The sequence below is a fragment of the Burkholderia pyrrocinia genome, assembly GCF_001028665.1.
GTDB lineage: Bacteria > Pseudomonadota > Gammaproteobacteria > Burkholderiales > Burkholderiaceae > Burkholderia > Burkholderia pyrrocinia.
In genome coordinates this window covers 1,325,876-1,382,856 of record NZ_CP011504.1, presented here as the reverse complement: position 1 = coordinate 1,382,856, position 56,981 = coordinate 1,325,876, and the positions used below count along the sequence as shown (strand labels likewise).

Here is a 56,981-nt window from a genome sequence, read left to right as displayed (position 1 = left end):
GAAGCGGGCGGCACGCGCGTGGACGCCGTGCACGACGGGGTGCCGCCCGGCGTGCCGGCCGCCGACAACGAGACCGGCTGGCGCATGGCGCTGGCGAAGCTCGCGGCGCTGGTGGAAGCCGGGTGAGCACGCACCAGCCTGTCGCGATACGCATCAGCCGAGCCGGTAAGCGCGCGTGACCGTGCCCCGGAACAGCGCGTCGCGCTCGTCCGGGCTCGCATGCGCGGTCAGCCGCTTGAACGCATTCCAGCCGTTCACGTACGAATACGAACCCTTGTCGACCGGGAAATTGCTCTCGAACATGCAGCGCTCGGCGCCGAACGCTTCGATGCACGTCAGCATCCACGGCTTCCACGCGTCGGCGAGCTGCCCGGAAGACGGCGGCCGCGCGCCCTTCTCGAAATCGAAACCGTTGATGCGCATCCCGAGCCCGCCGACCTTCACGTACACGTTCGGCAGTTGCGCGAGCGTGCGCATCGACGCCGACCAGCGCTCGAACACCTCCGGCCGCTTGTCCGCATAACTGGCGATCCGCACGACGCCGCCGCAATGATTGACGACGATCCGCGTATCGGGGTTCGCCTTCGCGAGCTCGAACAGCTCGGGCAGTTGCGGAAAGAACAGCCACGCGTCATATGACAGCCCGAGCGGCGCGAGCTGCGCGACGCCGGCCCGGTACGCGGAATCGAGCAGCAGCCCGCGCGGCACCGCCGACAGCGGATTGGCGAGCGTCGGATCGGCATCCCACGTGGTCAGGTGCCGAACCCCGCGAAACCGCCCGCGCCCCGCTTCGAGATGCGCTTCCAGCACGTCGCGCACGCGTTCGCCGAGCCGCAGGTCCGCGTGGCCGACGATGCCTTTCGCGACGGCCGGGCGGCCGTGCTGCAGCGGCTCGGTCACGCCGGCGACATAGGCCGTTTCCCCGGCCGGCTTCAGTTCGGCCGGGCCGGCATTGCGATAGCGCGTCTGCGCCTGCATGTAGACGGACGCCTGGATGTTGTGGCCCGAGCGCGCGTCCTGCAGATAGTCGTCGAGCATGTAGATCCAGCCCGGCCGTTCATAGAAATGGTGATGCGCGTCGACGATCGGCAGGTCGGGCTCGAGCGCGGGTTCGAGCGCCGACGCGAGCCAGTCGGGGCGGACCGCGAGATAGTTGCCTTGCGTCGTCATGCGGGAAGCTCCATCGTGGGCCGGCGCGGGCGTATCGGCGAACGCGGGCAGCGCGAGCGACGCGGCGGCCGCGCCGAGCAGCCGGCGTCGCTTGATCGAAATCGTCGTGTCCATGTCATTCGCTCCGGTCGAACGCATACAGCGACAGCGTGAGCAGCGTCGTGATCGCCAGCACGATCGCGAGGCCGAGCATGCCGGCCGTGAAGGTGCCGAAGCTGTCCTTCAGGTAGCCGACGAGATAGGGGCCCGCGAAGCCGCCGAGCGCGCCGATCGAGTTGATCAGCGCCAGCCCGCCGGCCGCTGCCTGGCCGGACAGGAAACGCGACGGCAGCGTGTAGAAGATCGTGCGGCCGGCAATCGTGCCGATCAGCGCGAGCGTGATGCCGACGAGCGCGGGCCCGAGCGTCAGGAAATGCGTCGACACGCCGAGCGCCACCGCACCGATGAACAGCCCGATTGCGAGGTTCGCGACCGGGCCGCCGCGACGGTCCACCCGCTTCGCCCACCACAGCAGCGCGACCGTCGCGAAGAAGTACGGCACCGCGGACAGCCAGCCCGTCTGCATCGTCGACATGCCGTGCGCCTTCAGCATCTGCGGCAGCCAGATGCCGATCCCGTACGAACCCATCGTGAAGCCGAACGAGATCAGCGCGAGCACGTACACGCGCACGTCGCGCAGCGCGACGCCGAAACGCTTCTTGCGGCCGGCGGCCGCGCCTTCGCGCTCGAACGCGCGCTGCAGTGCGGCGCGCTCGTCGTCCGACAGCCACGCGGCATCCGCCGGCGAATCGGACAGCAGCTTAAGCACGAAGAAGCCGAGCGCGCACGCAGGCAGCCCTTCGACGATGAACATCCACTTCCAGCCCGCGAGCCCGAGCGCGCCGTCGAGCTGCAGCAGCCACGTCGACAGCGGGCCGCCGATCAGCGACGACAGCGGCGTCGACACGGTGAACCACGCGAGCACGCGCGTGCGATAGCTCGGAGGAAACCACACGGCGAGGAAGAAGATCACGCCCGGAAAGAACCCGGCCTCGCCGATGCCCAGCAGCAGCCGGATCGTGTAGAAGCTCGTCGGCCCGGTCGCGAGCGCGGTCGCGGCCGCCATCAGCCCCCACGTGATCATGATGCGGGCGAGCCAGCGGCGCGCGCCGAAGCGGTACAGCGCGAGATTGCTCGGCACCTCGAACACGCAGTAGCCCGCGAACATGATCCCCGCGCCCCAGCCGAACTGCGTCGCGGTCAGCCCGAGATCGCGGTTCATCGTGAGCGCCGCGAACCCGACGCTCGTGCGGTCGAGGTAGTTGAAGAAGTAAGCCAGCGCGAGCAGCGGAATGAAACGCCACGCGGCCTTGCGCACGGCCCGTTGCTCGACCGACGCGTCGGTCTCGCGATCGGCGGCCAGCGCCGGGGAAGCGGATGTCATGGTTGTCTCCGTGGATGCGGCGATCCGCGCCCGCGCGTGGCGCGGCCGGGTGCCTTTGTTCGTTCGATGGATCGCGGCCGCGCTAGGCGCTCGCCACTTCGTTCGGCGAAGGCGCGCCGCCCGGCCCGTCGCCGTGCGCTGCACCGTCCGCGCCGTACTGTCCCGCGACGACGCCCGCTTCGATCAGCGCACGCGCGTCGTCCGGCGCATAACCGAGCTCGCCGAGCAACGCGTGCGTGTCCTGGCCGAGCGCGGGCGGCGCCGAGCGCAGCCGCAGCCGCTCGCCCGCGAGCGTCAGCGGCAGCAGCGCGGTGCGTGTGTCGACCGGCCGGCCCGCGCAGCTCGCGTCGGCCGGCAGCGTCACCGCTTCGAGGCCGCCCGTCGCCAGCAGATGCGGATCGTCGAACAGGTCCTGCGGCTGCGTGATCGGCGCATACGGCAGGCCGATCGCTTCGAAGATCGCGCCGATCTCCGCGGCCGAATGCGGCGCGAGCCGCGCGCGCAACTCGGGCAGCAGCCACTCGCGCGCCTGCACGCGCAGGTTGTTGGTCGCGAGGCGCGGATCGTCCTTCAGCGCCGCAAAGCCGAACGCGTCGCAGAACAGCGCCCACTGCGTATCCGACACCACCGCGAGAAAGATCTGCTCGCCGTCCTTCACGGCGAACACGTCGTAGACGGCCCACGCGGAAATCCGGCTCGGCATCGGCGACGCGGCCTGCCCCGTCACCGCGAACTGCATCATGTGCTGCGCGACGAGGAATACGTTGTTCTCGAACAGCGAGCTCTGCACCTGCTGGCCGCGGCCGGTGCGCTCGCGCTGCGCGAGCGCGGCCATCGCGCCGATCGCGCCGAACATCCCGCCCATGATGTCGTTCACGCTCGCGCCCGCGCGCAGCGGCCGGCCCTCGGGGCCCGTCATGTAGGCCAGGCCGCCCATCATCTGCACGACTTCGTCGAGCGCCGTGCGATGCTCGTACGGCCCCGGCAGGAAGCCCTTGTGCGACACGTACACGAGGCGCGGATTCAGCGCGTACAGCGCCGGATAACCGAGGCCGAGCCGGTCCATCGTGCCGCTCTTGAAGTTCTCGCTGAAGACGTCCGCCGTCCCGACGAGCCGCAGCACGATCTCCAGCCCGCGCGGATCCTTCACGTCGACCGCGAGGCTCTTCTTGTTGCGGTTGAACATCCCGAAGAAGCCCGCGCCGGAACCGCGCAGCGCACGCGTGCTGTCGCCCGCGATCGGCTCGATCTTGATGACTTCCGCGCCGAGATCCGCGAGCAGCATCCCGCAGGTCGGGCCCATCACCATGTGCGTCATCTCGATCACGCGCAGGCCTTCGTACGGTAGCGTCGAAGCAGGTGGCCGGCCGTTCATTGCGCGACTCCCGTCAGGCATCCTTCCGGTTGAGCGGCTGCCGGAGAGCGGCCGTCCGCATAGCGGAAGCCCTTCGGCAACCCGGCGTCCGGCACGTGGCCGTACAGCGCCTCGGACGGCAGCGCGTCGTGCAGGATCGCGCGCGCGGCGAGCAGCGCGTCGACGTCGACGCCTGTGTCGATCCCCATCGATTCGAGCAGGAACACCAGATCCTCGGTGACGATGTTGCCGGTCGCGCCCGGTGCATACGGGCACCCGCCGAGGCCGCCCTGGCTTGCGTCGATCGTCGTCACGCCCGCGTCGAGCGCCGCGACGACGTTCGCAAGACCCTGCCCGCGCGTGTTGTGGAAATGCGCGCCGCCGGCCTTGTCGCCGACTTCGCGGTGCAGGCGCGCAAACAGTCGGCGCACCTGCGCCGGGTTCGCATAACCGCTCGTATCGGACAGCCCGATCTCGTCGACGCCGCACTCGGCCATCGCGACGGCCATCGCGATCGTTTCGTCGTCGCTGACGGCGCCCGCGATCGTGCAGCCGAACGCGACCGACACGCCCGCCTCGATCTGCACCGACGGAAACCGCGCATCGCGCAGCGCGACGATCGTGCGCACCTCGTCGATCATCTGCGCGGGCGTCTTGCGGATGTTCGCCAGCGAATGCGCTTCCGTCACCGATACCGGCAGTGTCAGCTTGTGCACGCCCGCGTCGAATGCGCCCTCGGCGCCGCGCAGGTTCGGCGCGAGCGCGGCGACGTGCAGCCCGGGAATCGCCAGCGCGTGCGCGACGACTTCGCGCACATCGGCCATCTGCGGCAACAGCCTGGCCGGCACGAACGACCCCACCTCGATCTCGCGCAGGCCGGCCGCGGCCAGCGCGGTGATCCAGCGCAGCTTGCCGGCCGTCGGCATCACGGTCCTGATGCTCTGCAGGCCATCGCGCGGCCCGACCTCGCTGACCAGCACCTTCGGATATTCGGAAACGCTCATTCGACACCTCGTTGTTCTATCTGAAAGAACATAGTTCTGTTAGACGGAACTCTAGACGTGCGCCGAATGAGCTGTAAGCGGGGTATACCCGTGAAATTGCGATTTTCTGGAACTTGAGTTCTGTCAGGCAGAACGATATAGTCGACCGACCATCATCCGAAGGAAGCAGGCAGTGCCTACGACTCAAGCAGATCACGCCGGCGACGGGCCCGATTCGTCAGCGGAGGAAGCCTCCAGCGGCGTCGCCGTGCTCGATCGCGCGTTCGCGATCCTCCGTGCATTCGGACCGACCGACGACCGGCTGTCGCTCGCCGAACTGTCGCGCCGCACCGGGCTGTACAAGAGCACGATCCTGCGCCTGCTCGCCGCGCTCGAACATGGCGGCTTCATGCGCAAGCTCGACGACGGCCAGTACGCGGTCGGACACGAGCCGCTGCGGCTCGCCGCGCTGTACCAGCGCTCGTTCCGGGTCGGCCCGGTGGTCGAGCCGCTGCTCGAGACGCTGAGCCGCGAACTCGGGGAAACGGCGTCGTTCTATGTGCGCCAGGGCGACATGCGCTCGGTGCTCTACCGCGTCGAGCCCGCACGGGCGGTGCGCGTGTCGATTCGGGTCGGCGAGGAGTTTCCGGTTCGCCAGGGCGCGTCCGGGAAGGTCCTGCTGGCGTTCACCGACACGCAGGACGCACGCTGGAACGACGTGCGCGAACGACTGTGGGCCGCGTCGTACGGCGAGCGCGACCCCGAGACGGCGTCGGCGTCGGCGCCCGTGTTCGATGCTGCCGGCGCATGCGTCGGCGCGCTGACGGTGTCGGGCCCGAAATCGCGGCTCGCCGCCGCGCCGACGATGGCGGCGGCGGTCGCGATGCTGCTGCCGCTCGCGCAGAAGGCGACCGTTGCCCTCGGTGGCGCGGGCGCACGCTACGACGCGGCCGCCGTGCGCGACAGTCTCGCGCGGCTCGCGTCGGCAGCGGACGACGGCACGGAGTCGTAGCCGGCCGCGCGCGCGTCCGGCGGCGCGACACCGCAAACGGCGGCCGCGTGCGACACTGGCCGCCGATGCACGCATCGCGCGCCGCCTGTGCGCGCACCATGCGCGCAACCGTCAAACGGCCATGCACAAGAGGGGCATCCGCCATGAACGCCGCGCACACCGCCACCTGGTATTTCGATTTCGTTTCGCCGTTCGCCTACCTGCAGCAGGAACGGTTCGACCGGTTGCCGCCCGCGGCGGCGTTCGAGCCGCGGCCGATCGTGCTCGGCGCGCTGCTCGCGCACTGGGGCCAGAAAGCACCGGCGGAGATCGCGGCAAAACGCGTCTTCACCTATCGCCACGCGCAATACCGCGCGGACAAGCTCGGCATCCCGTTCCGGATGCCGCCGGCCCACCCGTTCAACCCGATCAAGCCGCTGCGCCTCGCGATCGCGATGGGCAATTCGCTCGATGCGATCCGGCAGATCTTCCGGCATATCTGGCGCGACGGCCATGACGTGTCGACGCCGGAGGGCTTCGCCGCGCTGTGCGAAGCCGTCGGCTTTCCGGAAGGCGTGACGGCCGTCGAAGCGCAGCCGGTGAAGGACGCGTTGCGCGCGAACACCGATCGTGCGATCGCGCACGGCGTATTCGGCGTGCCGACCTTCGAACTCGACGGCGACCTGTTCTGGGGCGAGGATGCGACCGACATGTTCGCCGACTGCGCCACGTCGCGCGCATGGCTCGACTCGCCCGAGGTGCGCCGCATCAGCGCGCTGCCCGAAGGGATCCGGCGCGGCTGACGGCGCAGCCCGCGCCGCCCGGGTCAGGCTTCGCGCCCTTCGACCAGCCCCGGCACGGCCTCGCGCATCATCGCGACGAACCGCACGAGCCGCGACGGGTAGAACTGCGCATGCGGATAGGTCAGGTAGACGGGCAACGGCGCGGCCTGCCACTCGGGTGCGAGGTGCACGAGTTCGCCGCGCGCGAGGTGGTCGGCCAGCATCCATGAAGAACCGACGCACGCGCCGACGCCCAGCAGCGCCGCACTGCGCAGCGCATACAGGTTCGCGGTCGTGATGCGCGGGCGGATCGCGATGCGCCGCGTCTCGCCGGTGACGGCGTGCGTCAGCGCCAGCTCGGTGCGGTAATACGTGCGCAACGCGAGCCATGGCAAAGCGGCCAGCGCGTCGGGGTCGGCCGGCAGGTCGGCGCTGTTCAGCACCGACGGCGCGGCGACCACGAAGCGCGGCACGTTCGTCAGCCGGATCGCGACGACGGACGGATCGGTCGGCTCGCCGACCTGGATCGCGCAATCGATGCCGCTGCCGACGAAATCCCGCACGTCGTCCTGCAGCAGCCACTCGACCGACACGCGCGGATAGTCGCGCAGGAACTGCGCGAGCGGCCCGACGAAACGCTCCTGCCCGAACGCGTGCGGCACCGCGACCCGCAGCAGCCCGTCCGGCTCCTCCTGCGCGCCGCGCAGATCGGCCTCGAACGCCGCCCAGTTTGCCAGCAGTTCCTTCGCGCGCTTGAAACAGCGCTCGCCGTCGACGGTCAGCCGCATCGTGTGCGTCGTCCGTTGCAACAGCCGCATGCCGAGCGAGCGTTCGAGCGCCTGCAGCCGCCGGCTGATCGTCGGCTGCGTCGTATGCAGTTGTGCGGCGGCGGCCGACAGGCTGCCGGCCTCGACTATGCGTACGAAGGTTTCCATCAGCTCGAAGCGATAGCCTGCGCCATCCACCGGCACCGCCTGAATGCGCTGAGAGCCGCCAGCAGCGGGAGAAGCGGAAGATTTTTCGGTCATTCGTGAAGCGTATAACAAATCTGCACGAGGCGGCACTACCGTCGCCGGCCGCGCGACGCCACACTCGCGTCCATCCCGTTATCCAACCCAGGATGCACGCCATGTCCACTCCGACCCGTCTCGACGCCGCGCCCCATTTGGCGCACACCGCGGCCCACCCGGCCGCCCATTCGATGCCCGATCGCCGGCTCGTGCTGCTGCTCGCGGCCGCCGCCGGCCTCGGTGTCGCACCGCTCTACTACGCGCAGCCGATGCTCGGCGCACTCGGGGCCGATCTCAGCGCGTCGACGCGCGCGATCGGCTTCGTGCCGACGCTCACGCAGCTCGGCTATGCGCTCGGCATCCTGCTGCTCGCGCCGCTCGGCGACCGCTTCGACCGGCGCCGCGTGATCGCGACCAAGGCCGCCGCGCTGGTCGTCGCACTGCTGCTCGCCGCCGTCGCGCCGTCGCTCGGGCTGCTGCTCGCGGCGAGCTTCGCGATCGGCCTCGCCGCGACGATGGCGCAGGACGTCGTGCCGGCCGCCGCAACGCTCGCCCATGACACGCATCGCGGCCGCATCGTCGGCACGGTGATGACGGGGCTGCTGCTTGGCATCCTGCTGTCGCGCGTCGTGGCCGGCTTCGTCGCCGACACGGCCGGCTGGCGCGTGATGTTCGCGCTCGCGGCCGCCAGCGTCGCCGCGATCGGCATCGTCGCCGCGCGCGGGCTGCCGAGCTTCGAACCGACCACGCGCCTGCCGTATCGCGCGCTGATCGGCTCGCTCGGCGCGTTGTGGCGCGATCATCCGGCACTGCGCCGCGCCGCGCTCGCGCAGGGGCTGCTGGCCATCGGGTTCAGCGCGTTCTGGTCGACGCTCGCGGTGATGCTGCACGGCGCGCCGTTCCACCTCGGCAGCGCGGCCGCGGGCGCATTCGGCCTCGCGGGTGCCGCCGGCGCGCTGGCTGCGCCCATCGCCGGCCGTCTGGCCGACCATCACGGCCCCGAGCGCGTCACGCGCATCGGCATCGGCATCGCGACGCTGTCGTTCGCGTCGATGGCCGCCGCGCCGCTGATGCCGCCGCATACGCAGCTCGTGCTGCTCGCGGTTGCGACGATCGGCTTCGATCTCGGCGTGCAGGCGACGCTGATTGCGCACCAGGCAATCGTCTACCGGATCGATCCCGCGTCGCGCAGCCGCCTCAACGCGGTGCTGTTCGTCGGCATGTTCATCGGGATGGCGGCCGGTGCCGCGATCGGCAGTTTGTTGCTCGCGCAACTGGGCTGGAATGCGGTGACCGCGCTGGCCGTCGCGACGTCGCTGGCCGCGCTCGCCGCGCGGGTCTGGCGCAACTGAACTCGGCATCGCGCAGCCAAGGCGGACAGGCCCACAGGGCTTGCCCGCCTTTTCTTTTATTTTCGACCGGCGCATGCATCACACCGCGCGGCCTGACAGATCCGCACAGGGCGTAACCCGCATTCGTTCATCCGGCGCAAGATCCGCACCGGCCTGCGGAATTGCCCAGTTCAACCAAATATTTTTCCGGCGACTGCGCGCATCGACGCACAAACGTCGGACGATTCGACCGTACCCCGCCGCTCGGCGCTCTCCCATCCGGCCCCGCCGCGCAGCCCCGTTTTATCAGGGGATTCCCGGTATTTTTTCGCATTTTCTTCGAAATAGCGGGTGACATACTTGCCCCCCGTTGCGCTCCGGTGCGAGCGCGCTTCCAGATCCTACCGGCCGCGCGCCTCGTGCTGCGCGTCCACCAGGGCGCACAGAACATGAACAATTTCGATACCACGATCCAGATCTTCCTCACCCACATGACGTTCGGCCCGCTGATGAATCACGTGATCCGCGTGATCGCAGGCCTCTACACGTTCAAGGGCTTCGTGCTCATTCCGGTGCTGTGCTGGCTGTGGTTCCAGCCGGGCCCGAACCGCGAGCGGCAACGCGAGCTGGTCGTCGCGACGGTCGCGAGCGGGCTCATCGCGCTCGCGTTCGGCCGGCTGCTCGCTCAGGTGCTGCCGTTCCGCGTGCGGCCGATCTACAACCCCGACCTGCACCTGCACTTCCCGTCGGCCGGACTGCGCGCGGCCACGCTGCAGGCGTGGAGTTCGTTTCCGAGCGATCACGCGATGCTGTGGATGGCGATCGCAACCGGCATCTTCATCATTGCGCGCCGCGTCGGCGTAGTCGCGCTGCTGTATTCCGTCGTGTTCATCTGCCTGCCGCGCGCGTATCTCGGCTTTCACTACCCGACCGACCTGATCGCGGGCGCCGCGATCGGCATCGCGATCGCGTGGCTGCTGACGCGCGACGCGATCCGGTCGCGCTTCGCGCCGCAGGTGCTGGAGATGATCCGGCGCTTCCCCGCGCCGGCCTATACGCTCGCGTTCCTGCTGTGCTTCGAGTTGATCACGCAGTTCGACGAACTGCTGACGCTCGCGCAGTCGGCCACGCACCCGATGTGACGGGCAGGCGCCGCGATGCTCCCGCTGCTTTCATTCCGTCGCCCCGGCACGCGCTGCCGGCCATGCGCGGTGTCGGCACGCCGCGCGGCGGCCGCGCCGATCAATCTCGATCGGGCGCGCCGAGCGGAAAGAACGAGCGAAACGGCCGCGCCTCGTCGACCGCTCGCGCGAACGACGGCCGCGCAAGCAGACGCTTGCGGTACGCAATCACGTTCGCGAACGACGGATCGATCCGGTGCGTCCAGTCCGCGTAGAACAGGAACGGTGCCGCGCCGCAATCGGCGAGGCTGAAGCGGTCGCCGGCCGCCCATTCGCGATCGGCCATCTTCTTGTCCAGCCACGCATACGACGTATCGAGCATCGCGCGCGCATCGGCGACACCGCGTGCATCGCGCTCGGCTTCCCGCCGCAGCGCGTCGTGCACGACCTTCTGCTGCGGCGTCGACACGTAGTTGTCGAAGAAGCGATCCATCATCCGCACCTCGAGCGCCGCGTGCGGATCGTCGGGCAGCAAGCGCACGGGGCCCGGATGGTTCAGGCCGAGATACTCGATGATGATCGACGCCTCGATCACCGTGCGGCCCGCATCGACGAGCACCGGAAAACGCTTCAGCGGCCACAGCGCGGTCAGCTCCTGCATCGGCTTCGGATCGTCGTGCGCGAGCAAGCGATACTCGAACGGCGTGCCGTTCTCGTACAGCGCGGTCAGCACTTTCTGGCAGTAGGACGAAAAGGGATGGGCGTAAAGCGTCGGCATCATCGTGCGGTCTCTCAGGGTTTCGGCGCCGCGTCATGCGGCGCCACATGATCTCGGATACCTTGACGACGAACGGCGGCTGGCCGTTTCGACATCGACTCGGAAATTTTTATGCGCGGCCTCGGACGCTACGACCGGCCGTCCATCACGACGCGCCCTTCGGCGCGCCAGCGCAGCATCCCGCCACCGAGATTCGCAACCGCGTCGAAGCCGGCCTTCAGCAGGATCACGTTCGCCTGCGCGGACCGCCCGCCGGCCCGGCACACGGTCACGACCGGCCGGTCGCGCGCGATCTCGCCGGCGCGCGCGGCCAGTTCGCCGAGCGGAATCGGCATCGCGCCAGGCAGGTGGCCGAGCGGGCCCGTGAATTCGTCCGGTTCGCGCACGTCGACGACCTGCACCGCCGGCAGATGATCCTCGAGCCACTGCGGATCGATTTCCCAGAAGCCGGCGAACGTGTAGACGAGCGGCGCCCAGTCGGGCGCCGCCTGCGCATCGGGCGCGTTCGCGGCGACGCCGCACTGCAGGTTCGCCGGCACCGCGACGTCGATCTGGCGCGGGTGCGCGAGCCCGAGGTTGCGCATGTAACCGGCGAAATCGTCTTCGCTGAGATCGCCGCCGAGGCGCGGATTGAAGCGCCGCTCCTCGCCGACGCTCGTCACCGTGAGCCCGCGGTAGTCGTGCGCCGGATACAGCAGGCACGCGGCCGGCAGCGTGAAGAGCCGGCCGTGCACCGCGCGATACAGCGCGCGCGGGTCGCCCTGCTGGAAATCGGTGCGGCCCGTGCCGCGGATCAGCAGGCAATCGCCGGTGAACGCCATCGATTCGTCGTCGAGCACGAGGCTGATGCAGCCGCTCGTATGGCCGGGCGTCGCGCGCACGGTCAGGTAGCGCGAGCCGAATGCGCAGCGGTCGCCGTCGTTCAGGTAGCGGTCGGCGCCCTGCGCGCCGCTTGCGGCCGAGATCGCGATCGCGCTGCCCGTGCGCTGCTTCAGCAGCCACGCGCCCGTCACGTGATCGGCATGCACGTGCGTGTCGACGGTCGCGACGAGCCGCAGCCCGAGCTCGTCGAGCAGCGCCACGTCGCGGCGCACCTGCTCGAACACCGGATCGATCAGCAGCGCTTCGCGCGACGCGCGGTCGGCGAGCAGATACGTGTAAGTCGACGATTGCGGGTCGAAAAGTTGCCGGAAGATCATCGCGAAATTGCTCCGTCGCCTGTTCAGTTGGGTGTTGTACGGCCCACGTGCCGTGCGTCGCCGACGCGTGGGCCAGTGGGTGCGAGTACCGCCACGTTCGTATGCCTGCCTTGGTGCATGATCCGGACGTTCACGGCTGCGTCTGCTGCGCATCGCCGTCCGGCATCGACGTCGGCATGATGACATCGCCGCCGGGCGGCCGGCATCGTGCCTGCCGCGTTTCACACATCCATATAGCGTAGATCAAAATGCACACGCCGCCGGCGTCCCATACACGGCAACCGATTCCGATGACGAATGTCGCGCGGCGGGACGATTCGCCGGGCCCGGACGGTGGCGCGCGCTGCCGTGCACTACGGCCTGTTCTCGTCCACGTTCACAGGAATTCCGTCGACATGTCGCTGACGATCGATCACAGACAAAGACTGTGACCAACAGACCAAGGACCGACTCGTTGCGAATGAAGCTCGACTTCTTCAGCCGCCATCAACGAAAAATCCGGATCCGGCGGGATCTCTCGATTTTTATCGAAAATTACTCATGAAGCATGAGCTTGACTCCGGGCGATCAGAGTGTTTTGCATTTTTGACGCCTGCGATTTTTACCTGTTGCCAGTCGTCTTCGATCTTCTTTCAATCGACCGCACAATCCACTTCGATTTCTTTTTCTGTTTTATTCAGTCACTCGCCGAACCACACCCCAAAAACCCCAGGTCATCCGATTCTGGCCGTTTCGACTCGGGCAGTTTCTTCATTTCCACCAGTACCGGCTGTTCCGACGCTCAACCCGGCAAGACGGCGTGACGCGAAGGAGGAGGCGGGATATCGCTCGGCAAACCGCGCAGATTTTCGGGCACCAGTCGGTGCATCAATGCCCGATGCTGTCGGTGTTTCGTCTGAAAATATCGATATTCGATATTATTCCAAGGGGCCGAAATTCCTCCATTACATATATGAAAGTTTCGCAACGTGCATTGTGAAATGCGACCCCGTTAGTATTTACCGATCAAATGTAAAAGGAAGTGACTCATCAATCGGTGCCCGAATCCAAGTCAGAACAATTCGGCATACTCCAGCTTGGCGGAATTCGCGCCCGGGTCGGACCCTTCCCCCACCCCATTTCTCGCTCGTTACGCTCTTTGCATTTCGTAACAAGTCGGGTTGATTCGTCAGGGCGTGCTGTTTTAAATTTCGCCGGTCGCCCAGCAGCATCCGGCAGTCGGGCGACGTTTCATTCTACAAATCGCTACATGCCGGATACCTGGGTGGCCAGCCATCCGACACTGCAAGTCTGCACGCTGTGCGGGCTTGATCAAGCGGTCGAACTCGCAATGGGTATCGATTCGACTACCTGCAGCCCGTTGGGACCCGACGCGCCGTAGTGGGCTCGCCGAGTTGTTCATGTCATGCCGAACTGGAGCCAGCTTGATAGCGGAATCCACGATCGAATTTTGATATTTGCGTCGTACTCCTAATGTATCGCCGGAATTCACCCAGATTTTCGACGGTACAACTTAACTTTGCGCAACGCGCCGATAAAGGACAGAAAATGGAATTCGTACGAATGGGAATCGTCTTTGTTCATCTCATAGCCTGCTGTGTCGCGATTGGTCTCGTGCTGACCAGCGACATTGCCATGGTCAGGCAACTTTTGGATTCTGACGCACCTACCGATTCTGCCCAGGTCCACCTGGCCAGCCTGCAACGCACCGTCACGTTGGCGCTGACGGTGCTTTGGATCACCGGCATCGCGATCATTGCGTTCGATATGCGGACTCAAGGTCTCGGGTATCTCGGCAATCCCAAGCTGCAGGCCAAGATCGGCATCGTCGCCTTGCTGACCTTCAACGGTATCGCTTTGCACTCCGCGGTCCTCCCGGCATTGCAGAAGGCGGGATCCTTGCTGAAGCTTTCCTTCGAACGTCGCATGGTTGCCATTTTCGCGGGCGTGATTTCCGCCGTCTCGTGGTTCTACGCGGCAATGCTTGGCGTCGGGCGCCCGTTGAGCTGGAAGTATTCACTGATCCAGATCCTGGCGGCTTACCCGGCACTGATCGCGGGTGGAATCGCCACCATGTTCTTTATCACGGCTGTGGCGAAATCCAGGACGCGCGTTGAGCGACGGAATACCGAAAAGGTGGCGGCCTATTGATCGCCGACACCCAAGAGATGCGCACTGCTTCAAGCAGTGTGCATCCTGCGTCGCACATTCCGCGCTTCGACCAGCATCGGATTCCGAATGTTCGGGTGCACGCCAGCACTCACCGGAGCCTGCGCGGCTGTTTCCCCCAGGACATCGAGCAGGTACCGGCGACGCCACGCGCATGATCGCGTACCTCGAACAAGCCGACACGTTGAAATACAGCGCCCCGCCGCGCCGCGTGCCGAACAGGATCGACAAAGCGATCATGCGGGCAGGCCGAATGGGAAATCTGCGCGAGCAGAGTGCGCCATCGGATTGATCCGCAAGCAGATCGGCACCGATTTTCATATCTCAATTGATCGCCAGGCGTCATAATCGGCCGCAACGCCATGACTAGCAGGGCTTCACATCGTTTTGAGCACAATAATCCGTCTCGGTCCATCTGATCCATGTCGCTGACGATCGATCCGAAGCAGGCCGCCGCGCTGCTGGCCGTCGCCGACACGGGCAGCTTCGAGCAGGCGGCCGTGCGCCTGCACGTGACCGCATCCGCCGTCACGCAGCGGGTCCGCGCGCTGGAGGCGAGCCTCGGCACGCCGCTCGTGCTGCGTACGCGGCCGTGCCGCCCGACGGTGGCCGGGCAGCGCGTGCTGCAGCACCTGCGCCGCGTCGCGCTGCTGCAGGCCGACCTGCAAAGCACGCTCGCGACCGAGCGTGAATCGCCGATCTCCGTGACGATCGCGCTGAACTCCGACAGCCTCGGCACGTGGTTCCTGCCCGCGCTGACCTCCGTGCTCGCGGGCGAGCGCATCCTGTTCGAACTGATCGTCGAGGATCAGGACCACACGTTCGCGCTGCTCGAAAGCGGGATGGCCGTCGGCTGCGTGACGACCGAGCCGAAGCCGATGCGCGGCTGCATCGCGACGCCGCTCGGCACGATGCGCTACCGGCTGCTCGCGGCCGCCGCGTTCGCGGTGCGCTGGTTTCCGCGCGGGCTGAACCGCGCGAGCGCGCGCAACGCGCCCGTCGTCGCGTATTCGCGGCGCGACACGCTGCAGTCGTCGTTCCTGAAGGAGAAGTTCGGATTGCCGGAAGGCGCGTACCCGTGCCACTACGTGCCGGGCACCCATTCGCACTTCGCGGCGGTGCGGCACGGGCTCGGCTACGCGATGGTGCCGGAGCCGCTGATCGGTACCGCGCCGCTCGACACGCAGGGACTCGTCGATCTCGCACCCGCGCATCCGACCGACGTCACGCTGTACTGGCACGCGTGGACCGTGCAGTCGCCGACGATGGCGTCGCTGTCCGCGCGGGTGGTCGAGGCGGCGCGCCGCTTGCTCGCGCCGCTGCCGACATGACATGAGCCGGTGACGGGCCCGGCTCGTGGCGGTTACGCGCGACGCTGCGAGAAATATGCGCCGACCGCGTCGAGGAACGTGTCGATGTCCGCGCGCGACACGTCGCAGTGGGTGACGAAGCGCGACGCGTACAGCATCTGCGTGAGGATCCCGCGCTCCTTGAGCCACGCCTCGAGCGGCGCGCAATCGGCTTCGGGGAATTGCGCGAACACCATGTTCGTCGCGTGCGACAGCACCTTCACGGACTCGATGCGCGCGAGGCCTGCCGCGAGATGCGCGGCGTTCGCGTGATCGTCCGCGAGCCGCTCGACGTTGTGGTCGAGCGCATACAGGCACGCCGCCGCGAGTATGCCCGACTGCCGCATCCCGCCGCCGAGCACCTTGCGCCAGCGCTGCGCGCGCTCGATCAGCGCACGGCTGCCGACCAGCACCGAGCCGACCGGTGCGCCGAGCCCTTTCGAGAAGCAGATCGATACGGTATCGAACGGTGCGCACAGCTCCGCGATCGGGCGCTCCGACGCGACGGCTGCGTTGCATACGCGCGCGCCGTCGAGGTGCGTGGACAGCCCGCGGCTGCGCGCGAACGCGACGGCTTCCTGCACATAGGCTTCCGGCAAGACCTGGCCGCCGATCGTGTTCTCGAGCGCGAACAGGCGCGTGCGGGCAAAGTGATTGTCGATCGGCTTGATCGCCGCGGCGACCTTCGCGAGCGGCAGCGTGCCGTCCGGCGCGTTCTCGATCGGCTGCGGCTGGATGCTGCCCAGCACGGCCGCGCCGCCGCCTTCGTACTTGTAGGTGTGCGCGAGCTGGCCGACGATGTACTCGTCGCCGCGCTCGCAATGGGACATCAGCGCGGCCAGGTTGCTCTGCGTGCCGCTCGGGAAGAACAGGCCGGCTTCCTTGCCGGCCCGCTCGGCCGTGACGGCCTGCAGGCGCAGCACGGTCGGGTCGTCGCCCCATACGTCGTCGCCGACTTCGGCGGCAGTCATCGCGGCCAGCATCGCCTGGCTCGGACGTGTCACGGTATCGCTGCGTAAATCGATCATCTTCGTGCCCTGAGTGAACGCGGACCGGAACCGATGCGCCCGGCCCTGCCGAAACGAGACTCAGAGTGTACGCAATTCACGCAGCGCGTGCCGGCGGTCGCGCTGCCGTCCCACCTGCCACGCCCCTGCCGCGCGGTCGTCCGCATTACGGGCTAACGCGTCGAAACGTATCGGCCGCGCACTGCGACACGCCGGGGCGTTCTACGCGCTACGGGCGTACGTATCGAACCGTTCCGATGACGCGACGCGCCATATTGACGCACGTGCGTCAGACCGCCACGCCGCGGCCGCACGCGCCGCGAACGGCCTTCTTGATACGAATCAACGATTTATCCCGAAATCGCACGCGGCGGGCTGGACATCTGCGACGAGTTGGCGCATTTCGCGGTGCAACATCGCGGCACATACTCCAGCCAACCCCGCCGCCCGTCGGCCGGGGTCCGCCGGCACCCGCCGGCGGGTATCGTCAGCTTCGGTCATCTGGTATGGACACCGCACTTTCGGCCCTCGATCTGGCCCGCCTGCAATTCGCGTTCACCGTCTCCTTTCACATCGTCTTTCCGGCGCTGAGCATCGGCCTCGCCAGCTTCATCGCCGTGCTCGAATATCGCTGGCTCAAGACCGGCAAGCAGTACTACAAAACCCTCTGTCTGTTCTGGTCGAAGATCTTCGCGGTCGCGTTCGGGATGGGCGTCGTCTCCGGCGTCGTGATGAGCTACCAGTTCGGCACCAACTGGTCGGGCTTCTCGAGCTTCGCCGGCGCCGTCACCGGGCCGCTGCTGATGTACGAGGTGATGACCGCGTTCTTCCTCGAGGCCGGCTTCCTCGGCATCATGCTGTTCGGCTGGAACCGCGTAAGCCCGCGCGCACACTTCGGCGCGACGCTGATGGTCGCGGTCGGCACGCTGATCTCGACCTTCTGGATCCTCGCGTCGAACAGCTGGATGCAGACGCCGCAGGGCTTCGAGATCGTCGACGGCCGCGTCGTGCCGACCGACTGGTTCGCGATCATCTTCAACCCGTCGTTCCCGTACCGCCTGTTCCACATGGCGATCGCCGCGTTCATCGTCGCCGCGCTGGTCGTGGCCGCGACGGGCGCGTGGCACCTGCTGAAGGGCCGCCGCGACAAGAGCGTGAAGAAGATGTTCTCGATGGCACTGTGGCTGCTGCTCGTGCTCGCGCCGCTGCAGGCCGTGATCGGCGACCAGCACGGCATCAACACGCTGAAGCACCAGCCCGCGAAGATCGCCGCGATCGAAGGGCTGTGGGAAACCGAGAAGGGCGGCACGCCGCTGAACCTGTTCGGGATTCCCGACATGAAGGCGGAAACGACCCGCTACGCGGTGAAGGTGCCGCACCTCGGCAGCCTGATCCTCACGCACAGCTGGGACGGCGAGATCCGCGGGCTGAAGGAATTCCCGCCCGAGGACCGCCCGAATTCGACGGTCGTGTTCTGGAGCTTCCGGATCATGGTCGGCCTCGGCTTCGCGATGATCGGCCTCGCCGCGCTCGCGTGGTTCCTGCGCCGCCGCGGCCGCCTGTATGAATCGAAGTGGTTCCAGCGCTGCGCGCTCGTGATGGGCCCGACCGGCTTCGTGTCGCTGCTCGCGGGCTGGGTGACGACCGAAGCGGGCCGCCAGCCGTGGGTCGTGTATGGCGTGATGCGCACCGCGCAGGCCGTGTCGCCGCTGTCGGTGCAGCAGGTCAGCCTGTCGATGATGACGTTCGTGATCGTGTACTTCCTCGTGTTCGGCACCGGCGTGTACTACATGCTGAAGCTGATGAAGGCCGGCCCCGCGCTGCCCGACGTGAAGCACGACGACACGCCCGACACGCGCCCCGATCACACCGCGCGCCGCCCGATGTCGGCCGTCGACGAGCTGATCGAGACCGTCTGAGCCCACCCCATCCGCACACGAGAAAACTTATGGACGTCACCGTAATCTGGGCCGCGATCATCGCATTGGGGCTCTTCATGTACGTCGTGCTCGACGGCTTCGACCTCGGCATCGGCATCGTCTTCCCGTTCTTCCCGGACGAGAAGGAACGCGACCTGATGATGAATACGGTCGCACCCGTGTGGGACGGCAACGAGACCTGGCTCGTGCTCGGCGGCGCCGGGCTGTTCGCGGTGTTCCCGATCGTCTATTCGACCGTGCTGTCGGCGCTGTACCTGCCGCTGATCTTCATGCTGGTCTGCCTGATCTTCCGCGGCGTGTCGTTCGAGATCCGCGCGAAGGCGCGGCGCACCAAGCAGCTGTGGGATCTCGCGTTCATCGGCGGCTCGGCCGGCGCGACGCTGTTCCAGGGGATCGCGCTCGGCGCGTTCCTGCAGGGCATCAACGTGAAGGACGGCGTGTTCGCGGGCGACGCGTTCGACTGGCTGACCCCGTTCAGCCTGCTGACGGGCCTCGGCCTGATCGTGACCTATGCGCTGCTCGGCTGCTGCTGGCTCGTCGCGAAGACCGAAGGCGACCTGCAGCGCCGGCTGCATCGGGTCGTGTGGCCGCTGACCGTCGTGCTGCTCGGCTTCATCGCGGTCGTCAGCCTGTGGACGCCGCTGCAGGATCCGGCCATCGCGCAGCGCTGGTTCGATTCGGGGCTGTTCTGGCGCCTGCTGCCGGTGCCGTTCCTGGTCGCCGGGTGCGCGGTGTGGATGCGTCGCGCGGTGCGCGACCGGCACGACATGACGCCGTTCGTGCTCGCGCTGGCGCTCGTGCTGCTGGGCTACGTCGGCCTGCTCGTCACGCTGTTCCCGTATGCGATCCCTCAGACGATGACGATCTGGGAAGCGGCCGCGCCGCGTTCCAGCCAGACCTTCACGCTGGTCGGCGCAGCGGTTATCCTTCCGATCATCATCGCCTACACGACGATGGGTTACTGGGTATTCCGAGGCAAGGTGCGCCATGAAGACCAGCATTACTACCACCACTGATTCCGCCGATCGCCCGCCCGTGGCGCCGCGGCCGCGGATGCGCGGCTGGATGTGGTTCGTCGTCCTGTGGGCGGGCGGCGTGGCCGGCGCCGTCACGCTCGGCTATGCGTTCAAGATCTTCATGAACCTGACGCTGTTTGCGGTGAAGTAAAGCCAGGGCGCCGGCCGGGCGATCGCGCCACGCGCGTGGCCCGGGCGCGGCGCGCATCGATCGCGCGATCGATACGCGATGCGCTGCCTCTTCCTCCGCGTGCGTTATTGCGGCGCCCGCCGCACGACGCCGAGCTTCAATCCCAGCATGCCGAATATGCGGTTCATCGTCTGTACCGTCCCGTCGCTGCGGCCCTGCTCGATATCCTGAATCGTCTTCGTCGACACACCGGCGAGCTTCGCCATCTCGGCGCTCGTCAGCCGCATCGTCTGCTTCAGATGACGCACGGATTCGCGCAGCGACCACTCGGGATGCGCGAGAACGTCCTCGATCGCTTGCCGCCGTAATGCGAGCTGTTCGGGAAGCGACATTGCGTTATAGCGTTTGTCCATCGTGTTGCCCTCGCCTAGCGCAGTGCATCCAGTTCGCGGGCGAGCCGCTCGATGCCCGGTTTCAGGAAAGCATGCACATCGTGCTCCAGTCCGAGATCGACGCCCCGATCGGCGATCTCCTGCAAGTGCGGCGCCATTGCGTGCAGCCGTGCCCTCAATGCGTCGCGATCCAGCGCGGCATGCGCCTCCCCCGCCTGCGGCTCGCTCGACCGGACGACCGCATCGAGTACTCGCGCCCAGTCTGGCCGACCACCGTCATTTCCTTCCCAGCGGATGCGCCTTGCAATGCCGTCGGGATGCAGATACATCGGTGCGAAGTCGTAAAGCGGCGTCAACGCAACGCGCCCATCGAAGTCGCGTTGCAATGCCGTGTTCCGCGCATGATTGTCTTTGTTCCCCAACGCGAGATTTGCGACGTCGCGGCACAGATACTCGGCCACCTCGGCTTGAGGATCCGTGCATCTGCGTACGAGATGCCCGCACACCTCGTCGTGACTCGGCACGACGCCGAAGCCAGCCTTTCCGGTTAGCGACGCAATGCTTTCCTGAGCGAACCGGACAACGCCGCCACCAACGCGCGCGCGATCGAACCGCGGAATGAATAGCGACCGATCGCGCAGCGTCAGCGGCGCATGCACGCGCAATCCAAGACGCTGGGCCAGTGCCATGTAGGGCGCTTCGTGACGAAGGATCTGTGCAAGACGCTCGTTCGTGCCGCGTCCGAACTTGACGATGTAGTGTGCGACCGCGCGCGCGTCGGGCAGCGTGTGATCGAGATAGAGCAGTCCGTCGTCGGCACGGGTCAGCAGCAGCTTCGGCCACTCTCCCTGCACGCCCGAGGAGCCCGCGACGAAGAATCCGTGTTCGGCGAGATATTCGCTGAATGCGTCTCCGCGTGCGGCAACGTCGTCGTCGGTAAACCCTTGCTGCGGCCCCTCGTGCTCGGCGAGCCACTGCGCGGCTTCCTTGACGCGCAGATTGCCGATCGAGTTGCCGGCTCCCGCGAGCAGCAACGGCCAGTCGGCACGTTCCTCGGCTGTTTCCGGCAAATCGAGGCGGCGCAACAACTCCTGACGGCCGAAGCCTTGCGGCAGCAAATCGATCAGGAAAATCGGCCAGTGGGGCGTCACCAGCGGCTCGAGATCGACCGGAAAACCGCACGCCATCGCGTGCGCATCGCGGGCGAATTGATGCCGGACGATCCATTCGACGTCGTAACCCGTGTAGGTGCGACCACGCCAGCCCTCGTCGGGCTCGCCGAACAGGGTGACGACGCCGACGTCGTGCCAAGTGCCGTCGGAGTGGAGCTGGATCGTGCAGGAAGCGTTCATTTCAGCAGAAATCTATATAAATCATGCCATCCATCATAGCTTAATTATATAAATTTCTACTGAAATAAGAATCTCACTCTCGAACTTCAGAAGCAGCGGTCAGGGGAACTCCCGCCGCTTACCGCCGCTCGCGCAGCGCCGCCTCGATCTTTTGATCAGTCTTGTACTGGCTCAGCGCATACACCGACCAGATCGCGGCCGGCAGCCAGCCGATGATCGTGAGTTGCAGGATCAGGCAGATCACGCCAGCGATCGGGCGGCCGATCGTGAAGAACTGGAACCACGGCAGCAGCAGGGCAAGCAGAAGGCGCATCGGGAATCCTCTGGAGGCGTCGTTGAAAGTTCATGCGCAGCCAATATGGCGGGTTGCTCCGCCCATTTCAAGTCCGGGCCCGGCATGATCCGGGCGATCGACCGGACGAAAAAAAGCCCTCGCGACATGCGAGGGCCAATCGAATTCGCCGGAGTGCGATCGTGCGACGATCAGAACGTATGCCGCATGCCGATCCGCACGAGCGTCTGCGTGTTGCCGGCGGACGAGATGCCGTTGCCGACGTCGCCGACCGACGCCGTCGCGGCGACGACGTTGCCGTACGGGTCGAGCGTCTTGCCGCTCGCCTTCTGGTAGCCGACGAGACCGTAGAGCGCGGTCCGCTTCGACAGGGTGTAGTACGACGCCAGGTTCAACTGGTGATACTTCGGCGCGGCTTCCCCGCCGACCGAACTGCCGCGCGTGAAGTCGTAGCCGGCCGCGACGCGCAGCGCCGGCGACACCTGCCACGACGCCGTGCCGCCGACCGAGTTGTAGGTCGCGTTGCCCCGGAACGTCGAGAACGCGCCCGCCCGGTACTGCGTGTTGCTGTACGACAGGCCCAGCGTCACCGCGCCGATCTGGTAGGTCGACGCGGCCGCAACGATCTGCATGCTCTTCGACGACGCAAAACCCTCGTTGATCGACGACGCGAAGGTGCCGTCGTACGAGCCGGTCCATGCGCCGCCGTTCGCGCCGAATGCGTTGGTCGCATACAGGTAGGCCGCGCCGATCGCGAACGGCCCGTTCACGTACTGGCCGCCGACGCTCCACGTGTTCTGGTTCTTCGCGCTGCCCGCCTGGTTGCCGAAGCCGTACAGCCCGCCGAACGTGAAGCCGCCGAACGACGGGCTCACGTACTTGACCGAATTGTTCTCGCGCGACTGGTTGTCGATGTTGTCGAGATCGCCCGGATGCGCACCCATGCCGGTCAGGAACGAGCCGGGCCCGATCGAGCCGACGAAATCGACGATCGGATCGTACTGGCGGCCCATCGTCAGCGTGCCGTAGCGCGTGCTCGACAGCCCCATCCACGCCTGGCGGCCGAACATCCGCCCGCCCTGGCCGAGCTGCCCGGTGCCGATGTTGAAGCCGCTCTCGAGCTGGAAGACGGCCGCGAGCCCATCGCCGAGATCTTCCTTGCCCTTCAGCCCCCAGCGGCTGCCGGACCACGTACCGCTCGCGAAACTGTAGCTCGACGCGCCGCGATACGCGACCGGCGAACCGAGCACTCCCTTGCTCGTCGCGACGCGCTGGTTGCTCGCGTACCCCAAACCCGCGTCGACGATCCCGTAGAGCGTGACGGTGCCTTGCGCATGCGCCGCCGTGCAGAGGCCGCCGGCAACGCAAAGCGCAAAAGTGAACTTCTTCATGTAGAGGATTCCTATTTATCCAATCGATACCAACCGAGACGATGCATCCGGTTACCCGGAATGCCGACCTACGCCGAACCGGACAGCCACTGCGCGACTCGCGCGACGAGCAGGTCCGCTTCGTCGAAGTTCTCGACGCCCGCCACCTGCGGCGCGTCGCAAATCGTGAACACCGGCTTGCCCCATTGCAGCCCCAGCGCGATTTCGGACAGCGTGCCGAGGCCGCCGCCGACCGCGATCAGGCACAGCGATGCGCGAGCGATCAGCGCGTTGCGCGTGATGCCGAGCCCGGTCGGCAGCGCGACGGTCAGGTACGGATTCGCGTGCTGCGCATCGTCCTCGGGCAGCAACCCGATCGCGCATCCGCCCGCCGCCTGCGCGCCGCGCGCGGCCGCCTCCATCACGCCCTGCTTGCCGCCGCCGACGATCGCGACGCCCGCCGCCGCGAGCCCGTGCGCGATTCGCTCGGCGATGGCGAACTGGGCGTCCGTCGCATCGCGCGGGCCGATCACGCCGACCGGCATCCGGTGCCGGGTCGCGCCGCGCTGCCGTTGCGCGAGTTGCGCCAGCGCGTCGCGCGCCTCGCTCGACCATTCAATGATGTCGTTGCCGTGCAAGTCCTTCCCCCAGTGCAAGAACGCAGGTGCAGAGCGCCGTCAGCACGATCGACAGCACGGCGGCCTGCGAGAAATCGGTCTGTCCGTCGGACAGCTTCAGGTACATCAGCAGCGGCAGGATGTTGATCTGCGTGCCGGCCAGCGCGAGCGCCGTGCCGTACGTGCCGAGCGCGATCGCGCTGACGAGGCACCACGCCGACGCGATCGACGGCCACAGCTCGCGCCACGCGACGTCGAACCACGCGCGCCACGGCCGCGCGCCGAGCGTCAGCGCCGCCTCGAGCGGCCGCCGGTCGAGATTCGCGAGCGCCGGGTAGAGGATCAGCGCGACGCGCGGGATCAGGTAGTACGCGTACGCGAAAGCGAGCCCCGGCATCGTGTAGATCGCGCCGCCGACCACGGTCGGGTCCGCGCCGAGCGACGCCAGCAGCGTCGTCACGAAACCGGCGCGGCCGAACACGAGGATGAAGCCGTACGCGATCACGAGGCCGGAGAACGCGAGCGGCACGCCGAGCAGCGCGAGCGACCAGCGGCGGCGCGCCGGCGACTGCCCGGCCAGCACGAACGCGACCGGCACGCCGACCGCGACGGACAGCGTGCCGGCGCCGATCGCGAGCGCCAGCGAGCGCACGATGGCGTCGGCGACGAGCGGATCGCCGAATACCGCGGCGAACGCACGACCGCCGCCGTCGAACGCGGCGCCGACAAGCGCGGCGAGCGGCAGCGCGAAGCACACCGCGAACAGCCCGGCCGCCGGCACCGCGCCGTAGCGGCGCAGCACGCCGCGCTGCATGGAAGAGCTCCGCATCGCGCGCCCCTTACTTGCCGAGCGTGGCCTGCGACCAGAGCTGGTCGACCTCGGCCTTGCGCGTCGCGGCCTTCGCGACGTCGAGCGGACGCACCTGCGGCGCGTTCGGCAGCTTCGCGGCAACCTCCTGCGCGACCGGCGTGCCGGGTACGGCCGGGCGCACGTAGCCCTGCGCGAACAGCGCCTGGCCGACATCGCTCATCACGAGGTTGAGCCACAACTGCGCGGCGGCCGGGTTCGGGCCGTTCTTCACGAGACTCATCGCGTACGGCGCCGAGACGCTGCCGTCCTGCGGAATCACGACTTCGGCCGCGTCGCCCATGCCGTCCGTGTACTTGGCCTTGAGCCCGTCGTTCTCGTAGCCGATCAGGATCGGAATCTCGCCCTTGACGAACTTCGCGTACGGCGTCGTCCCCTCGACGCGCAGCACGTTGCCCGCCTGCTTCAGCTTGCCGAAGAACTCCGCGCCCGGCTTCGGGTTGTCGACGCTGCCGCCGTTCGCATAGGCGGCAGCGAACACGGCGACCTGCCCCTGCCCGGTCGAACGCGGGTCGAGATAGACGACCGCATTGCGATATTCGGGCTTCAGCAGGTCGGACCAGCGCTGCGGCACGTTCTTCACCAGCTTCCGGTTGACGAGCAACGCGATGTTCAGCGAATGCACGGCGAACCAGCGGCCGTCGGCCGCGCGGAACACCGGCGGCAGCTTGTCGAAATTGACCGGCTTGAACGGCGCGACGACGTCCTTGGCCGTCGCATCGAGCGCCGACGCCGCGAAGTAGTACGCGGTGTCGGCCTGCGGGCGGCGTCGCGACTTGTCGAGCGCGACGACCGTTGCCGCCGAGCCGATGTCGTTGTACGTGATCTCGACCTTCGGGTAGCGCTTGCGGAATTCGGCGAACAGCGATTTCCAGTTCGCCCATTCCGGGCCCGTGTCGAACGACACGACGAGCCCTTCGTCGGCGGCCTTCTCGTACAGTGCGTCCTCGCCGGGATACAGCGGCGCGGCATGGGCCAGCGCCGGCGCGAGGGTCGCGAACGCGCAGAGCGCCAGCAGGCGGCGGCGCGTCGCATGAAGGAAATGACGGCGTGCAGACATCGTGATTCTCCGTTGAATGAATAGGGTCGCCCGCGCTTACGCGGCGGGCAGCACGAGCAGGTGGCGCGGCTCGATCGACACGCAGCGCGCCGGAAGCTCGCGCCCTTCGCCGAGCAGCGCGTCGCTCGCACCGGCCGGCACGAAGTCGAAGCGCTGCGTCGCGCCGAAATAGCGCACCTCGCCGAGCCGGCCGTCGATGCGGTTCGTGACGTATTCGGGCGGATCGGGCTGCAGGTGTTCCGGCCGGACCAGCACGTCGACCGAGTCGCCCGGCCGGTGCGCGCCCGTGTCCGCGCACAGCGTGGTGAACTGCACGTCGACTGCGCCGTGCGCGAGCACGCGGCCGCGCAGCAGCGTCGAATGGCCTACGAAGCGGGCGACCTGCGCGGTCGCCGGACGCTCGTACAGGTCGCGCGGGGTGCCGGCCTGCAACATGCGGCCGCCGTCGACGATCGCCACGCGATCGGCCATGCTGAGCGCCTCGTCCTGGTCGTGCGTGACGAGCAGCGTCGTCGCGCCGCAGGCGCGCTGCAGCGAGCGGATCTCGTCGCGCAACTGGTGGCGAATGCCGGCGTCGAGCGCCGCGAGCGGCTCGTCGAGCAGCAGCAGCTTCGGTTCGATCACGAGCGCGCGGGCCAGCGCGACGCGCTGCTGCTGGCCGCCGGACAGCAGCGCCGTACTGCGGTCGGCCTGCGCGGCGAGGCCGACGCGTTCGAGCATCTCGAGCGCGCGGCGGCGGCGCAGTGCCGCCGTCATGCCGCGCATCTTCAGGCCATAGCCGACGTTGTCGACGACCGACAGGTTCGGAAACAGCGCGTAGTGCTGGAACACCATCCCGATCTCGCGCTGCCACACCGGCACGCCGGCCATGTCGCGGCCGACGATCGCGATGCGACCGCGGTAGCCGTCGAGCAGCCCGGCGGCGAGGCGCAGCAGCGTCGATTTGCCGGAGCCGCTGCGGCCCATCACGGCGAGCAGTTCGCCCTGGGCCGCGGACAGCGTGACCGCGTCGACGCCGTGACGGGCGCCCGGATACTGAAAGCTGACGTTTTCGAAATCGAGACTCATGACGGTTTCACTTCAGGCGTTGCACGGTGAAGACGGAGGCGAGCGTTGCCAACACGGCGAGGACGAGCAGCACGACGGTCGCCGCACAGGCCATCCCCGACGCGCCGTAGAACGCCTGCAGCAGCACGATCGGATAGTTGCGATAGCGGAAGCCCGCGATCAGGTTCGATATCTGGAATTCGCCGATCGACAGCGCGGCGACCATCACGAGGCCGGAAAACAGGCTGTGCCGCAGGTTCGGCACCACGATCGTGAAGAACTGGCGCAGCGGCGTCGCGCCGAGCGTCGCCGCACACGCTTCGAGATGGGCGAGGCCCAGGTGGCGCAGGTCGCTCAGCAGCGTCTGCAGCAGGTACGGCAGCGTCAGCACCGCGTGCGCGGCGATCATCAGCGGCAGCGTGCCGAGCCACGGCAGCGCATCGCCGCTGAAGATCGCGATGTAGCCGAACCCGAGCGTCAGCGCCGGCACCGCGATCGGCATCAGCATCACGACGCGCGCCGCGAAGCCGCGGCCGGCCAGTGCGCGGTGATGCAGCGCATAAGCGAGCGGCAGCGCCAGCACGGCATTGATCGCACAGCACGCGAGCGCGACGACGAGGCTCACGCCGAATGCGCGGGTAAAGCTGCGATTCGCGGCCAGATCGGCGAACCAGTGCGACGTGATGCCGGACGGCAGCAGCGTGTTCGTCCACGACTGGCCGACCGAGCCGATCAGCAGCAGCGCGATCGGCAACGCGAGGTACAGCGTGAAGGCCGCGACGAATGCCTGCAGCAGCAGGCGCCCCGCCATCGCGTGTGGCCGTTTGGTACGACGAATCGGAATAGCTTCGGCAAGGGCCGGAGCGGATGGCGGATGCATGGCGAAACTCGCTGACGGACACGGAATGGGTCACGCAACGCCCGCCGGACAGGGCCGACATGCATGGTCGTGACGGACGCAGTGTGCGGATCCGACATGGCATCGTCATGAAAAAAACGTACAACGCCCGCATCGATCTGTGCGCGCAAGGAATAGTTCGCCGTGAAGCACCTGTTTCCCAACATCGCGGAGTTGCACGCGTTCGCGAGTTCCGTGAAGTACCTGAACTTCTCGTATGCGGCCCGCGAGCTCGGCCTGACGCCGAGCGCGGTCAGCCGGCAGATCGCGAATCTCGAGACGCTGTTCGGCGTCAAGCTGTTCGTGCGCGAGGGGCGCAATCTCGCGCTCACGCGGGCCGGACAGGTCTATCACGCGCGCGTGATCGGCCCGCTGCGCGAGATCGGCAACGCGTCGATCGAATTGCTGAGCGCGCGCGAGAACAGCGATCTGCTGACGATCGCGAGCGTGCCGACCTTCACGACGAAGTGGCTGGTGCCGCGGCTCGCGCGCTTTCTGGCCTGCGCGCCGGGCGTCACGCTGAGTTTCCGCCGCCATCTGGCTCACGGCGACGTGTTTCCGTTCGGACTCGACGCGGCGATCCGCTATGGCGACGGCGCATGGGAAGGCGTCCGCTGCGATTACCTGGACGGCCGGACGTTCGTGCCGGTCTGTTCCGGTGAATTCGCGGCGCGGCATGCGCTGCGCACGCCCGCCGACGCGGCATCCGCGCCGCGGCTCGTGCACGAGCAGGCGGAAATCGCATGGTCCATGTGGGCGGAGCGCCATCGCGCGGCACAGATGAACGCGCTGGCGGGGCCGCGCTTCGAACAGTATTCGGTGCTGATCCAGGCCGCGCAGGCCGGGCTCGGGCTCGCGCTCGTGCCGCGCTTCCTGATCGTCGACACGCTCGCGGCCGGCGCGCTCGTCGAACCGTTCGACGCCCCCGTCGACGTCGACGCGCAAGGGCACTACCTGTGCTACGCGCCGGAGCGCCTGGAGACGAGCGCCGCGTTGCGGCGCTTCAGGGAATGGATGCTCGACGAATGCGCGAACGGATGAGCCATGCCCGGCACGGCCGGGCAGGCTCGGGCGGCATGGCGGCGCCGGGAGTGCGGCGCCGCGCCGCCCGTCACGCTCAACGCCCGATACCGAGCCCCGGCAGCACGCGCGTGTTCTCTGCCACGACCGCATGCAGCAGGCGCGGATCGGCGCCGAGCAGCTCGAGGATCGTCGGCGCGACCTGCTTCGTGCCGACCAGATCGTTCACGGTGCGCGCGCGATGGATGCCCGGATACGACACGAGCAGGCCGAGGTGGCTGTCGTCCGGCGCGTTGCCGCCGTGCTCCTCGTCCTTCTTCGTGCTCGACGTGTAGATCACGCCCGGATTCGGCTGGACGATGATGTCCGGCGTGCGGCCGTTGGCCGGATCGCCGAAGCGGTCGGCGAGCGCCGCGCCGTACAGGATGTAGGCCTGCGAACCGTCCGCGCAGATCCCCGGCGCGTTGCAGCCCAGGTTCGCCTTCAGCGTCTGCACGACGGCCGTGCGCTGGCTGCGGTCGCGCAGCCAGATCAGGCCGACGTCGTCGGTCTGCACGAAGCCCGTGCCGACCAGGCCCGACCCGTCGTTCAGGTTGCCCGTCGTCGTGTTGTTCTGGCCGAAGTTGCCGTTCGGGTCGAGGTAGTTGTTCGCTTCGAGCAGCTTCGACAGCGTGTCGCCGTTCTTCACGAGCTTCGTGCGGTCGGTCGGCGACTGGCCGTGCTTCGCCGTCACGATCACGGCCGTCGACGTGTACAGGTTGGCCTGCTTCAGCGCCGCGACGACATGGCCGATCGAGTTGTCGACATACGTGATCGCGTTCGCGACCTGACCGTTCGGCGTGAAGTCCGCGTCGAGATACCCGCCGCCCTTCGCGACCGGCGACTTCTGCGCGACGCTCAGCGTCTGGAAGTTGGCGCCGAACAGCGTCGGCACCGGCGCGCTCTTGGTGCCCGTCGAATCGCGGCCTTCGATCTGGTTGATCAGCGCCTGCACGTGCAGGTTGTCGAAGCGCGCGGTGTGCGAGTAGACGTCCGTGTAGTCGGTGTTCGTCGCCGGGTCGATCGAGTTGATCTCGGTGCGCATCAGGTCGTCGACGCCGGTGCCCGACGGGCCGTTCAGCCAGTCGTAGCCCCACGCGTGCTTGTCGGCCCACGCGGTGTGCGCATTCGGCACGCCGGCCTTCACGGCTTCGAACACCGTGTTGGTCTTCACGTAGTTGTGCGGATAGACCGGCACGCACTGGCCGCCCACGCGCGCATGCGGGATCGCCTGCGGGTTGAACGCGCCGCCGCCGTCGAGGTGCACGAGCTTGCCGCCGTTGATCGCGTCGATGCCGGTCGTTTCGTCGAACACGACGTTCCAGCCCTGCTTGCCCGAACACGTCGTATCGCTCGGCGCATACAGGTTGCGGTCGTACGACACGTCGTAGAACAGGCCGGCCGTCTTCGGCGAGCCGCCCGTCACGAGCGCCGCGAGGCCCGGGAACGAATCCGACAGGCCAGGCGTGTACGCGTTCGTGTACGTCACGCCGCTCTTGGCGAGCACCGCGATGTTCGGGCACGTGTTCGCGCCGATGCAGCGCGCGAGATCCTGCTCGTGCAGGCCATCGACGCTGATCAGCAGCACGTGCTTCACGACCCGATGCGCATTGCCGCGATCCTCGCCCTGGCTGTTGCCGTCCTGCTGCGCCGCGTGCGCGCCCGCGCTTGCGAGCGCCAGCGCGCCCGCCACCATCGCCGCCATCTTCCGCTGCTTACCGAAAAACGAAATCATCACCCCACCTCATCGATTGATGTTGAACTGCGTGACTTGCCATCAGGCGCGCAAAATATCGCCGGATCGTGCGGCGGTCGGATGAAGCGGGGCTTTCTGTTCTCTGTCAAACGTAACCAAACGCAAGTGACATGAAGCGGTCGCAATGCGATCCGCTCCGCGCGTCGGCCCGTGCGGCCGGATTTTTTTTCGACTTGGCCCGCGACTATTGGCGTGTGATAAAGGGTTTTCCCTGACCCGGAGCACGACTATGTCGACCCTGGAAGCTCTCCGGTTCGTGCTGGACGATGCACGTACCCCCGAAATCATTCGCCATCACGTCGTCGACGCGCTGCAGTACGCGCTGCGCAATTACGGACAGGTGTTCACCGCGAAGGAAGTCGAATGGCTGACGCAGTGGGACGACGCGCGTCTGCCGCTGGCCGCGAGGAAGGAACGGGACAAGCGCGAACCGGAAATCGTCGCGCGCTGAAAAAACAGCCGCCGCGCCCGGCTTGTGCGGACGCGGCGGCAGCAGATGAAGCGACGGCTTACTGGAGCCCGAAGTCGACGCGGGTCGTCGCGCCCTTGTCCTCGATGCCCTTCGCATCGAGCTTCGGCGCAACGACGAACACGCGGCTCGAATCGATCTTCCCTTCGAGGTACTGGCGCACGGCCTGCGCACGCTGCTGCGCGAGCGCGCGCAGCGCGTTGTCGTCGGCCGGTGCGTGATCGGCCAGCGCCTGCTTCATGTCCGCATCGGGCAGCGTCTTCTGCAGGCCGACCAGGTTGCGCGGCTTCTTGAAGTCGGCGGCCTTGTACGCGCGCGTCAGGTATTTGGAGTATTCGGCGGGGTCGACCTTCACCGACATCGGGTCGATGCTCTCGCCCTGGCCGACCACATCCTTCAGCTTCTGCTGCCGAACCAGCCGCTCGACATACGCGTCGCGCAGCCCCGGCGTGTCCTTCGCCGGATCGACGCGGCCGATCAGGTCGAGGCGGATCGACGCCTTCTCGGTCAGCATCTTCACGACAGTGTCGAGCTTCTTCTGCTGTGCGTCGGTCAGGTCGTACGTGCCCGGCGCGAACTCGACGTAGCCGAGATCCTCGCCACCGCCGCCGAACGCATTCGCGAGCAGCGTGAACGGCGACGTGACGGCCTTCGCGATCAGGTTCAGCACCGCATGCCAGATCAACCCGCCGACGCTGAACTCCGGATTCGACAGCGAACCCGACACCGGCAGGTTCACGTCGATCTGGCCGCGCGTGTTCTTCAGCAGCGAGATCGCGAGCTTCACCGGCAGCTTCGTCGCCGTATCGTTTTCGACGCGGTCGCCGAACGTGAGCTGGTCGATGAAGATGTGGTTGTTCGCCGACAACTGGTCGTTCGCGAGCTGGTAATGCAGGTCGACGTTGAGCTTGCCCTTCGTGATCGGATAGCCGGCGTACTTTGCCGAATACGGCGTCAGGTTGGTCAGCTCGATGTCGTGCGCGGTCGCCGTGAGGTCGAGCGCGGGTTTCTCGATCAGCGGGTTCACCGAGCCCTTGATCGAGATCGGCCCGTTGCCCGCCAGGTTCGCGGCGACATCGACCGGCGCGGACGTCGTCGAATCCGTGCCGAACGCGCCGACCGTGCCGTTGATCGCGACGAGGTTCGCCGTGTAGTTCGGCTTGATGAAGTTGTCGGTATACGTCACGCGGCCGCTCTGCAGCACGAGCTGACCGAAGTGCATCCGCACCGGGTTCTGCGGCGGGGTCGCGGCCTTCACGACCGCCGGCGCGGACGCGGCAGCCGGCGCGGATGCCTGCTGCGCGACCGCTGCCGATGCCGCCGGCGCGGCGGCCGGCGGCGTCATGCCCGGCGACAGCGGCACCGGTTCGCCCTTGCTCGCGTCACGCGTGAGCGACTGCGCGGGGCCCGATTGCTTCGCGACGACGTCCTTCAGGTTCAGGCGCCCCTGCGCATCGAGCAGCACGCGGCCGTAGAAGTTCGAGAACGTCACGCGTGCGGCGTCGACGTCGGTGCCCTTCTCGTCGTAGTTCGCCTTCAGGTTCGACAGCGCGAGCGAGCGCCAGCCGGCGAACGGGTCGGACGTCGCCTTGTCGAGCATCCGCACGTCGACGAGCGCGACGTCGCCGCGATAGGTGGCGCGCGGCGTGTCCTTCACCTGCGCGAACGTCAGGTTGCCCTGCGCGTTGAGCAGCGCGCTCGCGATGGTCACGTTCAGTGCGCTGCCGAAGTACGGCTCGAACGCGGCCGCGTCGAGGCGGTTGCCGTTGATCTTCAGGCCGGCCTTCAGCGGCTGCGCGGTCACGTCGCCCGCGACGTTCAGCGAACCCTTGCGGTTCAGCGTCGCCTTCAACTGCACCGGCAGCGGCCTGGTCATGTCGTCGCTGATCTTCTGCACCGACAGTTCCAGCGGCTTGATCGCCAGCTTCACCGGGCGCGGCGTCGACAGGTCGGTGAAGTTCGCGGACGAACCCTTCACGTTCAGCGCGTCGATCCGGTAATGCCACGACGGCGCCGCAGCCTCGGCCTTGCGCGCGACCGTGCGCTTCGGCACCGACGCCTGCGCGGGTTCGGCCAGCGCCGCGAGGTCGATCTTGCCGTCCTTCAGGCGCTGCACGTCGAGCGCGAGCCCGCTCGCGTCGACGCTCGCGATCTCCGCGGTGCGCGCGGCGACGTCGACCTTCGTGATCTTCGCGCTCGCGTCGGGCAGCACGATCGCGGGCGCCTTCGCGTCAGGCGTCGCGACCTTCAGCGATTTCAGGCTCACCGTGCTGTCGGCGACCTGCGCGGCGAGCGGCGTCTTGCCCCAGTCGGCCTGTGCATTGACGGTCGCGCCGAGCGTGCCGTCGAGTACGCGCGCGCGCGTCGCTTCGCCGAGGTACGGCTGCAGCGCCGGCAGCGCGAGCGCGGCGACCGTCAGCTTCGTGTCGGCCTGCTTCGCCGCGAGATTGAATGTGCCTTCGGCCTTCACGTCGCCGCCGCGCGACAGCGACGTCGACAGCGTGTACTTCGCGGGCGTCTTGCCCTGCAGCGAGAATCCGTCGAGCGTCGCGGCGAGCTTCGTGAGCGACAGCGCGGACGGCGGCGCCGGCACGCGGTCGTCGACGTTGACCGTGCCGCCGTCGATCGCGAAATGACGGATCGTCAGGTCGAGCGGCGGCGCCTCCTTCGCGGCGGCGGTTTCGGCCTTTGCGCCGCTGGCTGCTGCGGCGGCGGTTTCGGCCTTCGCGCCGCTGGCTGCTGCGGTGGCGGTTTCGGCCTTCGCACCGCTGGCCGCTGCGGTGGCGGTCCCGGAAGCGGCTGCGGCTGCGGCGCCCGACGCGGCCGGCTTGCCGGCTTCCGCCTTCGGTGCGGCGCCGGGTTGCGCGGCGAGCTTCTCGACGTTCAGCACGCCCTGCTTGTCGCGCGACAGGTCGACCACCGGCTGGTCGATCCGGATCTCGTCGAAGTGCATCGCGTTGCGCAGCGGCTCGAGGCTGGCCGCCGCGACGTGCACGCCGCGCGCGGCGAACAGCGGCGCGGACGCGTGGTCCGTTACCTTCGCGTCGTTCAGGTCGACGGTGCCCGACACCCGCAGCGCGGGCGTCTCGCCGCTCATCGCGAAATTGATCGCGAGGTTGCTGCTCAGCAGGCCGCTCGTCACGGCCACCGGCAGCTTCGCCGGCACGTACGAGATCAGCTTCGGCACGTCGAGACGGTCGAACTTCAGCGCGATCTCCGACTCGCGCGACTGCGCGAACGGCTTGGTCCTGCCGTCGATCGCGATCGGGCTGCCGTCGAAACGCATGCGCAGCTTCGGCTCGACGAAGATGTCGGTCTTCGCCGCCAGCGTCGCGATATACGGGATGCCGAGCATCCAGTTGTCGACGACGTGCTTTTCGTTCAGCAGGCGATCGTCGAAGTCGATCCGACCGTCGTTCACCTGGATGTTCGACACCGAGAACTGCGTCGGCTTGCTTTCGGGTTTGGACGGCGTCGAGAACTTCTCGATCAGGTCGGTGAAGTTGAAGCGCTGCGCGTCGTAGCGGACGATGTGAAAGCGCGGCGAATCGAGGCGGATTTCATTGACGATCGGCGCACCGCGGAACAGCGACGACCACGACGGCCTCACGACGAGCTTGCCGATGTCGACGAAGTCGCCGCGGCCGCCGCGCTCGCCGACGCGGATGCCGTCGGCTTCGAGGTTCAGCGTGTACGGGTTCAGCGCGATGCGCTGGATCGTGGCCGGCCGGTCGAGCTGCTTGCTCAATTGCTGTTCGGCGACATGGCGGATCAGCGGCGGCGCCGCGAAGAACCCGAGCAGTCCGAATAAAACCAGGAAGATCAGTACGCCGATGCCGATACGCCGGGTCCGGCGCGAGCGTGCAACGCCGCCGAGGGCATGGAGGGTCGAGGATACGGTTTTCTTGTCTGCGCTTGCCATGCTTGAATATCTCGGGAATGGATGCCGGGCCGCGCCGGAGAACCGGGCGGCCGCGCACGCTATCCCGAAAGTATAGGCTCAGGAGGTGACGGTACGGAGGTCGGGCGCCGCCGCCGCGCCCGCCGGTCGGACAACGGCGGCGGTCAACCGTTCATTTCCGGACGACGACGGGCGGCATCCACGATCCGTCGCTCGCCTGCGGCTTCGGCGCGTACAGGCGCAACGCGAGCGCGAAATCGGCGCGCGGCGCCGGCAGCCAGTTGCCCGCATACGCGCCGCCCGGCGACGCCGACACGACGATGTCGATCGAGCCGTCGCGGTTGCGGCGCAGCCGGTCGCGATCGCCGAGAGAGCGGCGTGCCGCCCCGAGGTCGGGCAGCGCGCCGTTCGTCGAATAGGGCGTGAGCGTCCAGAACGCGCGCGCCGGCGGCAGCGCGCCCGGCGCGAAATGCAGCACGTAGCGGTTCGCGCCGTTCAGCGGATGGCCGTCGCTGTCCACGCGGACGACCGCGAGCGTCTCATCGTCGCGCGTCGCGGTGCCGAACTGCGTGTAGGCCGCGTACGCGCGCAGCGCATAGTCCTGGCCGTACTTGCCGGCCGTGTCGCCGATCCAGCTCCAGCCGTTCGCGTTCAGCAGGTTCGACGGCGGCGTCGCGAGCCGCGCGCGCGCCTCGGCGACGCCCGCCGTCGCGGCCGCGAGGCGGTCGCCCGTCCACAGCACCGGGTAGCCGGCCGACACGCCGATTTCGCCGAGCAATTCCTGCGCGTGCGCGTCGTCGGCCGGTGGCGGGTTGTCCTGCAGCGCCTGTGCGAAGCGCGCGAAGAACGCCTTCGGGTCCAGCGCGGCCACCTGCTCGGCCGGCGTGCCGCCGCCCACCGCTTCGGACGGCGCGCTGCCCGCATGGACCGCGACCGACGCGCCGCGCGCCGCGCCTGTGTAAACAGAAAGCGGCACCACGCGGATCGCGCGCTGCAGCTTCTTCACGTTCGTCAGGTCGCGCCCGCCGCTCGTCTGCAGCCGCACTTCGAGCCATGCATTGCCCGACGGCACGTCGACGCGCTGCACGCCCTTCGGCAGCGTGCCCTGCCAGTCCTTCGCGGCAAAGGCAATCGTTTGCGATCGCGCACCGCCGCGTGCACCGCGTGCCGGCACGCTCGACGACGACCACAGCACGTTCGTCCACATGTCGAGCGCACGCGCATCCCAGTAGCGGCCGCGCGTGTCGGGCAGCGTGACGACCACGGGTTCGGCGGCGACGTCGAGCCAGCCGGTCGAGTCGAGCGTGTCGACGCCCGGCAGCGGCGGATTGACCGCGCCGACGGGCGGCAGCGCCTGCGCGTGGCGCAGCGTGTTGAGCGGCGCCTGCCCCGGTTGCGCACCATCGCCGCCCGTCGCCGCTTCCTTCGCGACGTCCATCAGCACGAGCGGATACGCATAGACATAGGAGTCGGCGACTTCCGCGCGCATCCAGCCGGTTTTCCGCTGGATCGCGTCGGGTTGCGACGCGCACCCCGCAAGCAACGCCGCAATGGCCAGCGACGCGCACGCGCGCCGCAGAGAAACTGATTCTCGCTGGTTTTCAATCATCGATTACTGGCCGAATATCGTTCTTTTCAGTCAACGCCTCGTTCGACTCGCGAATAGCGGAAACAAGGCACCTCAGCCTGCCCGGACAGCCGTTTCGCGGCGGCGGGCGCTGATGTCAGGCCGGTATCATAGCGCCTCGGGGCAATCCCTAATACGCCGAATAGCGGGGTGAACGCTGGCCGCACTGTCGACGAATTCGAAATAGTTCGAGAGATTCATCACAAAACCGGAGATATCGGAACGAAACGCGCACGCGCCGAAACAATCGCGGGCGGAAGGAGCGAATTCCGGATTGACGAATGGTGTCAATATTGACACCATTTGGTATGGCTAGCGTATCGAAGATCCTCGACTGAAGGAACAGCAATCATGACCCAAGACCACTTTACGTACCGCGTAACGTGGTCCCCGGAGGACGGGGAGCACGTCGGCCTGTGCGCGGAGTTCCCGTCTCTTTCGTGGCTCGACGAAACGCCGGAAGGCGCACTGGCCGGCATTCGCCGGCTCGTCGCCGATGTCGTGCGCGACATGGCCGCGAACGGGGAGAAGGTGCCCGAGCCGATCGCCGACCGGACCTACAGCGGCGAATTCAAGGTTCGCATCCCTCCGCAGGCACACCGCGCGCTGGTGATCCAGGCCGCCGAGCAAGGCGTCAGCCTGAATCGCCTCGCGAGCGCCAAGCTCTGCGCCTGAGCGCGTAGTCGAGCGCAAAAACGCGACCGCCCCGGCTCTCCGTCTGGAAGCCGGGCGTTTGCTTTTTCCGCGTTGTGACAACCTGTGTGCTTCAACAGCATCATCGTCGCTTGACCTTACCATCATGGGAATGTTGATACTGGATTCATTCGCGGCACGAACCGCGCTTTTGGGGAATCCGACATGACTGAACCACTTGCCTCCTCAGCGCTGCAAACGATCGAACTGAGCGTCGACGGCATGCATTGCGGCGGTTGCACGGGCCGCGTGCAGCGCGCGCTGGCCGCCGTGCCGGGCGTCGTCGAGGCGACGGTCGATCTCGATGCGCACGCGGCGACGGTGACCGCGCAGGAAACGGTCGAGCCCGGCCAGCTCGTCGACGCGGTCGCCGAGGCCGGTTATCGCGCGACGGTGCGTGACGCGGCGGTCGAAGCCGTCGCGACCGCGCATACGCTGCTCGACGAAGCACCACCTGTCGCGGTGCCGGCGCTTCCCGCAGCCGGTGCCACGATCGAACTCGACATCGACGGGATGACCTGCGCGTCGTGCGTGTCGCGTGTCGAAAAAGCACTCACGAAGGTGCCGGGCGTCACGCGTGCGTCGGTCAACCTGGCGACCGAGCGCGCCACGGTCGACGCCTCGACCGACGTTTCCGCTACGCGGCTCGCCGAAGCCGTAAAGCAGGCCGGCTATGGCGCAACGCCGGTCGCCGGCGCAGTCGCCACCCCGCCGGCAGAATCCGCCGCATCCGCCGAACTCGAACTCGACATCGGCGGCATGACCTGTGCGTCCTGCGTCGGCCGCGTCGAAAAAGCGCTGGCCGCCGTACCGGGCGTCGCACGCGCGTCGGTCAACCTTGCAACCGAGCGCGCGTCGGTGCACGGCGTCGGCGCACTCGACGCCGCCATGCTGATCGCGGCGGTCACGACGGCCGGCTACCGCGCATCGCTCGCCGCCGCGCCGTCGGCCGGCGCAACGGCCAGCGCCGACGCGCAACCGGCCAGCCCCGCACAGGACCCCGATGCCCGCAAGCGCCGCGAAGCGGTTCGCGAACGCAACCTCGTGATCTGGTCTGCCGTGCTGAGCGCGCCGCTCGTCGCGCCGATGCTCGTCGCGCCGTTCGGCATCGACCTGATGCTGCCCGGCTGGCTCCAGCTCGTGCTCGCGTCGATCGTGCAGCTCGGCTTCGGCGCGCGCTTCTACCGCGCGGCCTGGCATGCGGTGAAGGCGCGCGCCGGCAACATGGACCTGCTCGTCGCGCTCGGCACGTCGGCCGCGTACGGGCTGAGCCTGTGGATGCTGCTGCGCGATCCCGCGCATCCCGGCCACCTGTATTTCGAGGCGTCGGCCGTCATCGTCACGCTCGTGCGCTTCGGCAAATGGCTCGAATCGCGCGCGAAGCGCCAGACCACCGAAGCGATCCGCGCGCTGAACGCGCTGCGCCCCGATCGGGCGCGCGTCGTCGAACACGGCGTCGAACGCGACGTGCCGCTGTCGCAGGTGCGCGTCGGCACGAACGTCAGCATCCGCCCCGGCGAACGCGTGCCGGTCGACGGCCGGATCGTGTCGGGCCGCTCGCACATCGACGAATCGCTGATCACCGGCGAAAGCCTGCCCGTGCCGAAGGACGGCGGCGACGCCGTCACGGCCGGCTCGATCAACGGCGAAGGCGCGCTCGTCGTCGAAACCACCGCGATCGGCGCGGAGACGACGCTCGCGCGCATCATCCGCCTCGTCGAATCCGCGCAGGCCGAGAAGGCGCCGATCCAGCGGCTCGTCGATCGTGTCAGCGAAGTGTTCGTGCCGGCGATCCTCGGCATCGCGCTGCTGACGCTGGTCGGCTGGCTGATCGCCGGCGCCGGGATGGAAACCGCGATCCTCAATGCGGTCGCGGTGCTCGTCATCGCGTGCCCGTGCGCGCTCGGTCTCGCGACACCCGCCGCGATCATGGCCGGCACGGGCGTCGCGGCCCGGCACGGCGTGCTGATCAAGGACGCGCAGGCGCTCGAACTCGCGCAGCGCGCCACCGTGATCGCGTTCGACAAGACCGGCACGCTGACCGAAGGCAAGCCGTCCGTGACGGCGTTCGAAGCCGTCGGCATGCCGCGCGACGAAGCGCTCGCGCTCGCGGCGGCGGTGCAGCGCCAGAGCGACCATCCGCTCGCTCGCGCCGTGGTCGCCGCGCACGAGGCCGGCGTGGCCGCGCGCGGCGCCGCAGCGCCGTCGGCCGCTGCAGTCGCCGCAGCCGATGCGCGCGCAGTGGCCGGACGCGGCGTGGAAGCGCGCGTCGGCGGGCAATTGCTCGCGCTCGGCAGCACGCGCTGGCGCGACGAGCTCGGCCTGGCAGTGCCGCCGGCGCTCGACGCTCGCGCGGCGGAGCTCGAACGCGCGGGCAACACGATTTCATGGCTGATGCGCGCCGATGCGCCGCGCGCGCTGCTCGCGCTGATCGCGTTCGGCGACACCGTGAAGCCGGGCGCGCGCGACACGATCGCGGCGTTGTCGGCGCGCGGCGTCGCGAGCGTGCTCGTGACGGGCGACAACCGCGGCAGCGCGGCGGCCGTCGCGGCGTCGCTCGGCATCGGCGAAGTGCATGCGCAGGTGCTGCCCGACGATAAGGCGCGCGTCGTCGCCGAACTGAAGCGCACGCACGGCGGGATCGTCGCGATGGTCGGCGACGGGATCAACGACGCGCCCGCGCTCGCCGCGGCCGATGTCGGCATCGCGATGGCGACCGGCACGGACGTCGCGATGCACACGGCCGGCATCACGCTGATGCGCGGCGATCCGGCGCTCGTCGCCGACGCGATCGACATCTCCAAACGCACGTACCGGAAGATCCAGCAAAACCTGTTCTGGGCGTTCGTCTACAACCTGGTCGGCGTGCCGCTCGCGGCGCTCGGCTTGCTGAACCCGGTGATCGCGGGCGCGGCGATGGCGTTTTCCAGCGTCAGCGTCGTGACCAACGCGTTGCTGTTGCGGAGATGGAAAGGCCGCGCGCGCTGACGCGTGCCGGTGACGCTAGCCGGACAGCCGTTTGGCGTTCGGCGTTTGGCGTTTGGCGTTTGGCGTTTGGCGTTTGGCGTTTGGCGTTTGGCGTTTGGCGTTTGGCGTTTGGCGTTTGGCGCTTGGCGCTTGGCGCTTGGCGAACAGGAAGTATCGGGAGGGTGGCCGGTGTCGGCCATCAGCGGTGTGTCGAATCGGCCGCGCGGGACGACGCGGCGCCGACCAGCGGATTCAGCCCGGGATAACCGGCTTGATCAACGTCGTCGTGATCGGCGCGAAGCCGCACGCACGATACAGCGCGCGGGCCGCCGTGTTGTGATTGAACACCGACAGCCCGATCTCGGTGATGCCGTACCGGCGCGCCTCGGCGTCGAGCGCTTCGAGCGCGCGCGTGGCCCAGCCCTGGCGACGCCGGGACGGGACGATGTCGAGATCGTAGATGAACAGCGTGCGGTTCGGCCCTTCGGGCACGATCGCGTACCAGAGGTCGCCCACCGCGTCGCCGGTGGCGCCGTCGATGAGCACGACGAGTATCTGGCCGGATGTCCGCAGCCCGTCCGGCAACAGCGTGTCGAAACAGGCGCGCGCACGATCGGCCGCGTCTTCGACAGCATTTTGTCCGGATGAAACGAGATCGCGCGCGTAGCCGTCGATGGCTCGCGTGCGGTACGCGTGGAATTCGCCGGCCGTCATCGGCCGCATCAACAGCATGGTCCGGTCGCCGTGAACAGAATCGGACTTCCAGTGTAGCGGGACGGTCGCGCCGGCGCGCGATGCGGCGGCGGAAAGCGGGCAGGCAGGTGCGGCAGGCGCCGCGCCGAATCAGCGAATCAGCGAATCAGCGAATCAGCGAATCAGCGAATCAGCGACGATACAGGACGATCGGCACGAGATGCGCACGGCGCACGCGCTCGACTTCGGCACGACGTGCAGCGTACGAGTAATCGGCGTCGAGCGGCAGGTGCGGCGACACGAACAGGTCGTCGATCTTTTGCAGCAGGGCAAGGATGAAGCTCATGTGAGACTCCTGACAGATGTGGCTAGGGTTTTCCCTTAGATGCACTCCATTCTAAGGGTTTTCCCTGAATTCTGCCAGCGCACCGCATCAGTTTGCCGCGCGCGAGCCGCCGCCGATCGCAGGCGTGGAACGGCGATCCTTGCCCCGTCGGGCCTCCAGGATAGGGTCGGAACGATCAGCGCGTGCGGCGGGCACGCTTCGCGACGGCCGCCTCGCGGTTCGCATTGCGCTGAAGCCGGTCGACTTGCGACAGGAGCGCTTCGTGGTGCTCTTCGAGCGTCATCAGCGTCGCCTGCTGCGTCGACAGATCGGCCGCCAGGCGATCGATCCGCTGCTGCTTGGTGGCCGCGTCCTGCTTCAGGTGTGCAATCTGCCGCGTTTGCAGCATCAGCGCGACGAGCCCCGCCAGCACGACGACGGCCAGCGCCAGCAGCAGGCGGTTGACGCGGCGCATCTCGCGATCGGCCGTGCGCGTCAAACCGTCCACGTCGGCCTGCAGCGCGGCGAGCCGATCCGTCAGCGGGCGCAGGTGCGTATCCGGATCGAAGGCCGGCGCAGCCGGTTGCGCACGTTCCGACGACGGCTTCGTCACGAAGGACGCGGCGGAAGCCACGGGCTGCATGACCGGCGACGACGAGGCGTTGGTCGGGGCAGCGTCACGGGGGGGCGCGGGGTTCGCGACGATCGCCGGATCGGCCGGTTGTGCCGGCGTCTGCGACTCAACCGTCGAAGCAACGTCCGGCACCGGATTCGATCCGGTCGCGTCAGGCGCCTTGTCGACGCTCGTCGCAACCGGCGCGGATTGCACCGACGTCGCGTCGCTTGCGCCGGCAGCCGCCCGGCGTTTGCCGGCCGACGAGGAACGGCGCTCCTTCACTGCGTCGCCGGAAGATCGTCCTTCGCGAGATTTGACGGCCGCCGCTTCGACAGCAGCTTTCGTGATTTCGCCATCAGTCGCGTGCCGATCGGCCGTCTTCGCCACGGCGCCATCTGCCGCTTGCGGCCCGGTTGCCGTCGCGGTAGCGCCATCGGCCGCAGACACGTCGGCCGCCTTCGCTGCGACGCCATCGGCCGCAGACACATCGGCCGCCTTCGCTGCGACGCCATCGGCCGCAGGCACATCGGCTGCTTTCGTTGCAACGCCAACGGCCGCAGGCACATCGGCCGCCTTCACTGCAACGCCATCGGCCGCAGGCACATAGGCTACCTTCGCTGCAACGCCATCGGCCGCAGGCACATCGATGACCTTTATTGCAACGCCATCAGCCGCGGACACACCGCGCGCGTTCGCAGCATCGCCACCTTCAGGCGCCGAAACATCACCACTCGCCGCCGCGACTTCCGGCTTCACCGCACCGTCAGCTTCCGCATGCCCCACCGCACTCGTGCCCTCCGGCGCACTGAACCCGTCCAGCGAGGCCTGCCGCCCGGCAGCCGCATCGTCCGCGGCACCGATCGCCGCTTCGGCTTCCGCCGTAACCAGCACCCGCTCGCCCGGCTCGAGCACCGGATCGCCGAACAGGTCGAGCGTCAGTTCATCCCGCTGCGCATCGCCGGCCGGCGCGCTGCCGTGCCGCGACGTTGCCCTCGCGGACGTGCTGCCCGCGGCAGCCGCCGAGCGCTGGCGGGAACGGGCCGATGAACGATTGGAACGGGAACGGGAGCGAGGCGTGGAAACGGATTCGGTCATGGAAATCGGATGGCGGGGCCCGCGAGCGCGGAACCGGATGTCGAACGGAATCGGTGGCTGGCCATTGTCGCACGCCCCGCAACCGATTCAGCCTATTCGTCGCCCGACAACCCGTTCCCTTCCTCGAAACGCGTGACGCCCTTCAACGCGCGCAGCTTGTCGCAGATCGCCCGGTATTCGAGTTCCGACACCCGCGCGAGCGCGATGCGCACCTCGTCGTGCTCGCCCGTGTCGTCGGCACGCTGCAAGATGAACTGCTTCACGCGCGCGCTGTCGGGGCCGAGCGCCGCGTGCAGCGAATCGAACGTCAGCGCACCGCTCACGACCGTCAGCGCAAGCTGGCGCCGCTGGCGTACCGTGAAGTAGCGCCGCTCCAGCGGCTTGATGCCGGCCAGGATGATCAGGATGATGATCGTCGCCGAAATCGACGCGACATAGAGCCCGCCGCCCACCGCGAGGCCGATCGCGGCGACCGACCACAGGCTCGCGGCCGTCGTCAGCCCGCGCACGATCTCGCCGCGCAGCAGGATCGAGCCCGCACCGAGGAAGCCGATGCCCGACACGACCTGCGCGGCGATCCGCGACGGATCGAGCACGATGTGCTCGCTGCTGCCGAGCACGTCGGCGAAACCGAACGCCGACACGATCATGATCAGCGTCGAGCCGACGCACACGAGCATGTGCGTGCGCAGGCCGGCCGCCCACGACAGGCGCTCGCGCTCGAAGCCGATGACGCTGCCGAGCGCCGCCGCGAGAACGAGCCGCATCACGAGTTCCAGGTTGCTGAGCATCGGTTTTATCTCCTTTTTTTGTGCCGGTCGCGCGGAATGTTTTATCCTTGGCCCCGGCCGCGCCGATCCTCCGGGCCGCGCCGACACGTTCAGATCCAAGCGCTCAACCCCGTCATGTCCGTTTCCGACTCCGCTTCCGCCCAGGCCGCCCAGCTGCGCCACCATTTCGCGCACATCGTCTTGCCGATCTGGCGGGGTTCAGGGTTCGACCACACGTTGCAGTTGCCGTTCGAGGCCGTCGATCCGGCCACCCACGCGCCGCTGCCCGTCACCCGTTATCGCGCAATGGCCTGCGCGCGGCAACTGTTCGTGTTCGCGCAGGCCGGCGACGCCGCGCACGCAGCCACGCTGTTCGACGCGCTGTGCAGCCGCTTCCGCGACGCGCGCCACGGCGGCTGGATCTACAGCGTCGACGCGCACGGCGCGCCGCTCGATACCAGCAAGGATCTCTATACGCACGCCTTCATCGTGTTCGCGTGCGCCGCGTGGCATGCGGCGTCGGGCGACGCCGCCGCGCGCACGATGGCCGAGGAAACCGCCGCGCTGATCCAGGACCGCTTCGCGCCGCGCCGCGGCGACGCGCTGCTCGATGCGGCGCGCCACGCCGATTTCTCGTCATCCGGCAGCGGCGCGCTGCAGAATCCGCTGATGCACCTGACCGAAGCGTGGCTCGCGGCCGCCGACGCATTCGGCGACGCGGCGTTCGACGATGCGCTCTTCAACACCGCGCAAGCCGTCGAGCGCACGTTCGTCGACACGGCAACCGGCTGCGTCGCCGAGCTGCCGCTCGGGGCGGCCGACAACCGTTTCGAGCCCGGCCATCAATTCGAGTGGTTCTATCTGGTCGACGCGGCCGGCGCACGGCTCGCGCAGACCGGGCTCCCCGGCGCGCTGTCGCGCGCATTCGCGTTCGCGGAGCAATACGGCGTCGATGCGCACACGGGCGGCGTCTGCGCGGCGCTTGATGCGCAAGGCGCGTGCATCGACGGCACGCAGCGGATCTGGGCGCAGACCGAGTACCTGCGCGCGCTCGCGACGCACGGCGGCACGCCGGCCTCCGCGCCGCTCGCGCAGCAGATCGAGCGCTTCGCCGCGCGCTTCCTGCATCCGCGCGGCTGGTTCGAGTGCAAGACGGCGGACGGGCAGGTGTCGCGCGCCGACCTGCCGTCGACGACGCCCTACCATCTCGCCACCGCCTACGCGGCGCTGCCGGCCGGCTCGTAACCCGCGTCGGCGAACGACGGCGCCGCGCGTTCGCCGCGTGCGGCACGTCCATCGCCCAGTTCGAACACCGACACCGCCTGCATCAGGTGCGCGGTCTGGTCGTTCAGCGACGCGGCCGCCGCCGCGACTTCCTCGACCAGCGCCGCGTTCTGCTGCGTCAGCTGATCCATCTGCGTGACGGCCTGGTTCACCTGCTCGATCCCGACGCTCTGCTCGACCGACGCCGCGGTGATCTCGGACATCGTCTGCACGACGCGCGTGATCGACGCGGACACCGTCCGCATCGCTTCGCCAGCGCGCTCGACGAGTTCCGCGCCGCCGTTGATCTGCGCGACCGAATCCTCGATCAGCGCCTTGATCTCCTTCGCCGATTGCGCGCTGCGCTGCGCGAGCGAGCGCACTTCGCCCGCGACGACCGCGAAGCCGCGCCCCTGTTCGCCGGCCCGTGCGGCCTCGACCGCCGCGTTCAGCGCGAGGATGTTGGTCTGGAATGCGATGCCGTCGATCACCGAGATGATCTCCGCGATCCGCCCCGAGCTCTGCGCGATGCCGCGCATCCGGTCGATCACGCTGTCGACCACGCCGCCGCCGTGGCCCGTCGCTTCGAGCGCCGCGTCGGCCAGCGCGCTGGCCGCGCGGGCGCTGTCGGTGTTCTGCCGGACGGTCGCGGTCAATTCCTCCATGCTCGCGGCCGTTTCCTCGAGCGAGGCGGCCTGCGTGCCCGTGCGCGCCGACAGGTCGGCGTTGCCGCCCGCGATCTCGCCCGCGCCGAGGTGGATCGCATCGGACGCGTGGCGCACCGTGCGCACGGTGCCCGCGATGCTCGTCTGCATCGCGGCGAGGCCGCGCAGCATCCGGTCGATCTCGAACACGCCGCCCGCCCGCACGGCTTCGTCGAGCCGGCCCTGCGCGATCCGCTCGAAGTGGCGGCCGGCCTCGTCCAGCGGCGCGACGACCGCGCGCCGCGCGGCTGCGTAGATCGCCGCGCTCGCCGCGAGCATCGCCACCAGCAGCGCGATGCCGACCGACTTGAACCAGAGCATGCCGCCGTCGATCGTGTCGAGCGCCGTGCGGCTCGATGCGCTGCCGTATTCGGCGAAGCGATGCAGTTCGGCGATGTAGGCGTCCTGGATGCCTTGCGTCGGCTGGTCGAGGAACGCCTGGATGTTGTCGGCGTCGAGGAACTGCACGAGTTCGCCGAGCGCGCCGCGCAGCGCGCGATAGCGCTCGGCGAGCGCCGCGACGCGCGCGCGGTTCGTGTCGTCGACCGGCTGCGCGGCCGTCAGCGCGGCGAACGCCTTGTCCGCTTCGGCAAGCGAAGCGCCGGCATGGCGGATGATGTCTTCCGGCTTCGGGCCGCCGCGCACCATCCGCGTGCCGGCGCGCGACAGGTTGATGCGCGCGTCGAGCAGGTGCTCGGTCGCCTGGTTGGCCGAGTTGACCTGCGCGATCGCGACGTTCGACAGATCGTCGACGCCGCTGCGCGTCGACGCGAGCGCCCAGAAGCCGAGCGCTTCGATCGCGAACAGGAAGAGGCAAAACACGGTCAACACGCCGAGCAGACCCGACGCGAGCTTGATTTTTCCGAACATGGGGAGATTCCTGGAGAGCGGACGATGTGGCAATGCCCCGGCATTAGCGGCATTTCTTCGTCGGACTTTAGGAGCGGGTACTCAGGTGCGGCCGGTGACGTGCGGCCGGCGACGCGGGCCCGTGACGCGCATCGCTCGCGCATTCCCGCCGAATCGCCCGCAAACAAGGACAACTCCCGCGTTCGACGCAATAATCGCGTCGCATCGCGCCGGCAATTGCAGGTAACGCGGACGAATTTCCTTGCTTATCCGCAGCCCCCTTCCTAGAGTTCAGCGCAAGCGGGCACTCATTTCGAGGAAAGTCGATGACCGACATCACGGACCACGCACGCGGCGCATTGCGTGCGCAACCGTTCAGCATGCTGCTGGGCACGGAGCTGATGCATATCGGCGACAACGAGGTGTCGCTGTGCCTGCACGTGCGCGACGAACTGCGGCAGCAGCACGGTTTCGTGCACGGCGGCGTCATCAGCTATCTCGCCGACAACGCGCTGACGTTCGCCGGCGCGCTCGTGCTCGGCCCGCGCGTGATCACCGCCGAATACAAGATCAACTATCTGCGGCCGGCCGTGAACGGCACGCTCGTCGCCCGCGCGAAGCTCGTCTACGCAGGCCGGCACCAGGCGACCTGCCAGTGTCATGTGTTCGTCATCGACGGCGATCACGAGCGGCTCGTCGCGATCGCGCAAGGCACGATCAACCGCGTCGGCGACGGCAAGGTGCCGGATATGCCGGAGGAAACGGCCTGAGCGGCCGCCCGGCCCGAGGTCACTGAGAGAACGCCGAACACGCGGCGCGTGTCGCGCTAGCGTTTCATTGCGGCGAGATAGACCGCATCGCGCTCGCGACGGCCCACCGCGACAACCAGTACGACGACCTCCGAATCACGCACTTCGTACACGAGGCGATAGCCGACACTGCGCAGCTTGATCTTGTAGCGGTCCGGATGACCGTGCAGCTTCGCCGATGGAATGCGAGGATTCTCGAGCCGTTCGGCGAGCCTGGCCTTGAACTGATCACGAACGGTGCGATCGAGCTTCTTCCACTCCTTCAACGCAGCTTCGAGAAAGGCGAGCTCAAAGGTCATTCAGCTTGACCTTGACGGCTTTCTCCTTGGCGCGCGAGTCGGCCAGCGCGTTGTCTTCGATATCTTCAAGACGTTCGACCATCGCCTCCCATGTCTTCGCCGGGATGCAATAGAACGCGGGTTCGTTGTGATTCAGGATCGCGACCGGGAAGCCCTCTCCCGCCGCCACGGTTCCCATCGGGTTCCGCTTCAACTCCGAGACGCTCGCCGTCACGCTGGCCAGGATGGTGTGGGGCATGTCCGCTCCTTGTTCGATCGAATTTCCATTGTACTTTATTTAGCACCATATTCAGCACGATTTACGGTGCCATACAGGCGATACCGAATTCGCTCTCGAGCCGTGAAGTTCGACACGCCTACTCAGCCCCACCGCCCGTCAGCGGCAGGAAACGCGGCGCCACGCGCGCCCGCACGTTGCCGTTCTCGTCGATCCGGTAGATCCCGCGTGCCGCGTTGTGCGGATGCGCGGCCGCGTCGGCCACGCTCAATACCGGCGCAAAACACGCGTCGGTGCCCTCCAGCAGCGCGCGCCAGTGCGCGGACGGCTGTTGCGCGAACACGTCGGCGAAACGCGCCTTCAGCGCGGGCCAGTGCGCGCGGTCGTACTGCGACGCCGGATCGACGTCGGTGAGCCCGAGCCGTTCGACCAGCAGCGTATAGAACGGCGGTTCGAGCGCGCCGATCGTCACGCATTCGCCGTCCGCGCAGCGATACACGTCGTAGAACGGCGCGTCGTGAAAGAGGCTCGGCTGCGTGCCGTCGAGTTGCCCGTTCGCGCGCGCCCACAGCGCAAGCGAACCGAGCATCGATACGATGTCGACGATCGCGCCGTCGACCACGCGCCCCGGCCCGCCGCCGCGCACGTCGAACAGCGCGCAGACGATCCCGAACGCGAGCCCGAGCGCGCCGCCCGCATCGCCGACGACGGTCGGCGGCAGGCCCGGCCGGCCGTCGCGCGGCGCGGACAGCGACAGCAGCCCGGTCAGCGCGACGTAGTTCAGGTCGTGCCCGGCCGCGGCCGCGAGCGGGCCGTGCTGGCCCCAGCCGGTCATCCGCCCATACACGAGCTTCGGGTTGCGGCGCGCGCAATCCTCGGGCCCGAGGCCGAGCCGCTCCATCACGCCGGGCCGCAGCCCCTCGATCAGCGCGTCGGCCTGCGCGATCAGTTCGAGCGCCGCGTCGCGACCGGCCGGCGTTTTCAGGTCGAGCTCGACGATCGTCTTGCCTTCGCGCAGCAGGTCGCCGTCGCGGCCCCGCAGCGCGTCCGGCGCGCTCGTGCGGCCGGACGGGCGCGCGATCAGCGTGATCCGCGCGCCCATCCCGGCGAGCATCCAGCCTGCGAGCGGGCCGGGGCCGAGACCTTCGAATTCGACGATGTGGATGCCGGAAAGCGGCGCATCAAGCGGCATGCGATTCTCCTGTCGATCAGCGTTACCGCTTTAGCGGTTACGCTGATCCCATGGCGTGGCTGGATGGAGTTAGCGCTTCAGCGCTTACTCCATCCCCACGGCGGTCGACCCGCGTTGGCGCTTTAGCGCTTACGCGGGTCCCATGCTTTGCGGTCGATCAGCGTTAGCGCTTTAGCGCTTACGCTGGCCTCATGCTTTGCAGTCGACCGGTGTCCGCGCTCCGGTACGGATTCCGGTCCCGTGCGTGGCGCACCGGATCGCGTCCGTCATGCGCGCGTCAAACGAAAAATCCCTGCGCGGCGGAATCCGCTTCGCAGGGATCGGGGTAACCAGCGCGCGTACCGGTCGGCACGCCGGAACCGGCACGCGTCAGAACGCGTCGCCCGGCACCCGCACCCAGCCTTCCATCAGCACGCGTGCGCTGCGGCTCATGATCGCCTTCGTGACGGTCCACTCGCCGTTCTCCTGCTGCTGCGCTTCCGCGCCGACGCGCAGCGTGCCCGACGGATGCCCGAAGCGCACCGCGTTGCGTTCGCCGCCGCCCGCCGCCAGATTGACGAGCGTGCCGGGAATCGCCGCGGCCGTGCCGATCGCGACCGCCGCCGTGCCCATCATCGCGTGGTGCAGCTTGCCCATCGACATCGCGCGCACCAGCAGGTCGACGTCGCCCGCGTTCACGCGCTTGCCGCTCGATGCGACGTAGTCGGCCGGCTTCGCGACGAACGCGATCTTCGGCGTGTGCTGCCGCGTCGCGATTTCGTCGAGCGTATCGATCAGCCCCATGCGCAGCGCGCCGTGCGCGCGGATCGTCTCGAACTTCTCGAGCGCCTTCGCGTCGCCGTTGATCGCGTCCTGCAGCTCGGTGCCCGTGTAGCCGATCGCCTCCGCCTCGACGAAGATCGTCGGGATCCCCGCATTGATCATCGTCGCCTTCAGCGTGCCGACGCCTGGCACCGCGAGATCGTCGACGAGGTTGCCGGTCGGGAACATCGACCCGCCCGCGCCGTCTTCCTCGGCGGCCGGGTCCATGAATTCGAGCTGCACTTCGGCGGCCGGGAACGTGACGCCGTCCAGCTCGAAGTCGCCCGTCTCCTGCACCGCGCCGTTCGTGACCGGCACGTGCGCGACGATCGTCTTGCCGATGTTCGCCTGCCAGATCCGCACGGTCGCGACCCCGTCGCGCGGCACGCGCGCCGGATCGACGAGGCCGCCGCTGATCGCGAACGGGCCGACCGCCGCCGACAGGTTGCCGCAGTTGCCGGTCCAGTCGACGAACGCCTTGTCGATCGCGACCTGACCGAACAGGTAGTCGACGTCGTGGCCGGGCCGCGTGCTCTTCGACACGATCACCGTCTTGCTGGTGGACGACGTCGCGCCGCCCATCCCGTCGATCTGCTTGCCGTACGGATCGGGGCTGCCGATCACGCGCAGCAGCAGCGCGTCGCGCGCGGCGCCCGGCGCCTGCGCCGCGTCGGGCAGGTCCTGCAGCCGGAAGAACACGCCCTTGCTGGTGCCGCCGCGGATATAGGTCGCGGGAATCCTGATTTGAGGAATGTGAGCCATGTCTGTGTTCTCAATGTGACCCGATCAGGCCGCCTGCGACGATTCGAGGAAGTCCTGCGCGAAGCGCTGCAGCACGCCGCCGGCTTCGTAGATCGACACTTCCTCGGCCGTATCGAGCCTGCACGTCATCGGCACCTCGACACGCTCGCCGTTCCTGCGGTGAATCACGAGCGTCAGGTCGGCGCGCGGCTTGCGCTCGCCGATCACGTCGAAGGTCTCGGTGCCGTCGATGCCGAGCGTCGTCCGGTTCGTGCCGGGCTTGAACTCGAGCGGCAGCACGCCCATCCCGATCAGGTTCGTGCGGTGGATCCGCTCGAACCCTTCGGCGGCGATCGCCTCGACGCCCGCGAGCCGCACGCCCTTCGCGGCCCAGTCGCGTGACGAGCCCTGGCCGTAGTCGGCGCCGGCAACGACGATCAGCGGCTGCTTGCGGTTCATGTACGTCTCGATCGCTTCCCACATCCGCATGACCTTGCCTTCCGGCTCGACGCGCGCGAGCGAGCCCTTCTTCACCGCGCCGTCGACGACCGCCATCTCGTTGATCAGCGTCGGGTTCGCGAAGGTTGCGCGCTGCGCGGTCAGGTGGTCTCCCCGGTGCGTCGCGTACGAGTTGAAGTCCTCTTCCAGCAGGCCCATCTTCGCGAGGTATTCGCCGGCCGCGCTGTCCAGCAGGATCGCGTTCGACGGCGACAGGTGGTCGGTCGTGATGTTGTCGCCGAGCACCGCGAGCGGGCGCATCCCCTGCAGCGTGCGCTCGCCGGCCAGCGCGCCTTCCCAGTACGGCGGACGGCGGATGTACGTGCTCTGCGGCCGCCAGTCGTACAGCGGCGCCGCGCGCTCGCCCGCATCGGCGCTCCGCGCGAACATCGGCTCGTAGACCTTGCGGAACTGCTCGGGCTTCACGCTCGACGCGACGATCGCATCGATCTCATCGTCGGTCGGCCAGATGTCCTTCAGCGTGACCGGCTCGCCATCCTGGTCGTGGCCGAGCACGTCCTTCTCGATGTCGAAACGGATCGTGCCGGCGATCGCATACGCGACGACGAGCGGCGGCGACGCGAGGAACGCCTGCTTCGCATACGGATGGATGCGGCCGTCGAAGTTGCGGTTGCCGGACAGCACGGCCGTCGCGTACAGGTCGCGATCGACGATCTCCTGCTGGATCTTCGGGTCGAGCGCGCCCGACATCCCGTTGCAGGTCGTGCACGCGAACGCAACGATGCCGAAGCCGAGCTTCTCGAGTTCCGGCAGCAGGTTCGCTTCTTCCAGGTACAGCTCGACCGCCTTCGAGCCCGGCGCAAGCGAGCTCTTCACCCACGGCTTGCGCACGAGGCCGCGCGCGTTCGCGTTGCGTGCGAGCAAGGCTGCCGCGATCACGTTGCGCGGGTTGCTGGTGTTCGTGCAGCTCGTGATCGCGGCGATGATCACCGCGCCGTCGGGCATCTCGCCCGCCTTCTCTTCCCACTGGCCGGCGATCCCGCGCGCGGCGAGATCCGACGTCGGCAGCCGCTTGTGCGGGTTCGACGGGCCGGCCATGTTGCGCACGACGCTCGACAGGTCGAACGTCAGCGTGCGCTCGTATTGCGCATTGTTCAGCGTATCGGCCCACAGGCCCGCCGCCTTCGCATAGGTCTCGACGAGCTTCACCTGCTCGTCGCTGCGGCCGGTGAGGCGCAGGTAGTCGGTCGTCTGGCCGTCGATGAAGAACATCGCGGCCGTCGCGCCGTATTCGGGCGCCATGTTCGAGATCGTCGCGCGATCGCCGAGCGTAAGGCTCGCCGCGCCTTCACCGCGGAATTCCAGGTACGCGCCGACCACCTTTTCCTTGCGCAGGAACTCGGTCAGCGCGAGCACGATGTCGGTCGCGGTGATGCCGGGCTGGCGCTTGCCGGTCAGCTCGACGCCGACGATGTCGGGCAGGCGCATCCACGATGCGCGGCCGAGCATCACGTTCTCCGCTTCGAGCCCGCCGACGCCGATCGCGATCACGCCGAGCGCGTCGACGTGCGGCGTGTGGCTGTCGGTGCCGACGCAGGTGTCCGGATACGCGACGCCATCCTGCGCCTGGATCACCGGCGACATTTTCTCGAGGTTGATCTGGTGCATGATGCCGTTGCCCGGCGGGATCACGTCGACGTTCTCGAACGCCTTCTTGGTCCACTCGATGAAGTGAAAGCGATCCTCGTTGCGGCGATCCTCGATCGCGCGGTTCTTCGCGAACGCGTCCGGATCGAAGCCGCCGCATTCGACGGCGAGCGAGTGATCGACGATCAACTGCACGGGCACGACCGGGTTCACCTTCGCCGGGTCGCCGCCGCCGTCCGCGATCGCGTCGCGCAGGCCGGCGAGATCGACGAGCGCCGTCTGCCCGAGGATGTCGTGACACACCACGCGCGCCGGGAACCACGGGAAGTCGCGTTCGCGCTTGCGCTCGATGATCTGCTTCAGCGACTCGGCGAGAAGCGCCGGATCGCAGCGGCGCACGAGGTTCTCGGCGAGCACGCGCGACGTGTACGGCAGCGTGTCGTAGGCGCCGGGTGCGATCGCTTCGACCGCGGCGCGCGCGTCGAAATAGTCCAGCGACGTGCCGGGCAGGGGTTTGCGGTTGGCGGTATTCATCATGTGGGGGGCAAACTGGGTAGGACGTTCAGTGCGCGGCGGCCGTGCATCCGACAGGCATCGGCCATCGCGCGCTGCTGGCGATCAGCGCTTCTCGATCGGCACGAACTGCAGGTCTTCCGGGCCCGTGTAGTTCGCGCTCGGGCGGATGATCTTGTTGTCGATGCGCTGCTCGATGATGTGCGCGCTCCAGCCCGACGTGCGCGAGATCACGAACAGCGGCGTGAACATCGCGGTCGGCACGCCCATCATGTGATACGACACCGCGCTGAACCAGTCGAGGTTCGGGAACATCTTCTTCGCTTCCCACATCACCGATTCGAGGCGCTCGGCGATGTTGTACAGCTTCGTGTCGCCCGCTTCCTTCGACAGCTTGTGCGCGACGCCCTTGATCACCTTGTTGCGCGGATCGGAGATCGTGTAGACCGGGTGGCCGAAGCCGATCACGACTTCCTTGTTCTCGACGCGGCGGCGGATGTCCGCTTCGGCGTCGTCCGGCGAGCTGTAGCGGCTCTGGATTTCATACGCGACTTCGTTCGCGCCGCCGTGCTTCGGCCCGCGCAGCGCGCCGATCGCGCCGGTGATCGCCGAGTAGATGTCCGAGCCCGTGCCCGCGATCACGCGGCCGGTGAACGTCGACGCGTTGAATTCGTGCTCCGCGTACAGGATCAGCGACGTGTGCATCGCCTCGACCCACGACTTCGACGGCGTCTTGCCGTGCAGCAGGTGCAGGAAGTGGCCGCCGATCGAGTCGTCGTCGGTTTCCGTCTCGATGCGCTTGCCGTTGTGCGAGAAGTGATACCAGTACAGCAGCATCGAGCCGAGCGACGCCATCAGGCGGTCGGCGATGTCGCGCGCGCCCGGCAGGTTGTGGTCGTCCTTCTCCGGCAGCACGGTGCCGAGCACCGACACGCCCGTGCGCATCACGTCCATCGGGTGCGCGGACGCCGGGATCTGCTCGAGCGCTGCCTTCAGCGCGCTCGGCAGGCCGCGCAGCGCGCGCAGCTTGGTCTTGTACGCGGCCAGTTCGGTCAGGTTCGGCAGCGTGCCGTGCACGAGCAGGTGCGCGATTTCCTCGAATTCGCACGATTCGGCGACGTCGAGAATGTCGTAGCCGCGGTAGTGCAGGTCGTTGCCGGTCTTGCCGACCGTGCACAGCGCCGTGTTGCCGGCCGTCACGCCCGACAGCGCCACCGACTTCTTCGGCTTGAATGCGCCTGCGGCGGCCGGTGCTGCTGCGTCTTTCGTCTCGCTCATGTTTCCGTTCTCCAATGTTCCAGATGCATGTATCGGGGGTGCGGGCCGCGTTACTTCTTGCCCTGCGCGAACAGCTCGTCGAGCTTGCGCTCGTATTCGTGATAGCCGAGGAAGTCGTACAGCTCGGCGCGCGTCTGCATCGTCGGCACGGCCGCCTTCTGCGTGCCGTCGCGGCGCAGCGTCTCGTAGAAGTTCAGCGCGGCCTTGTTCATCGCGCGATACGCGCCGCAGCAGTACAGCGCGATGTCGACGTTCGCCTCGCGCAGTTCGTCGAGCGTGAACAGCGGCGTCGAGCCGAACTCGGTCAGGTTCGCGAGGATCGGCACCTTCACGGCCGCCTTGAAACGGCGATAGTCGTCGAGCGTCTTCATCGCTTCCGGGAAGATCATGTCCGCGCCGGCTTCGACGTACGCGACCGCGCGCTCGATCGCCGAATCGATCCCTTCGGCCGCGGCCGCGTCGGTACGCGCCATGATCACGAACTGCTCGTCGGTGCGTGCGTCGACAGCGGCCTTGATGCGATCGACCATTTCCTCGGTCGGCACGACTTCCTTGCCCGGACGATGGCCGCAGCGCTTCTGGCCGACCTGGTCTTCCATGTGCACGGCCGCGACGCCGGCCTTGATGAACGAGCGGACCGTGCGCGCGATGTTGAATGCGCCGCCCCAGCCCGTATCGATGTCGACGAGCAGCGGCAGGTCGGTTGCGTTGGTGATCCGGTTCGCGTCGATCAGCACGTCTTCCATCGTGCTGATGCCGAGGTCGGGGATCCCGAGCGAGTTCGCGGCGACGCCGCCGCCCGACAGGTACACGGCCTTGAAGCCGACGGCCTGCGCCATCTTGGCTGCGTACGCGGTGATCGCGCCGACCACCTGCAGCGGCTGCTCGGCCGCGACTGCCGCGCGGAATTTCGCGCCGGCGCTCTGAAGATGCGTGTTGCTCATGAACGGCCTCCTGAAGGAATGCCCGATAACAGCAAGGACCGGGCCAGCTCGCGAAACGTCGCTAACCCACTGATTCTTAAGCAGCCAGCGCGGGCGCTGCAGTGCCCGGTGATTTCAATTCGGCAATTCCATGTTTCAAAAATGAAATCTCGCGCGCATAATCGATCGCCATGGACCTCTCCTCGACCAAGCCTGTCGGCCCGGCCGATCGCGCGGCGCGCCCGCGCATCTGGGCGATGGGCATCAGCCGCCTGCGCGAACTCTTTCGCGAGATCGCCGGCGAATTCGACGAACGTGCCGACGTGCGCATCGTGACGCGCGCGTATGAGGATGCGCTCACCGCGATCGCCGAGGCCGGCGCCGCGCGGCCCGACGTGATCGTCGCGGCCGGCTCGAACGGCGCCTTCCTGAAGACGCGTGCACAGGTGCCGGTCGTGGTCGTGTCGCCGACCGGCTTCGACGTGATGCAGGCGCTCGCGCGCGCCCGGCGCGACGCGGCGCGGATCGCGCTCGTCAGCGCCGGAGAAACGCCGCCCGAAGTGCGCCGCTTCGTCGCCGCGTACGGCCTCGACGTGCAGTTTGCGTCATATCAGTCCGCGCAGGAAGCGGAAGCCTGCGTGCACGACCTGCGCGACCGCGGCATCGAGACGATCGTCGGCCCCGGCCTCGTCACCGACCTCGCGGCCAGCGCCGGCATGGGCGCGGTGTTCCTGTATTCGCATGCGTCGGTGCGCAAGGCCGTCGATACCGCCCTCGAAGTCGCGTATGCGACGCACGCCGAGGCGTTCCGCCGCCAGCGGCTCGACAACCTGCTGCAGCACCTGCGCGACGGCGTCGTCGCGCTCGATGCGCGCGGCCGCGTCGAGGCGATCAACGAGCGGCTCGCGTCGGCGCTCGGGGTCGAACCCGCGGCGGCCGTCGGCCGCGCGCTCGTCGACCTGCGGCCCGAGCTGCGCACGCTACGCGGCGAGGACGGCGACGCGCTCGCGACCGTGCGCGGCGTGCGCTACGTCGTGCATCGCGGGCCGCTCGTCGATCGCGGCGTGACGTCGGGCAGCGTGCTGACGTTCCAGGAATCGCGCGCGGTCGAACGGCTCGACCGCGCATTGCGTTCGCAGCCGACCACGCAGCAGTTCGCGGCGCGCTATGCGCTCGACGACGTGATCGGCGCATCGACGCCGATGGCGCGCGTGCGCGACCTCGTGCGCCGCTACGCGAAATCCGACGCGACCGTGCTCGTGCTCGGCGAAAGCGGCACCGGCAAGGAAATGATCGCGCAAAGCCTGCACGCGCTGTCCGCGCGGCGCAGCTACCCGTTCGTCGCGGTCAATTGCGGCGCGTTTCCGGAAGCGCTGCTCGAGAGCGAGTTGTTCGGCTATGAGGAAGGCGCGTTCACCGGCGCGCGGCGCGGCGGCAAGACCGGCCTGTTCGAGGCCGCGCACCGCGGCACGCTGTTTCTCGACGAGATCGGCGAGATGCCGCCGTCGCTGCAGAGCCGGCTGCTGCGCGTGCTGCAGGAGCGCGAGGTGATCCGCCTCGGCTCGACCGAGCCGATCCGCATCGACGTACGCGTGATCGCCGCGACGCACCGCCCGCTGCTCGCGGCCGTCGAGGCCGGCACGTTCCGCGCGGATCTCTATTACCG

General features: G+C 68.0%; 50 protein-coding genes (2 of these 50 running past the window's edge). 18 read left to right on the top strand and 32 right to left on the bottom strand.

Annotated features, from left to right (window positions below):
- Positions 1–126 carry the 3' portion of an SRPBCC family protein gene (locus tag ABD05_RS22420; RefSeq protein WP_047902268.1) on the top strand. It extends 351 nt beyond the left edge of the window, so only the last 126 of its 477 coding nucleotides appear in the window; its start codon lies off the left edge, out of view; it ends in the stop codon at positions 124–126.
- Between the two features lie 27 nt (positions 127–153).
- Here ABD05_RS22420 and ABD05_RS22415 read toward each other — a convergent pair whose 3' ends face one another.
- From ABD05_RS22415 to ABD05_RS22400, 4 genes are all read right to left on the bottom strand, one after another.
- A complete protein-coding gene (locus ABD05_RS22415) occupies positions 154–1,284 on the bottom strand; it encodes an amidohydrolase family protein (protein ID WP_047902267.1) in 1,131 nt (376 codons plus the stop codon).
- A gap of 1 nt (position 1,285) precedes the next feature.
- Positions 1,286–2,593 (bottom strand): MFS transporter, encoded by a 1,308-nt coding sequence (locus tag ABD05_RS22410; RefSeq protein ID WP_047902266.1) that lies wholly within the window; start codon positions 2,591–2,593, stop codon positions 1,286–1,288.
- Positions 2,594–2,675: 82 nt separating this feature from the next.
- On the bottom strand, positions 2,676–3,968 hold the full coding sequence (locus ABD05_RS22405; RefSeq protein ID WP_047902265.1) for a CaiB/BaiF CoA transferase family protein: 1,293 nt from the start codon (positions 3,966–3,968) through the stop codon (positions 2,676–2,678).
- Complete coding sequence (locus tag ABD05_RS22400) at positions 3,965–4,951, bottom strand: hydroxymethylglutaryl-CoA lyase (protein ID WP_047902264.1); 987 nt, start codon at positions 4,949–4,951, stop codon at positions 3,965–3,967. Before ABD05_RS22400 ends, ABD05_RS22405 begins: the two co-directional genes overlap by 4 nt.
- A gap of 172 nt (positions 4,952–5,123) precedes the next feature.
- Here ABD05_RS22400 and ABD05_RS22395 point away from each other — a divergent pair, with 172 nt between their 5' ends.
- Together ABD05_RS22395 and ABD05_RS22390 are read left to right on the top strand one after the other, a co-directional pair.
- The gene (locus ABD05_RS22395) at positions 5,124–5,942 is read left to right on the top strand and encodes an IclR family transcriptional regulator (protein WP_047902263.1); all 819 of its coding nucleotides are present in this window, start codon (positions 5,124–5,126) and stop codon (positions 5,940–5,942) included.
- Between the two features lie 143 nt (positions 5,943–6,085).
- Positions 6,086–6,724, top strand: a complete 639-nt coding sequence (locus ABD05_RS22390; RefSeq protein WP_047902262.1) for a 2-hydroxychromene-2-carboxylate isomerase — start codon at positions 6,086–6,088, stop codon at positions 6,722–6,724.
- A 23-nt stretch (positions 6,725–6,747) separates the two neighbouring features.
- Here ABD05_RS22390 and ABD05_RS22385 read toward each other — a convergent pair whose 3' ends face one another.
- On the bottom strand, positions 6,748–7,731 hold the full coding sequence (locus ABD05_RS22385; RefSeq protein ID WP_047902261.1) for a LysR family transcriptional regulator: 984 nt from the start codon (positions 7,729–7,731) through the stop codon (positions 6,748–6,750).
- A gap of 101 nt (positions 7,732–7,832) precedes the next feature.
- Here ABD05_RS22385 and ABD05_RS22380 point away from each other — a divergent pair, with 101 nt between their 5' ends.
- Complete coding sequence (locus ABD05_RS22380; RefSeq protein ID WP_047902260.1) at positions 7,833–9,065, top strand: MFS transporter; 1,233 nt, start codon at positions 7,833–7,835, stop codon at positions 9,063–9,065.
- A 428-nt stretch (positions 9,066–9,493) separates the two neighbouring features.
- On the top strand, positions 9,494–10,186 hold the full coding sequence (locus ABD05_RS22375; RefSeq protein WP_047903730.1) for a phosphatase PAP2 family protein: 693 nt from the start codon (positions 9,494–9,496) through the stop codon (positions 10,184–10,186).
- 100 nt (positions 10,187–10,286) lie between these two features.
- Here ABD05_RS22375 and ABD05_RS22370 read toward each other — a convergent pair whose 3' ends face one another.
- Both ABD05_RS22370 and ABD05_RS22365 read right to left on the bottom strand, forming a co-directional pair.
- Positions 10,287–10,946 (bottom strand): glutathione S-transferase family protein, encoded by a 660-nt coding sequence (locus tag ABD05_RS22370; protein ID WP_047902259.1) that lies wholly within the window; start codon positions 10,944–10,946, stop codon positions 10,287–10,289.
- 125 nt (positions 10,947–11,071) lie between these two features.
- On the bottom strand, positions 11,072–12,142 hold the full coding sequence (locus ABD05_RS22365) for an MBL fold metallo-hydrolase (RefSeq protein ID WP_047902258.1): 1,071 nt from the start codon (positions 12,140–12,142) through the stop codon (positions 11,072–11,074).
- Positions 12,143–13,690: 1,548 nt separating this feature from the next.
- On the opposite strand from ABD05_RS22365, the gene ABD05_RS22360 reads away from it, so the two are divergent.
- From ABD05_RS22360 to ABD05_RS22355, 3 genes are all read left to right on the top strand, one after another.
- Complete coding sequence (locus tag ABD05_RS22360; protein ID WP_047902257.1) at positions 13,691–14,293, top strand: hypothetical protein; 603 nt, start codon at positions 13,691–13,693, stop codon at positions 14,291–14,293.
- A 172-nt stretch (positions 14,294–14,465) separates the two neighbouring features.
- The gene (locus tag ABD05_RS38365) at positions 14,466–14,603 is read left to right on the top strand and encodes a hypothetical protein (RefSeq protein WP_158361644.1); all 138 of its coding nucleotides are present in this window, start codon (positions 14,466–14,468) and stop codon (positions 14,601–14,603) included.
- A 130-nt stretch (positions 14,604–14,733) separates the two neighbouring features.
- Positions 14,734–15,642, top strand: a complete 909-nt coding sequence (locus ABD05_RS22355) for an HTH-type transcriptional regulator ArgP (RefSeq protein ID WP_047902256.1) — start codon at positions 14,734–14,736, stop codon at positions 15,640–15,642.
- Between the two features lie 32 nt (positions 15,643–15,674).
- Here the strand turns inward: ABD05_RS22355 and ltaE are convergent, their stop codons facing one another.
- The gene (gene ltaE, locus ABD05_RS22350) at positions 15,675–16,688 is read right to left on the bottom strand and encodes a low-specificity L-threonine aldolase (RefSeq protein WP_047902255.1); all 1,014 of its coding nucleotides are present in this window, start codon (positions 16,686–16,688) and stop codon (positions 15,675–15,677) included.
- Positions 16,689–17,173: 485 nt separating this feature from the next.
- Between ltaE and ABD05_RS22345 the strand changes: the two genes are divergently transcribed.
- The 3 genes from ABD05_RS22345 to ABD05_RS22335 are packed head-to-tail and all read left to right on the top strand — an operon-like array spanning position 17,174 to position 19,774.
- On the top strand, positions 17,174–18,586 hold the full coding sequence (locus tag ABD05_RS22345) for a cytochrome ubiquinol oxidase subunit I (RefSeq protein WP_047902254.1): 1,413 nt from the start codon (positions 17,174–17,176) through the stop codon (positions 18,584–18,586).
- Positions 18,587–18,615: 29 nt separating this feature from the next.
- Complete coding sequence (gene cydB, locus ABD05_RS22340; protein WP_034187693.1) at positions 18,616–19,623, top strand: cytochrome d ubiquinol oxidase subunit II; 1,008 nt, start codon at positions 18,616–18,618, stop codon at positions 19,621–19,623.
- Positions 19,595–19,774: a hypothetical protein gene (locus tag ABD05_RS22335; protein WP_047902253.1), complete on the top strand. Its 180-nt coding sequence runs from the start codon at positions 19,595–19,597 to the stop codon at positions 19,772–19,774. Before cydB ends, ABD05_RS22335 begins: the two co-directional genes overlap by 29 nt.
- 104 nt (positions 19,775–19,878) lie before the next feature.
- Here ABD05_RS22335 and ABD05_RS22330 read toward each other — a convergent pair whose 3' ends face one another.
- The 9 genes from ABD05_RS22330 to ABD05_RS22290 form a co-directional block, all read right to left on the bottom strand.
- Positions 19,879–20,166, bottom strand: coding sequence for a helix-turn-helix domain-containing protein (locus tag ABD05_RS22330; RefSeq protein ID WP_047902252.1), 288 nt, complete (start codon positions 20,164–20,166; stop codon positions 19,879–19,881).
- Between the two features lie 14 nt (positions 20,167–20,180).
- On the bottom strand, positions 20,181–21,497 hold the full coding sequence (locus ABD05_RS22325; RefSeq protein WP_047902251.1) for a type II toxin-antitoxin system HipA family toxin: 1,317 nt from the start codon (positions 21,495–21,497) through the stop codon (positions 20,181–20,183).
- Positions 21,498–21,615: 118 nt separating this feature from the next.
- Entirely contained in the window at positions 21,616–21,810 is a 195-nt protein-coding gene (locus tag ABD05_RS22320) for a YqaE/Pmp3 family membrane protein (protein ID WP_047902250.1), read from the bottom strand.
- A 170-nt stretch (positions 21,811–21,980) separates the two neighbouring features.
- Positions 21,981–23,180, bottom strand: coding sequence for a porin (locus ABD05_RS22315; RefSeq protein WP_047902249.1), 1,200 nt, complete (start codon positions 23,178–23,180; stop codon positions 21,981–21,983).
- Positions 23,181–23,248: 68 nt separating this feature from the next.
- Complete coding sequence (locus ABD05_RS22310; RefSeq protein ID WP_047902248.1) at positions 23,249–23,797, bottom strand: TIGR00725 family protein; 549 nt, start codon at positions 23,795–23,797, stop codon at positions 23,249–23,251.
- Complete coding sequence (locus ABD05_RS22305; RefSeq protein ID WP_047902247.1) at positions 23,775–24,605, bottom strand: ABC transporter permease; 831 nt, start codon at positions 24,603–24,605, stop codon at positions 23,775–23,777. The genes ABD05_RS22310 and ABD05_RS22305 overlap by 23 nt, the downstream gene beginning before the upstream one ends.
- A gap of 10 nt (positions 24,606–24,615) precedes the next feature.
- Positions 24,616–25,704, bottom strand: a complete 1,089-nt coding sequence (locus ABD05_RS22300) for an extracellular solute-binding protein (RefSeq protein WP_047902246.1) — start codon at positions 25,702–25,704, stop codon at positions 24,616–24,618.
- A gap of 36 nt (positions 25,705–25,740) precedes the next feature.
- A complete protein-coding gene (locus tag ABD05_RS22295; protein ID WP_047902245.1) occupies positions 25,741–26,772 on the bottom strand; it encodes an ABC transporter ATP-binding protein in 1,032 nt (343 codons plus the stop codon).
- A 7-nt stretch (positions 26,773–26,779) separates the two neighbouring features.
- Entirely contained in the window at positions 26,780–27,631 is an 852-nt protein-coding gene (locus tag ABD05_RS22290) for an ABC transporter permease (protein WP_047902244.1), read from the bottom strand.
- A gap of 162 nt (positions 27,632–27,793) precedes the next feature.
- Here ABD05_RS22290 and ABD05_RS22285 point away from each other — a divergent pair, with 162 nt between their 5' ends.
- Positions 27,794–28,690: a LysR substrate-binding domain-containing protein gene (locus ABD05_RS22285; protein WP_047902243.1), complete on the top strand. Its 897-nt coding sequence runs from the start codon at positions 27,794–27,796 to the stop codon at positions 28,688–28,690.
- A 76-nt stretch (positions 28,691–28,766) separates the two neighbouring features.
- Here the strand turns inward: ABD05_RS22285 and ABD05_RS22280 are convergent, their stop codons facing one another.
- Positions 28,767–30,443 (bottom strand): alkaline phosphatase family protein, encoded by a 1,677-nt coding sequence (locus tag ABD05_RS22280; RefSeq protein ID WP_047902242.1) that lies wholly within the window; start codon positions 30,441–30,443, stop codon positions 28,767–28,769.
- A 250-nt stretch (positions 30,444–30,693) separates the two neighbouring features.
- Between ABD05_RS22280 and ABD05_RS22275 the strand changes: the two genes are divergently transcribed.
- A complete protein-coding gene (locus tag ABD05_RS22275; protein WP_047902241.1) occupies positions 30,694–30,915 on the top strand; it encodes a hypothetical protein in 222 nt (73 codons plus the stop codon).
- Positions 30,916–30,973: 58 nt separating this feature from the next.
- Here ABD05_RS22275 and ABD05_RS22270 read toward each other — a convergent pair whose 3' ends face one another.
- Positions 30,974–34,855 (bottom strand): DUF748 domain-containing protein, encoded by a 3,882-nt coding sequence (locus ABD05_RS22270; RefSeq protein WP_047902240.1) that lies wholly within the window; start codon positions 34,853–34,855, stop codon positions 30,974–30,976.
- A 151-nt stretch (positions 34,856–35,006) separates the two neighbouring features.
- A complete protein-coding gene (locus ABD05_RS22265; protein WP_047902239.1) occupies positions 35,007–36,443 on the bottom strand; it encodes a DUF1254 domain-containing protein in 1,437 nt (478 codons plus the stop codon).
- Between the two features lie 369 nt (positions 36,444–36,812).
- Between ABD05_RS22265 and ABD05_RS22260 the strand changes: the two genes are divergently transcribed.
- Both ABD05_RS22260 and ABD05_RS22255 read left to right on the top strand, forming a co-directional pair.
- Positions 36,813–37,136, top strand: a complete 324-nt coding sequence (locus ABD05_RS22260) for a type II toxin-antitoxin system HicB family antitoxin (protein WP_047902238.1) — start codon at positions 36,813–36,815, stop codon at positions 37,134–37,136.
- A 183-nt stretch (positions 37,137–37,319) separates the two neighbouring features.
- Positions 37,320–40,142: a heavy metal translocating P-type ATPase gene (locus ABD05_RS22255; protein WP_082146194.1), complete on the top strand. Its 2,823-nt coding sequence runs from the start codon at positions 37,320–37,322 to the stop codon at positions 40,140–40,142.
- A 231-nt stretch (positions 40,143–40,373) separates the two neighbouring features.
- Here ABD05_RS22255 and ABD05_RS22250 read toward each other — a convergent pair whose 3' ends face one another.
- From ABD05_RS22250 to ABD05_RS22240, 4 genes are all read right to left on the bottom strand, one after another.
- Positions 40,374–40,853 (bottom strand): GNAT family N-acetyltransferase, encoded by a 480-nt coding sequence (locus tag ABD05_RS22250; RefSeq protein ID WP_047902237.1) that lies wholly within the window; start codon positions 40,851–40,853, stop codon positions 40,374–40,376.
- Positions 40,854–41,004: 151 nt separating this feature from the next.
- On the bottom strand, positions 41,005–41,160 hold the full coding sequence (locus tag ABD05_RS38645; protein WP_167347855.1) for a hypothetical protein: 156 nt from the start codon (positions 41,158–41,160) through the stop codon (positions 41,005–41,007).
- Between the two features lie 175 nt (positions 41,161–41,335).
- Positions 41,336–42,850 (bottom strand): hypothetical protein, encoded by a 1,515-nt coding sequence (locus tag ABD05_RS22245; RefSeq protein ID WP_047902236.1) that lies wholly within the window; start codon positions 42,848–42,850, stop codon positions 41,336–41,338.
- 92 nt (positions 42,851–42,942) lie between these two features.
- A complete protein-coding gene (locus ABD05_RS22240; protein WP_047902235.1) occupies positions 42,943–43,641 on the bottom strand; it encodes an MgtC/SapB family protein in 699 nt (232 codons plus the stop codon).
- A 114-nt stretch (positions 43,642–43,755) separates the two neighbouring features.
- On the opposite strand from ABD05_RS22240, the gene ABD05_RS22235 reads away from it, so the two are divergent.
- Entirely contained in the window at positions 43,756–44,865 is a 1,110-nt protein-coding gene (locus ABD05_RS22235) for an AGE family epimerase/isomerase (protein WP_047902234.1), read from the top strand.
- On the opposite strand, the gene ABD05_RS22230 is transcribed toward ABD05_RS22235, so the two are convergent.
- The gene (locus ABD05_RS22230; protein WP_047902233.1) at positions 44,838–46,457 is read right to left on the bottom strand and encodes a methyl-accepting chemotaxis protein; all 1,620 of its coding nucleotides are present in this window, start codon (positions 46,455–46,457) and stop codon (positions 44,838–44,840) included. The genes ABD05_RS22235 and ABD05_RS22230 overlap by 28 nt on opposite strands.
- Before the next feature lie 305 nt (positions 46,458–46,762).
- Between ABD05_RS22230 and ABD05_RS22225 the strand changes: the two genes are divergently transcribed.
- Entirely contained in the window at positions 46,763–47,206 is a 444-nt protein-coding gene (locus tag ABD05_RS22225; protein ID WP_047902232.1) for a PaaI family thioesterase, read from the top strand.
- 56 nt (positions 47,207–47,262) lie between these two features.
- On the opposite strand, the gene ABD05_RS22220 is transcribed toward ABD05_RS22225, so the two are convergent.
- From ABD05_RS22220 to prpB, 7 genes are all read right to left on the bottom strand, one after another.
- Positions 47,263–47,544, bottom strand: a complete 282-nt coding sequence (locus ABD05_RS22220; RefSeq protein WP_047902231.1) for a type II toxin-antitoxin system RelE family toxin — start codon at positions 47,542–47,544, stop codon at positions 47,263–47,265.
- Positions 47,534–47,782 (bottom strand): type II toxin-antitoxin system Phd/YefM family antitoxin, encoded by a 249-nt coding sequence (locus ABD05_RS22215; RefSeq protein ID WP_047902230.1) that lies wholly within the window; start codon positions 47,780–47,782, stop codon positions 47,534–47,536. Before ABD05_RS22215 ends, ABD05_RS22220 begins: the two co-directional genes overlap by 11 nt.
- Before the next feature lie 118 nt (positions 47,783–47,900).
- Positions 47,901–48,953, bottom strand: coding sequence for a CaiB/BaiF CoA transferase family protein (locus ABD05_RS22210; RefSeq protein ID WP_047902229.1), 1,053 nt, complete (start codon positions 48,951–48,953; stop codon positions 47,901–47,903).
- 369 nt (positions 48,954–49,322) lie between these two features.
- On the bottom strand, positions 49,323–50,516 hold the full coding sequence (gene prpF, locus ABD05_RS22205) for a 2-methylaconitate cis-trans isomerase PrpF (RefSeq protein WP_047902228.1): 1,194 nt from the start codon (positions 50,514–50,516) through the stop codon (positions 49,323–49,325).
- Between the two features lie 24 nt (positions 50,517–50,540).
- Positions 50,541–53,135 (bottom strand): Fe/S-dependent 2-methylisocitrate dehydratase AcnD, encoded by a 2,595-nt coding sequence (gene acnD / locus ABD05_RS22200; RefSeq protein WP_148669170.1) that lies wholly within the window; start codon positions 53,133–53,135, stop codon positions 50,541–50,543.
- Positions 53,136–53,219: 84 nt separating this feature from the next.
- On the bottom strand, positions 53,220–54,392 hold the full coding sequence (gene prpC, locus ABD05_RS22195; protein WP_034181628.1) for a bifunctional 2-methylcitrate synthase/citrate synthase: 1,173 nt from the start codon (positions 54,390–54,392) through the stop codon (positions 53,220–53,222).
- Positions 54,393–54,442: 50 nt separating this feature from the next.
- A complete protein-coding gene (prpB, locus tag ABD05_RS22190) occupies positions 54,443–55,336 on the bottom strand; it encodes a methylisocitrate lyase (RefSeq protein ID WP_047902226.1) in 894 nt (297 codons plus the stop codon).
- A gap of 170 nt (positions 55,337–55,506) precedes the next feature.
- Here prpB and prpR point away from each other — a divergent pair, with 170 nt between their 5' ends.
- Positions 55,507–56,981, top strand: the 5' portion of a protein-coding gene (gene prpR / locus ABD05_RS22185; RefSeq protein ID WP_047902225.1) for a propionate catabolism operon regulatory protein PrpR. 508 nt of this gene lie beyond the right edge of the window; the window shows 1,475 of its 1,983 coding nt (coding positions 1–1,475); its start codon is at positions 55,507–55,509; the stop codon falls past the right edge of the window.

Bases quoted from the DNA above. Each gene is read 5' to 3' on its own strand.
- ABD05_RS22370 (WP_047902259.1), bottom strand. From the start codon at position 10,946: ATGATGCCGACGCTTTACGCCCATCCCTTTTCGTCCTACTGCCAGAAA.
- ABD05_RS22380 (WP_047902260.1), top strand. From the start codon at position 7,833: ATGTCCACTCCGACCCGTCTCGACGCCGCGCCCCATTTGGCGCACACC.
- ABD05_RS22245 (WP_047902236.1), bottom strand. From the start codon at position 42,850: ATGACCGAATCCGTTTCCACGCCTCGCTCCCGTTCCCGTTCCAATCGT.
- prpF (WP_047902228.1), bottom strand. From the start codon at position 50,516: ATGGCTCACATTCCTCAAATCAGGATTCCCGCGACCTATATCCGCGGC.
- ABD05_RS22270 (WP_047902240.1), bottom strand. From the start codon at position 34,855: ATGGCAAGCGCAGACAAGAAAACCGTATCCTCGACCCTCCATGCCCTC.
- ABD05_RS22295 (WP_047902245.1), bottom strand. From the start codon at position 26,772: ATGAGTCTCGATTTCGAAAACGTCAGCTTTCAGTATCCGGGCGCCCGT.
- ltaE (WP_047902255.1), bottom strand. From the start codon at position 16,688: ATGATCGATTTACGCAGCGATACCGTGACACGTCCGAGCCAGGCGATG.
- ABD05_RS38645 (WP_167347855.1), bottom strand. From the start codon at position 41,160: ATGAGCTTCATCCTTGCCCTGCTGCAAAAGATCGACGACCTGTTCGTG.
- ABD05_RS22345 (WP_047902254.1), top strand. From the start codon at position 17,174: ATGGACACCGCACTTTCGGCCCTCGATCTGGCCCGCCTGCAATTCGCG.
- ABD05_RS22300 (WP_047902246.1), bottom strand. From the start codon at position 25,704: ATGTCTGCACGCCGTCATTTCCTTCATGCGACGCGCCGCCGCCTGCTG.
- ABD05_RS22275 (WP_047902241.1), top strand. From the start codon at position 30,694: ATGTCGACCCTGGAAGCTCTCCGGTTCGTGCTGGACGATGCACGTACC.
- ABD05_RS22405 (WP_047902265.1), bottom strand. From the start codon at position 3,968: ATGAACGGCCGGCCACCTGCTTCGACGCTACCGTACGAAGGCCTGCGC.
- ABD05_RS22260 (WP_047902238.1), top strand. From the start codon at position 36,813: ATGACCCAAGACCACTTTACGTACCGCGTAACGTGGTCCCCGGAGGAC.
- cydB (WP_034187693.1), top strand. From the start codon at position 18,616: ATGGACGTCACCGTAATCTGGGCCGCGATCATCGCATTGGGGCTCTTC.
- ABD05_RS22415 (WP_047902267.1), bottom strand. From the start codon at position 1,284: ATGGACACGACGATTTCGATCAAGCGACGCCGGCTGCTCGGCGCGGCC.
- ABD05_RS22325 (WP_047902251.1), bottom strand. From the start codon at position 21,497: ATGAACGCTTCCTGCACGATCCAGCTCCACTCCGACGGCACTTGGCAC.
- ABD05_RS22320 (WP_047902250.1), bottom strand. From the start codon at position 21,810: ATGCGCCTTCTGCTTGCCCTGCTGCTGCCGTGGTTCCAGTTCTTCACG.
- ABD05_RS22215 (WP_047902230.1), bottom strand. From the start codon at position 47,782: ATGCCCCACACCATCCTGGCCAGCGTGACGGCGAGCGTCTCGGAGTTG.
- prpB (WP_047902226.1), bottom strand. From the start codon at position 55,336: ATGAGCAACACGCATCTTCAGAGCGCCGGCGCGAAATTCCGCGCGGCA.
- ABD05_RS22280 (WP_047902242.1), bottom strand. From the start codon at position 30,443: ATGATTTCGTTTTTCGGTAAGCAGCGGAAGATGGCGGCGATGGTGGCG.
- ABD05_RS22330 (WP_047902252.1), bottom strand. From the start codon at position 20,166: ATGGACAAACGCTATAACGCAATGTCGCTTCCCGAACAGCTCGCATTA.
- ABD05_RS22410 (WP_047902266.1), bottom strand. From the start codon at position 2,593: ATGACATCCGCTTCCCCGGCGCTGGCCGCCGATCGCGAGACCGACGCG.
- ABD05_RS22240 (WP_047902235.1), bottom strand. From the start codon at position 43,641: ATGCTCAGCAACCTGGAACTCGTGATGCGGCTCGTTCTCGCGGCGGCG.
- ABD05_RS22360 (WP_047902257.1), top strand. From the start codon at position 13,691: ATGGAATTCGTACGAATGGGAATCGTCTTTGTTCATCTCATAGCCTGC.
- ABD05_RS22250 (WP_047902237.1), bottom strand. From the start codon at position 40,853: ATGCTGTTGATGCGGCCGATGACGGCCGGCGAATTCCACGCGTACCGC.
- ABD05_RS22210 (WP_047902229.1), bottom strand. From the start codon at position 48,953: ATGCCGCTTGATGCGCCGCTTTCCGGCATCCACATCGTCGAATTCGAA.
- ABD05_RS22355 (WP_047902256.1), top strand. From the start codon at position 14,734: ATGTCGCTGACGATCGATCCGAAGCAGGCCGCCGCGCTGCTGGCCGTC.
- ABD05_RS22235 (WP_047902234.1), top strand. From the start codon at position 43,756: ATGTCCGTTTCCGACTCCGCTTCCGCCCAGGCCGCCCAGCTGCGCCAC.
- ABD05_RS22400 (WP_047902264.1), bottom strand. From the start codon at position 4,951: ATGAGCGTTTCCGAATATCCGAAGGTGCTGGTCAGCGAGGTCGGGCCG.
- ABD05_RS22385 (WP_047902261.1), bottom strand. From the start codon at position 7,731: ATGACCGAAAAATCTTCCGCTTCTCCCGCTGCTGGCGGCTCTCAGCGC.
- ABD05_RS22290 (WP_047902244.1), bottom strand. From the start codon at position 27,631: ATGCATCCGCCATCCGCTCCGGCCCTTGCCGAAGCTATTCCGATTCGT.
- ABD05_RS22335 (WP_047902253.1), top strand. From the start codon at position 19,595: ATGAAGACCAGCATTACTACCACCACTGATTCCGCCGATCGCCCGCCC.
- ABD05_RS22265 (WP_047902239.1), bottom strand. From the start codon at position 36,443: ATGATTGAAAACCAGCGAGAATCAGTTTCTCTGCGGCGCGCGTGCGCG.
- ABD05_RS22305 (WP_047902247.1), bottom strand. From the start codon at position 24,605: ATGCGGAGCTCTTCCATGCAGCGCGGCGTGCTGCGCCGCTACGGCGCG.
- ABD05_RS22315 (WP_047902249.1), bottom strand. From the start codon at position 23,180: ATGAAGAAGTTCACTTTTGCGCTTTGCGTTGCCGGCGGCCTCTGCACG.
- prpC (WP_034181628.1), bottom strand. From the start codon at position 54,392: ATGAGCGAGACGAAAGACGCAGCAGCACCGGCCGCCGCAGGCGCATTC.
- ABD05_RS22365 (WP_047902258.1), bottom strand. From the start codon at position 12,142: ATGATCTTCCGGCAACTTTTCGACCCGCAATCGTCGACTTACACGTAT.
- ABD05_RS22230 (WP_047902233.1), bottom strand. From the start codon at position 46,457: ATGTTCGGAAAAATCAAGCTCGCGTCGGGTCTGCTCGGCGTGTTGACC.
- acnD (WP_148669170.1), bottom strand. From the start codon at position 53,135: ATGAATACCGCCAACCGCAAACCCCTGCCCGGCACGTCGCTGGACTAT.
- ABD05_RS22220 (WP_047902231.1), bottom strand. From the start codon at position 47,544: ATGACCTTTGAGCTCGCCTTTCTCGAAGCTGCGTTGAAGGAGTGGAAG.
- ABD05_RS22375 (WP_047903730.1), top strand. From the start codon at position 9,494: ATGAACAATTTCGATACCACGATCCAGATCTTCCTCACCCACATGACG.
- ABD05_RS22390 (WP_047902262.1), top strand. From the start codon at position 6,086: ATGAACGCCGCGCACACCGCCACCTGGTATTTCGATTTCGTTTCGCCG.
- ABD05_RS22225 (WP_047902232.1), top strand. From the start codon at position 46,763: ATGACCGACATCACGGACCACGCACGCGGCGCATTGCGTGCGCAACCG.
- ABD05_RS22255 (WP_082146194.1), top strand. From the start codon at position 37,320: ATGACTGAACCACTTGCCTCCTCAGCGCTGCAAACGATCGAACTGAGC.
- ABD05_RS38365 (WP_158361644.1), top strand. From the start codon at position 14,466: ATGATCGCGTACCTCGAACAAGCCGACACGTTGAAATACAGCGCCCCG.